This window comes from Actinoplanes palleronii, assembly GCF_016862315.1.
In the GTDB taxonomy this organism is placed as follows: Bacteria; Actinomycetota; Actinomycetes; order Mycobacteriales; family Micromonosporaceae; genus Actinoplanes; species Actinoplanes palleronii.
This window is the reverse complement of sequence record NZ_BOMS01000005.1, coordinates 1-55065: the sequence shown is the minus strand read 5'-3', so window position 1 is coordinate 55065 and position 55065 is coordinate 1. Positions and strand designations below refer to the sequence as shown.

Below are 55065 nucleotides of genomic sequence, written 5' to 3'. Positions count from 1 at the left end.
CCTCGCCCGCGCCGAGGTCGGTGGCCGCCTCGATCAGGTTGGCCCGCACCTCGCGCCGGGTGCTGATCCGCTGGGCCCGCGGCAGGTCGTAGAGCTGCTGGTCGAGCATCCAGACCAGGCCCTCGATGCGCAGCCGGCCGAACCATCCGATAGCCATGTCAACGTCCTCCGTCAGAAGAAGGGATGGGCCCCAGGGGGCGGGACAGCACTGCTTGGACCCCGGCCACGTGCCGGTCCCAGGCGGAGGTGGAGTCGGTGAGCGCCCGCTGCCCGTCGTCGGACAGCCGGTAGTACTTGCGGGCCGGCCCGTTCGGCGACGGCACCAGCCGGGTGGCCACCAGACCCTCCCGGTGCAGGCGGTTCAGCGCCGGATAGACGCTGCCCTCCAGCACGTCCTCGAAGCCGGCCGCCTGCAGCCGCTGGACCACCTCGTACCCATACGACTCCCGCTCGGCGAGCAGGTGCATGAGCAGCAGTGACAGGACCCCTTTGAGTAGCTGTGGGTCGTGGGTCATGCTCCTATACTTAGACCAGTACTGGTGAATGTCAAGTAGTGAAGCAGAGAACCGGCCGCCCCCCTCAGGGGAGCGGCCGGGCCTGTCAAGCAGCGCTCAGCACTTCATCCAGGAGACGTGGTACTGGGTGTCCAGGTTGCCGTCGGACGAGTCCATGGTCAGGAAGCTGGTGGTGGTCCGCTTCGACCAGCCGGCGTTCACCCGCAGCTCGGTGTTGACGTTCAGGTATCGCTGCTCCCCGCACGGCAGGAAGGACATCGAGCTGATCGCGACCTTGTCGGTCTGCTGCCAGTCGCTGTCCATCCAGCCCTTGAAGTCGTGCTTGATCCGGGTGGTGTGCGCCTCGCCCTGGAAGTAGTAGAACGCCGTCTCCGAGCCGGTCGCACCCTCCTCGAGGTGCCCGTACCCGCGGTAGTCCGCGCCGGCCACCGCGTAGGTGTAGCCGTCCGGCACGTGCACGTTCAGCGCGAGCTGGCAGTTCTTGCGGAAGTCGGTGGGCTTGGCGTCCGGGCCGACCTGCGCGATGAAGTCGCTGTAGGTGACCGTGAACGCGGTGTTGTCCGGCGAGACCTGGACATTGGCGGTCTTGTCGGGGCAGCCGGAACCGTTCGCGGCCACCACGTCGATGACCATCCTGTCCGATGGGGGCGGCGCGCCGTGCCACGCCATGGCGGGTGCGCCGGTCAGTGACGAGAGGAGCAGGGCGCCGGTGGCGATCGCGCTCAGCATGGACATCTCCTAGCGAAGGTGAATGGGAAGCGCCCGGAAATGGCCGGACGTCGCCTAGGGAACGTACGTTTCGGCAGGTCAGGATTCCGCGATATCGGGCGCCGACCCGCTGGCGAGTGCACGCCATTTGTCCGATTGGCGCATCACTGGCCCGGCCATCCGGGCAGAATTGTCCGATTTTGACAGCGGGCCGGGTCAAACGGTGCTATAGCGCCGCATGGTTACCGGGCCGGTAATCGACGGCGCCGCCGCCGCGATGTCATGGTGCGGGGATGACCATCAAGGACATTTTCCTGGACGCGTTCGGGCGGTTCGCCGCCGGTGACGTCGAGGTGTTGCGCGAGATCATCCGCGAGGACTTCGTCAACCACGACCCGGAGAGCCCGCGGGACCGGGACGCCTGGATCGAGTTCGTCTCCACCGGCCCGATCGCGACCTCGACCCTGGACCTGAAGCGGGTGATCGCGGACGAGGAGTTCGTGGTCGCCCACTACCAGCTCATCCCGCAGGAGGGCGGCCTCGGCGAGGCGGTCGTCGACATCTGGCGCTTCGAGGGCGACCTGATCGTCGAGCACTGGGACGTCTCCGAGCCGGTGACCGCACCCGATCAGGTGTGAGGAGGTCCGGACGAGCCGGAATTTAAACGATATGCTTCGATTGTTGCGGGGATAGTGCACATTGCCTATCGATCCGATAGGTTCGCTTGCGTTGTGGCTCCGTCCTAAGGAAACCTCATGCGCAGATTCGTGCCTATCGTTCTCACGGCGACCGTGCTGCTCGCCGGCTGCCAGGGCGGCGGTGGTGGCGACACCACCACCTCCGGCGCGGCGTTCGACCCGAAGACCTGCCAGGGTGGCACGCTCACCGTGCTCAACCAGGGCGGGATCACCCACCTCGACCCGGCCCGGCTCTACACCTCCGGCGGCGGCAACATCCCGTCGCTGCTGTTCCGGACGCTGACCACCCGCAACCGGCAGCCCGGCGAGGCCGGTGCCAAGGCCGCGCCGGACCTGGCCACCGACCTCGGCACCCCGTCGGACGGCGCGAAGACCTGGACCTACCACCTGCGCGACGGCATCCAGTTCGAGGACGGCACGCCGATCACCGCGGCCGACGTGAAGTACGGCATCGAGCGCTCGTTCGCCCCCGAACTGCCCGGCGGCGCGCCCTACCTGCGCGACTGGCTGGACGGCGCGGCCTCCTACCAGGGCCCGTACAAGCAGCCCGAGGGCATCAAGGCGATCGAGACGCCGGACGACAAGACGATCATCTTCAAGCTGAGCAAGCCCGAGGGTGACTTCCCGTACCTGGCCACCGCGACCCAGTTCGCGCCGGTGCCGAAGGCCAAGGACTCCGGCACCGAGTACGAGAAGCACCCGATCTCGTCGGGCCCGTACCAGGTCGAGTCGTACGAGCCGAAGAAGTCGCTGGTCCTGGTCCGCAACACGCACTGGTCGCAGAGCGTCGACGAGCTGCGGTACGCCTGCCCGGACCGGATCGAGGTCACCTCCGGCCTGGACTCCGCCGTGATCAACCAGCGGCTGGTCACCGGCGCGGGTGGCGACGCCAACGCGGTCACCACCGACGCGGTCGTCGGCCCGGAGCAGCTCGCCCAGCTGGGCACCGGCTCCGAGCTGGACAAGCGGGTCACCCGGGGCGAGTTCCCGTCGACCACGTACCTGGCGTTCAACACGAAGAAGGCGCCGTTCGACAACCCGAAGGTGCGCGAGGCGCTGTCGTACGCGATCAACCGCACCTCGGTGGTGAACGCGCTCGGCGGCTCCGCGGTGGTCGGCCCGTCGACCACGTTCCTGCCCCCGCAGAAGGCGCTCGGCTACCAGGCGTACGACCACTTCCCGGCCGGCGACACCGGTAACCCGGACAAGGCCAAGCAGGTCCTGGCCGAGGCCGGGCTGAGCAACCTGAGCATCGACCTGGCGTACGAGAACGACGACAGCGAGGGCATCGGCCCGAAGGTGGCCTCGGCCATCCAGGAGGCGTTCAAGCAGGCCGGCGTCACGGTGAAGCTGAACGCGATCGACGCCGCCACCTACCGCGACGTCACCGGCAAGCCGGCCACCCAGCCCGGCCTGGCGCTTGCCACCTGGGGCGCCGACTGGCCGTCCGGCGGGCCGTTCCTGATCCCGATCTTCGACGGTCGCCAGATCATCACGGCCGGCGGCAACTTCAACCTGGCCCAGTACAACGACCCGGCCGTGAACACCGAGATCGACGCGATCAACGCGCTCACCGACCCGGCCGCCGCGGCCGCCCGCTGGGGTGCCCTGGACGCGAAGCTCGGCGCGCTGGCCCTGGTCCTGCCGCTGACCCACGAGAAGGACGTCTATCTGGTCGGCAAGAACGTCAAGAACGCGTACGCCGACGGCTGGCGCGGGCAGCTCGACATCTCCCGGATCTCGGTCAAGTGACGACCGCTCCACCAGCACCGCCGGTCCCGTCCAGGGCGCTCGCCGCCCTGCGGCGGGACCGCGGTTTCGTCACCGGCGCGGTGATCGCCGGCCTCATGGTGCTTGTCGCGCTCACCGCGCCCCTGCTGGCCGCGCTCGCCGGCCAGGACTACACGACCTACCACGACACGCTGCTCGACTCGGCCCGCGGCGGTGTGCCGATCGGCGGTTTCGGCGGGATCAGCGGCGAGCACTGGCTCGGCGTCGAGCCCGGCACCGGCCGTGACCTGTTCGCCCGGCTGGTCTACGGCGCGCAGGTGTCGGTCGGGGTCGCCGTCGCCGCCACGTTCCTGGAGGTGCTGCTCGGCGTGACCGTCGGGGTGGCCGCCGGGCTCGGCGGCCGGTGGCTGGACTCCGGGCTGAGCCGGGTCATCGACCTGGTCCTGTCGGTACCGGTGCTGGTCATGGCGATCTCGCTGCTCGCCATCGTGCCGCAGGACTGGCCCCGCCCGGTGCTGCTGGCCGCCGTGATCGCGGTGCTCGGCTGGGGCGGCACCGCCCGGCTGTCCCGCGGTGAGACGCTCAGCCTGCGCACCCGCGACTACGTGGCGGCCGCCCAGGTGGCCGGCGCGCCCTGGTGGCGGGTCGCCCGGCGGGAGATCCTGCCCGGCCTGACCGCGCCGATCCTGACCTACGCGGCTCTGCTGCTGCCCACCAACATGGTGGTCGAGGCCGGCCTCTCGTTCCTGGGCGTCGGGGTACGCCCGCCGACACCGTCCTGGGGCCAGATGCTCTCCACCGCGACCACCTGGTTCCGCGCCGACCCGTTCTACGTCTTCCTCCCGGCGCTGATGCTGTTCCTCGCCCTGCTCGCGTTCGTCCTAGTCGCCAACGGTCTGCGCCGGGCCCTCGACCCACGCCAGCGGGAGCTGACCCGATGATCGGTTACCTGGCCCGCCGGATCCTCGGCGCCGCGTTCGTCCTGCTCGCGCTGTCCGCGATCGTCTACGCGCTGTTCTACCTGGCACCGTCCGACCCGGCGATCCTGACCTGCGGCAAGGGCTGCACCCCGGAACGGCTCGCCGACGTGCGCGCCGCGATGGGCCTGGACGACCCGGTGCTGACCCAGTACCTGCACTTCCTCCAGGGCCTGTTCACCGGCCGGGACTACCCGGCCGGCCCGGACGTGCGGCACTGCCCGGCGCCGTGCCTGGGCTACTCGTTCGAGACCGACCAGCCGGTCACCGCGCTGCTGCTGGACCGGCTCCCGGTCTCCTTCTCCCTGGCGATCGGCGCCGAGATCCTGTCGCTCGCGGCCGGCATCGGCGCCGGGGTGCTCTCCGGGCTGCGCCGCTTCCGGGTGCTCGACCGGATCGTCAACGGCCTGATCCTGGCCGGGTACGCGGTGCCGGTCTTCCTGGTCGGCCTGCTGCTGCTCCTGCTCTTCTGCGTGCACCTGCAGTGGCTGCCGTTCCCGTCCTACGTCAAGTTCACCGTGGATCCGCTGCTCTGGGCGCAGAACCTGCTGCTGCCGTGGATCTCCCTCGCGGTGATCCAGACCGCGGCGTACGCCCGGCTGACCCGGGCCGGGCTGCAGGACGCCCTCGCCGAGGACCACATCCGGACGGCCCGGGCGTACGGCATCCCGGAACGCCGGATCCTCTGGCGGCGGGCGCTGCGCGGCGCGATGCTGCCGCTGGTCACGCTGACCGCGGTGGACCTCGCCCAGATCATGACCGCCGCGGTGCTGACCGAGACGATGTTCGGCCTGCCCGGTGTCGGCCAGTTGCTGGTCGGCGCGGTCAACCAGATCGACCTGCCGGTGGTCGTCGGGGTCACCCTGCTCACCGGCCTGCTCATCGTGGTGGCCAACGCGGCCGCCGACCTGCTCTACGCCGCCGTCGACCCCCGGGTGCAGCTCAGATGACATTGTTGACAGTGGAGGATCTGCGGATCTCCTTTCGCGACAAGCTGGCGGTCGACGGGCTCTCCTTCGAGCTGCCGGCCGGCGGGACGCTCGGGATCGTCGGCGAGTCCGGCTCCGGCAAGAGCTCGGCGGCGCTGGCCCTGCTCGGGCTGCACGAGGCGGCGACGGTCACCGGCACGATCGACTTCGACGGCGTGGACCTGATCACGGACGTGCCGTGGAAGGACATCCGCGGGGCCCGGATCTCGATGGTGTTCCAGGAGCCGCTCACCGCGCTCAGCCCGTTCCACACCATCGGCGACCAGATCGCCGAGGTGTACCGGCTGCACACCGGCGCGTCCCGCAAGGCCGCCCGGGACCGGGCCGTCGAGGTGCTCGGTCAGGTGCACATCCCGGACCCGGCGCGACGGGCCGGTGCCTACCCTCACCAGTTCTCCGGGGGCATGCGGCAGCGGGCGCTGATCGCGATGGCGATCGCCTGCCGTCCGCAACTGATCGTCGCGGACGAGCCGACCACCGCGCTGGACGTGACCGTGCAGGCGCAGATCCTCGACCTGCTCGACGAGGTGCGCGCCACCACCGGGGCCGCGCTGTTGCTGATCAGCCACGACCTCGGCGTGGTGGCCGGCTCGGCCGACACCGTGGTGGTGATGCGGGACGGGCGGGTGGTCGAACGCGGCGCGACCGAGACGGTGCTGGTGTCGCCGCGGGAGCCGTACACGAAGGCGCTGCTCGACGCGGTGCCCAAGCCCGGCGAGCCACGGGAGATCACCGGGGCGCCGCTGTTGCGAGTACGGGACGTACAACGGCATTTTCCGCAGCCGCGACGCGGATCGTTCCGCAAGCCGCCGCCGATCCGCGCGGTCGACGGCGTCAGCCTCGACGTGCACGCCGGTGAGACGCTCGGCATCGTCGGCGAGTCCGGCACCGGCAAGACCACCCTGGCCCGGATGATGGTCGGCCTGGACCGGCCCACCGCCGGGACGATCACCTTCGACGGCGCGGACATCTCCCGGCGGCGCGGACGCTCGGTGCAGATGGTCTTCCAGGACCCGCTGTCGTCGCTCAACCCGCGGCGCTCGATCGGCGAGAGCATCGCCGACCCGCTGCGCCTGCAGGGCGAGCGCGACCCGCGCGGCCGGGTCTCGGCGCTGCTGGAACGGGTCGGGCTGGCCGCGTCCGAATACGATCGCTACCCGCACCAGCTCTCCGGCGGCATGCGCCAGCGGGTCGGCATCGCCCGGGCCCTGGCGCCGTCCCCGCGCCTGATCGTCTGCGACGAGCCGGTGTCCTCGCTGGACGTCACCACCCAGGCGCAGGTCCTCGCGCTGCTCGAAGATCTGCGTGCGGAGCTCGGCCTGTCGCTGGTCTTCGTCTCGCACGACCTGGCCGTGCTCCGGCAGATCGCCGACCGGGTCGCGGTGCTGCGCGAGGGCCGGGTGGTCGAGATCGGACCGACCGCGCAGGTGTACGAGCAGCCGCAGCACGCCTACACCAAGGAGCTGCTCGCCGCCGTCCCGGTGACCGACCCGGTCGAGGCCCGGCGGCTGCGGGCGTTGCGTACTACCGTGTCGGGATGAGCGATTACTGGTGGGAACCGCCGTTCGCGGGCACCGAGATCGAGCATCTGCTGGGCGCGCTGGACCGTCAGCGTGCCACGTTCCGATGGAAGGCCGACGGCCTCGACACGGCCGGGCTGACCGCGACCGTCGGCGCGTCGTCACTGACCCTGGGCGGGCTGCTCAAACACCTCGCCCTGGTCGAGGACTACCACGCGGCGTGGAAGCTGCACGGCGAGTCGCCGGGGGAGCGCTGGAAACCCGCGCAGGAGACCGAGGACTGGGATCACACCTCGGCCGCCGACGACGCGCCGGAGGAGCTCTACGCCCTCTGGGATTCCGCGGTGTCCCGGGCCCGTGAGCGGTACAACCTGGCACTCGCCGACGGCGGGCTCGACCACCCGGCCCACATCACCGGCCCCGACGACCAGCCGGTCTCGCTGCGCCGGCTGCTCTTCGACCTGCTCGAGGAGTACGCCCGGCACACCGGCCACGCCGACCTGATCCGCGAGTCCGTGGACGGCCGCACCGGCGAGGACCCGCCCGCGGGCTGGCACCCGACCCGATAGTCCGGTCCGCGGACAGCAGTCCGGTCACCGTTGTCCGGCTGGTTCTCAGGGGTGTCTCCACAGGCCCGAGACACCCCTGAGAACCAGCCGACGACCTGGCGGCGCGCTGCGGCCGGGAGCGGCTGCGGTGTCGCGTCCGTGTTGCCGGCCTGGCGGCGCGCTGCGGCCGGGAGGGGCGCGGTGTCGCGTCCGTGTTGCCGGCCTGGCGGCGCGCTGCGGCCGGGAGGGGCGCGGTGTCGCGGTGGCCTCACGGGCGGGACTCGGCTCGTAGCCTGCGGACGAGCGCTCGGTATTCGTACCAGATGGGGCTTAGGTTTTGAGGGCGGCGCGGCGTTCGGCGAGCATGGCGCAGAACAGCGCGCCCTGCTCGATCGCGTCGTCGAGGGCCACGTGGCTGTGCGGGAAGTCGCCGAACCAGCGGCGCGGCATGCTCCGCTTCACCGTGGATCGGAAGTCGGTGCCGAGCACCGCCATGGCATACGACTTGATGTCCAGCGCGGAGTGCGAAAACGGACTGGTCCCGGTGAAGCGGATCAGGTACCAGTACACGAACGTGAAGTCGAAGCCTGCCGGGTATCCCACGAAAACCGGCCTTCCGGGCAGGGTCTCCAGCCATCCGCGATACCGCTCCATCACCACGGACGGGTCTTCCGGGTCTTTTCGGCACGCCTCCCACGCGGCCGGCTGGGTGGCCCACCACTTCATCGTCGCCGGGTGCCCGTCCGCTCCGTCGAGCGTGACCAGATTGGCACTGAACGTGTCGATCAGTGTGCCGTCCTCGGCATATACCGCCGATCCCAGGCTCAACATCGAGTGCGGGCCGGGGATCGGGCCGTCCGTTTCCACATCCGTACTGACATACATCTCTGCGCGTGCCATGCCGGAAGCATAGGAACCGCGCCCACCCGGGGCGACTGGATTGACGAGAAGGACTATGGTGGGCGGCCGATGCCTACGACGGGGAGACAACAAGCGATGAAGATGGGACGTCTGGCCGTCACGGGTGTGGCCCTGGTGACCCTCGCCGGGCTCAGCGCCTGCGGCGAGAAGAAGGAGCCGGCCCTCACCAACGGTGCCGCCGTCAACAGCGCCGCCGCCACCGCCGAGACCACCGCCGCGGCCGCGCCGGGCGACGCGTCGGCCGAGCTGGTCGCGGCCGCGCAGAAGCTCACCAGCTCCAGCGGCAAGATCCACCTGACGTCGGTCGGCGGGATCGTCGCGGACGGCGCGTTCGACGCGTCGAACAAGCTGATGAGCCTGAAGATGGACATGTCCTCGCTCGGCACCGTCGACATGCGTCAGGTCAGCAACGACCTCTACATCAAGTACGGCGGCCCCGCGGCGAAGAACTTCGCCAACGGCAAGTGGATGCACATCGACGCCTCGAAGATGCCGTCCTCCAGCCCGCTGAGCCTGGAGAAGAACGACCCGCGCAACTCGGCGAAGATGATCGAGGCGGCCGCCTCCGACGTCAAGAAGACCGGCGACGGCACGTTCAGTGGCACGATCGACATCACCAAGTCGCCGTCCTCGTCCGAGCAGCTGCTCAAGGCGCTCGAGGGCAAGAGCAAGCAGATCCCGTTCACCGCGGAGGTCAACTCCGACGGTTACCTGACCAAGATGGCGCTGGACATGGACTCGATCCAGGCCGGCGCGGGCGAGACCGTGGCCAACTACTCGGGCATGGGCACCAAGGTCAGCGTGTCGGCCCCGCCGGCGAGCCAGACCGTGGAGATGCCGAAGTCGGCCATCGCCATGATGGGTGGCTGAGCTTTCTCTGAAAGGGCGGCGCTTCGGCGCCGCCTTTTCTTTTGGTCGGCTCAGTTATTGGGTGGTGACGGTGGTCGATCCGGTCTAGGTTTCACCCATGTTCTCGTACGGTCGTCAGCTACCCACCTCGGTGGGCGCTCCCGTGCGGGCTCTCCTGGATACGCGAAGCTGACCCTTCCCCACGCAGCGGCAGAACCCGGGGAAGGGTGGCTGCGTCGTGCGCGGTTCTGGCGCACCCCGGTTGGCGTCGGTGTGCGTACCACCCCACCTGCCTCGCATCCAGTGAGGATCTTCCGATGGCCAAGAGCCAGTTCATCCGTACCAAGCCGCACGTCAACATCGGCACGATGGGTCACGTCGACCACGGCAAGACGACCCTGACCGCCGCGATCACCAAGGTCCTCGCCGACCGCGACCCGGCCTCCAACCGGTATGTCGCGTTCGAGGGGATCGACCGGGCGCCGGAAGAGGCCGCCCGCGGCATCACGATCACCATCGCGCACGTCGAGTACGAGACCCCGAGCCGCCACTACGCCCACGTCGACATGCCCGGCCACGCCGACTACGTGAAGAACATGATCACGGGGGCGGCGCAGGTGGACGGCGCGATCCTGGTCGTCTCGGCGCAGGACGGGTCGATGCCGCAGACCCGGGAGCACGTGCTGCTCGCCCAGCGGGTCGGTGTGCCGTACCTGGTGGTCGCGCTGAACAAGAGCGACATGGTCGACGACCCGGAGCTGCTGGACCTGGTCGAGCTGGAGGTCCGCGAGCTGCTGACCTCCTACGGCTTCCCCGGCGCCGACGTGCCGGTGATCCGGGTCAGCGCGCTCAAGGCGCTGCAGGGCGACCCGCACTGGGTCGGCTCGATCGTCGAGCTGCTCCAGGCGGTCGACGACTACGTGCCGGTCCCGCCGCGTTCGCTGGTGGAGCCGTTCCTGATGCCGATCGAGAACGTGCTGTCGATCAGCGGCCGCGGCACCGTGGTCACCGGCAAGGTGGAGCGCGGCGAGCTGCGCGCCGGTGAGCCGGTCGAGGTGGTCGGCCTCGGCCCGACCGTGGCCAGCGTGGCGACCGGGCTGGAGATGTTCGGCAAGGTCCTGGAGTCGGCGCAGGCCGGCGACAACGCGGCGGTGCTGCTGCGCGGGATCAAGCGCGAGCAGGTGCAGCGCGGGCAGGTGGTCGCGGCGGTCGGTTCGGTGCGGCCGCACCAGGCGTTCAAGGCCCGGATGTACGCGTTGACGAAGGAGGAGGGCGGGCGGCACACGCCGTTCGAGGCGAACTACCGCCCGCAGTTCTACTTCCACACCACCGACGTGTCCGGCGGCCTGGACCTGGGCGGCCGTGACCTGGTGATGCCCGGCGACACGCTAGACGAGGTGACCGTGCACCTGGGCAAGCCGGTCGCGCTGGAGGTCGGGCTGGGCTTCGCGGTCCGCGAGGGCAACCGCACGGTCGCCGCCGGCACCGTCACCGCACTGCTCGACTGAGCACATCACCGCGGGAGTTCCGGCACACCCGGAGCTCCCGCGGTGTATTGCGGCCCGTGGATATGATCGCCCCTCGCGTTCAGGGTCAGGAGTTTGCATGCCAGTGGCTACCGATCGGCCCGATGGCCGGCTACGTTCGGCCGGCACGTCGCCGGCGGTCGGCCGCGACGGTGAGAAGCGCCTCCGGGCGCCGCTCTGGGCCAAGCTGATCACCGTCTTCGGCGCGGTGCTGCTGCTGGCCAGCACGGGCACCGCCGTCGCCGCCACCTACCTGCTCGGCAAGGTGACCGACAATCTGCAGACGACCGACTCGGTGCTCGGCTCCGGAGGCGGCGTGGGTGCGCAGACCGGTGGCAAACTGCCGGACGGTGCGGTCAACCTCCTCATGCTCGGCCTGGACACCCGGGCCGGCTGGGAGAAGTCCGGCCTGGGCTCCCGCTCGGACACGATCATCGTGCTGCACATCCCGGCGTCCCGCGACAAGATGCAGATGCTCTCGATCCCCCGGGACACGTACGCGCAGATCCCGGCGGACGAGGAACTGCACTTCGGCGGCAGCAGCGGGCGGATCAACGGCGCGTTCATGTACGGCTCCCAGGGCACCGGCGGCTGGAAGGGTGGCATGAAGCTCGCCACCAAGGCCGTGCACGACCTGACCGGGATCAGCTTCAACGGCGTCGTCATCATCGACTTCGCCGGGTTCAAGGACATCCTGGAGGCCCTCGGCGGCGTGCGGATGTGCGTGGACCAGCGGATGTGGTCCAGCCACTACGTTGTCGACGGCAAGGGCAAGATCAGCTATGCCAAGGGCGCCGACCCGACGTCGCCGCCCAGCAACGCGCTGTGGTTCGAGAAGGGCTGCCGGGACATGAAGGCGTGGGAGGCCCTGGAGTACTCACGCCTGCGGCACTCGGCCAACGGTGACTACGATCGTCAGCGCCACCAGCAGCAGCTGCTGAAGGCGATGGCGAAGAAGGCCACCAGCAACGGCGTCCTGACCAACATGTCGAAGCTCTCCAAGCTCCTCGAGGCGGCCGGCTCCTCGTTGAAGATCGACCCCAACGGCGTCCCGATCGCCGACTTCTTCTTCGGGCTGAAGGGCCTGGCCAACGCGGAGATGATGCCGATCCGCAGCAACGGCGGCACCTACGTCAAGGCGCCCGGCGGCGCGGAGGGCACCAGCGACGAGACCAAGGCGCTGTTCGCGGCCGCGGCCGCCGACAAGCTCGACGCCTTCCTGCTGGACCACCCGAAGATGACCATCAACAGTACCTCCTGATCGGCCACCGGGCGGGCGGTGCGCCGGCGAGGCGACGTCAGCGGCCTGATGTCGCCGGGCGGAAACCGCGCAGGCGCAGGCTGTTGGCGACGACGAAGACCGAGGAGAAGGCCATCGCGGCGCCGGCGATCATCGGGTTGAGCAGGCCCGCGGCGGCCAGCGGCAGGGCGGCGAGGTTGTAGGCGAACGCCCAGAACAGGTTGCTCTTGATGATCCGCAGGGTGCGGCGGGCCAGCCGGATGGCGTCCACCGCCACGGTCAGGTCGCCGCGCACCAGGGTCAGGTCGGACGCCTCGATCGCCACGTCGGCGCCGGTGCCCATGGCCAGGCCCAGGTCGGCCTGTGCCAGGGCGGCGGCGTCGTTCACCCCGTCGCCGGCCATCGCGACCACCTTGCCGGACTGCTGCAGGCGCTCGATCACGGCCACCTTGCCGGCCGGCAGCACCCCGGCGATCACCTCGTCGATGCCGACCTCGGCGGCCACCGCGCGGGCGACCCGCTCGTTGTCGCCGGTGAGCAGGATCGGGGTGAGGCCGAGGCGGCGCAGGCCGGCGACCGCGTCCCGGCTGGTCGGCTTGACCGTGTCGGCGACCGCCAGCACCCCGCGGGCTTCGCCGTCCCAGCCGGCCACGATCGCGGTGCGACCGGCCGCCTCCTGCTCGTCCACGGCCGCGGTGACCTCGGCGGGGACGGTCCAGCCCTCCCGCTCGAACAGTGCCGGGCGTCCGGCGAGGACGGTGCGGCCGGCGACGTCACCGCGTACCCCAAAACCGGCGAAGCTGGCGAAACCGTCCACCGTGAGGGAATCGCCCGCCGCAAGGGAATCGCCGGCCGCAAGCCCGAGGCTTCCGGGAGCGGAGGCCGCAGACTTGACGGAAGCGGCGACGATCGCCGTGGCGATCGGGTGTTCGGAAGCGGACTCGACGGCCGCCGCGAACCGCAACAGCTCCGCCGGGTCCTGGCCGTCGGCGGTCCGGACCGCGGCCAGCGCCATGTGCCCGGTGGTCACCGTCCCGGTCTTGTCCAGTACGACGGTGTCCACCCGCCGGGTCTGCTCCAGCGCCTCCGGTCCCTTGATCAGGATGCCGAGCTGCGCCCCGCGACCCGTCCCGACCAGCAGCGCCGTCGGCGTGGCCAGCCCGAGCGCGCACGGGCACGCGATGATCAGCACCGCGACCGCGGCCGTGAACGCGGCGGTCCACCCCGCGCCGGTGCCCACCCACCAGCCCAGCGTCGCCACCGCCAGCCCGATCACCACCGGTACGAAGACGCCGGAGATCCGGTCGGCGAGCCGCTGCACGCCTGCCTTGCCGGCCTGGGCCTGCTCGACCAGCCGGGCCATCTGCGCCAGCTGGGTGTCCGCGCCGACCCGGCTGGCCCGGACGACCAGCCGGCCACCGGCGTTGACCGTGCCGCCGACCACGCCGCCGCCCGGACCGACCTCGACCGGCACGCTCTCCCCGGTGAGCATCGACTCGTCCACCGCGGACGCGCCCTCCTCGACCACCCCGTCGGTCGCGACCTTCTCGCCCGGCCGGACCACGAACCGGTCGCCGGGGGAGAGCTGGTCGATCGGGATGCGCACCTCGCCGCCGTCGCGCAGCACCGCGACGTCCTTGGCGCCCATCTCCAGCAGCGCCCGCAGCGCGGAACCGGCGGTGCGCTTGGCGCGCGCCTCGAAATACCGCCCGGCCAGCAGGAACATGGTGACCCCGGCGGCCGCCTCGAGGTAGATGTTGCCGGACCCGTCGGTGCGGCCGATGTCCAGGCGGAACGGGTGGGTCATGCCGGGCTCGCCGGCGGTGCCGAGGAACAGCGCCCACAGCGACCAGCCGAACGCGGCGAGCGTGCCGAGCGAGACCAGGGTGTCCATGGTGGCCGCGCCGTGCCGGAGGTTGGTCCAGGCGGCCCGGTGGAACGGCCAGCCGCCGTAGACGACGACCGGGGCGGCGAGGGTCAGCGACAGCCACTGCCAGTAGTCGAACTGCCAGGCCGGGACCATGGCCAGCAGGATCACCGGGATGCTGAGCAGCGCGGAGATCAGCAGGCGGCTCTTCAGCGGATCCGATTTCTCGGAAATCTCTGGTTTTTCGGGAGCGGGCACCGCGGCCGTGTACCCGGTCTTCTCGACCGTCGCGATCAGATCATTCGCGGTCAGCGGCGCATCAAAGGAGACACTGGCCTTCTCCGTGGCGTAGTTGACCGAAGCGGTCACCCCGTCCATCCGGTTCAGCTTCTTCTCGATCCGCGAGGCACAGGACGCGCAGGTCATCCCGCCGATCTCGAGCTCAATCATCATGGCGGAAACCTTCAATTGTGGGCATGGCCGGCGCCGGTGACGGCGGTGAACTCGGCGAGGTGGACCTTCCCGCCGTGCTGGAACTCCAGGAAGAGCCGGTAGACCCCGCCGGACGGCACGGCGGCGTCGACGGTGATGTCCGGCCCGGCGACCGTGCCGTCCTGCGGGTGCATGTGCAGGTAGGCGAGGTCACCCTGGCGCAGCGCGACCAGGTGGCCGAACGACCCCAGGTACGGCTCGAGCGTCACCGGCTGCCCGCCCTTGCTGACCGAAACGGTCATCCACGACGTGGTGCCGGCCTGCGGCTCGCCGGCCCGGGTCACCGTGTAACCGTCCACCTCGGTCTGCCAGCCGGGCGCGGGCAGCTCGCGGGGCTGGTAGTCGCCGGCGGCGGGCACGTCCACACCGAGCACGAAGCCCTCGGCGCGGGCCAGGGGGGTGAAGTCGGCGAACACCCGGTACTGCCCCGGGTCGCGGACGGTCACCGGCGCCGACCAGGTCCCGTCGGCCGCCCGGGTCGGGTGCAGGTGCTGATAGCCGGTCAGGTCGCGGCGCACCACGATCAGGTGCAGCTCGGTCCCGTGGTCGGCGGAATACTGCGTGACCGCCTTGCCGTCCGGCCCGAGGATCCGGAAGGCGAACGTCTGCGCCGCTCCGGGGGTGAACCGGGTGGTGACCGGGCTCAGCGTGTACCCGTCCTGGGTGATCTGCAGCCCGGCCGGCAGCTGAGCGCTCGACACCTGATGGCTCCCGTGCTCGTCGGTGTGCGCCGGCGCGGCCGCGGGCTTCTCGTCCGGCCCGAGGAACCGGCCCGCGCTCAGCGCCACACCGAAAACCACGATCAACCCCATCGCGTACGCGGTGAGCCGCACCGAAGTCTTCATGCCCCCACCATACACATACCCCTGGGGGGTACCAAGGAGGCGACGTGTCAGGGCCGCAGCGCCGCCGCCGCGGAGTCGAACAGCTCGGGCAGGGTGACCGCTCCGTTGCTGCGTGCCCAGGCCTCTCCGGCCACGTCCAAGCAGGTGATGGCGCAGGCGACCAGGGCTTCCGCGCGTACGTCCAAGGGGTCCGTGGCGTCGGCCCGGAGCCGGCGGCGGACCTCGGGCAGCAGCGACGCCTGCCACTGCAGGTGCTTCTCGATGTGCCGGGCGCGCAGCGACGGCGTCTCGTACATCATCCGGGTGACCTTGAGCATGGTCTCCCCGTCGTACGCCACGTCCTTGATCGCGTGGAACGCCTGGCGCAGCGCGGTCCACGGGTCCTCGCCGTCCGGCCGCGCCTCGAGGGCCACCCGGGCCAGCTCACCCTTGGCGGCGAGGTCGCCGAGCACGATGTCCTCCTTCGTCCCGAAGTAGCGGAAGAAGGAGCGCCGGGAGATGCCGGCCGCCTTGGCGATCTCGTCGATCGTGGTGGCCTCGAAGCCGTGCGCCAGGAACAGGCCCATCGCGGTGCGGGCGATCTCGTCGTAGACCGCCTGGCGGGTCCGGTTCCAGAGGGTCTGTTCGGTCATGCCGTCAGCGTACCGCCAATGCCTGGTTGGCACTCAGTGCCAGGTAGGCATAGTATGCGACTCATGAGCGCTATCGATTACCGAGCACAGACCGTCCTGATCACCGGGGCCAGCGCCGGGCTGGGCGCCGAGTTCGCCCGCCGGCTCGCCGCGCGTGGCGCAGACCTGGTGCTGGTAGCCCGCCGCGCCGACCGGCTGGAGCGGCTCGCCGCGGAGCTGCCGGGCGTCACGGTCACCACGATCGCGATGGACCTCGCGGCGCCGGGCGCCGGCGAGCGGCTCAGCGCGGCCGTCGCCGAGCGCGGGGTGACCGTGACCAGCCTGATCAACAACGCCGGCTTCGGCACCAACGCGCCGTTCCACGAGGAGGACCCGGCCCGGGTCGACGCCGAGATCGCGCTGAACGTGACGAGCCTGGTCGGCATCACCCGGGCCTTCATCGACCGGCTGCGGGCCGGCGACGGCTTCCTGATCAACCTGGCCAGCATCGTGGCGTACCAGTCGAACCCGCGGATGGCGGTCTACGGCGCGACCAAGGCGTTTGTGCTCAGCTTCACCGAGGCGCTCTGGTACGAGTCGCGCGGCACCGGCCTGCGCGTGCTTGCCGTCTCGCCGGGCCCGACCGAGACCGAGTTCTTCGAGGTGGCCGGGCAGGCGGCCGACGGCGGCAACCGGCGGATGCGCGCCGACCAGGTCGTCGACCGGGCGCTGCGGGCCCTCGACCGGCGTAACCCGCCGCCCAGCGTGGTGACCGGCGCGGCGAACCGGACCATGACGTTCGCCAACCGCCTGGTCAGCCGCCGCCTGCAGGCCACCGTGGTGGGCAAGCTGATGGAGCGGTCGGCGGGTGCCCCGGCAACAATCAGCACCCCTAGTGCATGATCTTTGCATGGCGACGTTCCGAGCCGACGACGGTGTGGAGATCTTCTACGAGGTGTGGGAGAGCGAGTCCGCGCTGCCATGTCGGCGCTGCGCGACCCGGGATTCGTCCCGGCGCTGGTGGAGTTCTTGACCGTCTAGCTACAGACCAGCTTGCCGTTCACCACGCGGCAGGTCTTCTGATAGCCGTGGGTGTAGAGGGCCGTGCCGGCCCAGTCGTAGCCGACAGTCGGTGCGCCCCGCTCGGCGAACGGCGCGACCGCCCGGGACGTGGTCGCCGAGGTCGCCACGATCGATCCCGGCCGGGTGCCGGTCTCCACCCAGGCCATCACCGGGGTGAGCACGTCGAACGTGTTCGGCCCGAGCCCGCCGCCGCAGTGCGCCATGCCCGGGAACAGGTACAGCCGGGCGAAGGTGTCCACGGTCCGGCCGCCCATCGTCCGGCGCATCGCGTCGTAGTAGTTGAGCGTCGCCTGCGGGGAGATGTGCTGGTCGGACCAGCCGTGCCAGAGGACCAGCTTGCCACCGCCGCGGCGGAACCGGCTCAGATCCGGGTCGGTGGCCGAGAGGTAGTCCGAGGTGCGTACCGTCTCGCGGAACGACGCCAGGGTGAACTTCAGGTCGGTGAGCCGGTAGTCCGGGTCGGCGACGTTGCGGTAGGCGAGATAGCGCAGGAACGACAGCGCGATGTTCTCGCTGAACGTCACGTCACCCTGCTTCGACGGTACGAACAACGTCCAGTCCAGCTCGGAGCCCCACTCGTGGGAGATCTCCTGTTCGAGGCGCCGCCCGTGCGCGTCGGTCGCCCCGTCGTGCAGCTTGCGCACCACGGCCGCCTGCGCCCGGGTCAGGCAGGTCGCGGTGTCCGGGCAGACCAGCGTGCCCGGGTCGAACCGGCAGTCGCGCGGGTCGTCGAGGATCCCGTCGGCCACCCCGTCGAGGCGGTCACACGCCCGGACCACCGCCGCGTGGATCAGCGGCAGCTTGTCGGCCAGCAGGATGTACTGCCCGTTCGCGTCCTGGTTGGCCAGCACGTTCCATGCGTGGTGGAACGTGTTCTGCACGACGATGTTGCTGGCCGGCGCCCCGGCCGCGATCCCGTCGAAGTCGTCCGGGTAGCGCTGCGCCTCCATCAGCGCCTCCCGCCCGCCGTCCGAGCACCCGTCGAAGTAGCTGTAGGCGGGGGAGCGGCGGTAGAACCGCTGGATCAGCTGCTTGGCGACCTGCGCGGTGACGTGCACCCCGCGGTACGCGAAGTCGATCAGCGCTTGCGGGTTCCCGGCAGCCCAGGAGCCGTCGTTCTTGCCCTGGTGGCCCATGTCGGTGGTGGCGCTGGCGATCGTCCCGTCGGCGACCGGCCGGCAGCCCGCCGCCTGGGTGTAGTTGATCGTCGCGCTGCCGCACAGCCCGCCGCACCCGGTCTGCAGGTACCGCTGGGTCCAGCCCCGGGTCGGCAGCCGCATCACGAACGTGTCCGCCGGTGCGATGGTCCCGGTCACGGCGCAGTAGGGGGCGGGAGCGTTCGCGCCGGTCACCACGGCGGAGGTGACGGTGACGCCGCTGAGCTCGACCGTGGTGAGGTCCGCGCAGGACATCACCGGCAGGACGGCTTCGAGGTTCGCGAGCCCGCCGTGCGTGGCGGTGGCCCGGGCGTCACCGGGCATCAGGAGCGTGGCCGCCACCAGCAGCAGCACCGTGGTGATCGTTTTGACGAAGGACATATCCGATCTCCCGTCATCGACGTGAGTCAAAAGATAAGTCTCGATACATGTTATTAACAAGATGGCTATCAAGATTATTGACAATCGATGACGACGGCCCGGCGCGCGGTGCGCCGGGCCGTCCTTGCGTACGTACGATCAGGCCCACTTCGCCTCGGCCACCGGCGGCGTCCCGTGCGTGTGGAACGTCTGGATGGTCTTGAGGCCCCACGCCTGTCCCTTGGCCCGCTCCGCCTCGGTCCAGGTGACCACCTCGTGGTCCGGGGCGAGCAGCAGCCGCGCGCCGGCGTTGCACAGCTCGATCCGGTTCCCGCCCGGCTCGTAGACGTACAGGAAGAAGGTCTGCTGGATGGCGTGCTTGTGCGGCCCGGTCTCGATGTGGATCCCGGCCTCCAGGAACACGTCCGCGGCCCGCAGGATGTCCTCGCGGGTGTCGGTGGCGAACGCGATGTGGTGCAGCCGCCCCTCGGAGCCGGTCCAGTCCCGGGTGTAGACCACGTCGTAGGACTTGTCGCTGAACGTGTACCAGATCGCGGCCTTGGTGCCGTCGTCCAGCACGATCTGCTCGCTCGGCCGGCCGCTGAGCGCGTCGCTGACGAACGCCTCGGCCTGCGGCACGTCCCGGGCCAGGAAGTTGATGTGGTCGAGGCGGCGCACGTTGGAGCCGCGGCCGGGGAACCTGGCGGCCTGGTTCTTCAGCGACGGCCTGGTCTCGTCCGAGGCGACGTACCGCTGGGTCTCCCAGTAGACGCCGAACTGGTGGCCGTCCGGGTCGGTGAAGTGGTAGACCGGCCCGTACGCCGGCTCGTCCTTGCTCCACCCCTCGCCGAGCCCGGCCCGTTCGATCGCGGCGACCCGCCGCTCCAGCGCCTCCGGGCTGCGCGCCCGCAGCCAGGTCCGCCCGATCCCGGAGGTCGCCGCGCCGGTCACCTTGACCGAGAACCGCTCGTAGTCGTCCCAGGTGTGCAGGTAGACGCTGTCGCCGCGCCGGTCGACCACCTCCATGGCCATCTGATCGGTGAAGAACCGGACGGTCTCCTCCAGCACCGGGGAGAAGAGCTCGACCGCGGAGACGTGCGCGATGTCGCGAAGGCGTTCAGCCATGGTGGATGTCCTCCCGGGGGTAGACCTGTCCGTCGAGGAGCAGGCGCGCGGTGCTCACGATCGCCGAGCGGCCGACCGTGATCTCGTCCTCGGCCGTGTCGACGTCGATGATCACGTCGTAGAAGCCGGTGGGGTGTTCCAGGCGGATGGTCGCCGGTGCGTCCTCGATGTACGCGACGGTGTCCGGGATGGCCGCGGCGGTGCCGACGCTGACCGCCGCGAGCACGCCGATCGAGGCGTGCACCCGGTGCGGGATGAACATCCGGGTGCTCAGCGTGCCGCCGTGGGCCGGGTCGGCGAGCAGGCACATCTTCGGCACCGTGGCGGACGTGACGTCGCCGAGGCCCATCAGCTTCCCGGCGATCAGCCGCAGCTCCTCGACCCGTCGCCGCAGGCGGTTGTCCGCCTCCAGCTGGGCCGGGGTCTCGTAGCCGGAGACGCCCAGGTCACTCGCGTTGATCAGCACCACCGGCATGCCGTTGTCGACGAGCGTGGCCGGTACGCCGTCCAGGTCGTCGCGGACCCGGCCGGTGGGCAGCAGGCCGGGCGCGACCGAGCCGGCGGTGTCCCGGAACTCCACCTCGATCCGGGCGGCCGTGCCGGGCACGCCGCTGAGCGCGGTGTCGCCGGAGTACTCGACCCGGCCGTCCGGGGTGGGCACGGTGACGACGGCGAGGGCGCCGGTGTTGACCATGCGTACTCGTACCCTCGTGGTGTGGTGGTGAGCGGTGACCAGGCCGCGTTCGATCGCGAACGGACCCACCCCGGCCAAGATGTTGCCGCACGGCTGTTCCGCGCTGACGATCGGTGTGTCCACCTGGACCTGCAGGAACAGGTAGTCGACGTCGGCGTCGTCCGTCTCGGAGCGGCTGATCACGGCGACCTTGCTGGTCAGCGGGTGCCCGCCGCCGATCCCGTCGATCTGCCGGGGGTCGGGCGAGCCCATGATCGCCAGCAGCAGCCGGTCCCGCTCGGCCTCGTCGGCGGGCAGGTCCTCCTTACGGAAGTACGCGCCCTTGGACGTCCCGCCGCGCATGATCAGGACCGGAACCGGGGTGGTCATCGGTACTCCACGCCCAGCTGCTCGAGCAGCGGCCGCAACTGGTACATGTCCACGCCCAGCTCGCCGGCGGCCAGCCGCTCGCGCTTCGCCGCCTCGTTCGCGGTCCTGGCCTGTGCTTTCTTCACAACGGCCTCAGCTCTGGAAAACGGGATCACCACGATGCCGTCGTCGTCGGCCACGATCGCGTCGCCCGGCTCGACCACCTGTCCGCAGAGGACCACCGGGACGTTCACCGAGCCGGGGCTGGCCTTGACCGTGCCCTGCGGGCTGATCGCCCGCGCCCACACCGGGAAGCCCATCTCGCGCAGCTCGGCGGCGTCGCGCACCCCGGCGTCCAGGATCACGCCGACCGCGCCGTGCGCCCGCAGCGACGTGGCCAGCAGGTCACCGAGCATGCCGTCGGTGGACGGCGACGTGGTCGTGACGACCACGACGTCACCGGGGCGGACCGTCTCCACCGCCGCGTGGATCATCAGGTTGTCGCCGGGGTGGCAGGAGACGGTCACCGCCGAGCCGGCGATCCGCGCGCCGGACTGGATCGGGCGCAGCTCCGGGGTGAACGCCCCGCGCCGCCCGTCCGCCTCGTGCACCGTGGACGTGCCCTCGTCGGCGAGCCCTTTCAGGACGTCGGCGGCGACCCGGTCGATGTGCTGGACCACGACGTGGCGGCTCACGACAGCTCCCGGGTGACCTGCGGGTAGATCCGCATGTACGCCTCGGCCCGGGTCTCGTTCGGCAGCCCCAGGTTCGGTCCGGAGTTGCGGGCCGCCTGCAGGCCGCGGCGGGCGCCGAGCTCGGTGTAGTACGCGTGCAGGTGCTTCTGCGCGGCCAGGATCTCCATGGCCTCGCGCTTGCGCTCCCACACCTCGCTGACGTCCAGCAGCACGTCCGGCACGAAACCGCACTGCTCCGGCTGGTGCGGCTCGAAACAGAACACCGGCGGCGCGCCGATCACCTCGCCGGGCCCCTCGACGCCCGGCGCCTGGGCCAGCACCCGGGCCTTGAGCGCGATCTGGTGCGCGAACGCGTGGTCACCGTTGTACGGGTCGGCCGGCGCGTGGGTCAGCACCACCGACGGCTGCACCTCGCGGTACAGGTCGATCAGGCCCTGCAGCAGCGCCGGCGTCTCGACCAGCGGGTAGTCGTTCGCGTCGAAGAACCGGATCTCGGCGCCGAGCACCTTGGCGGCCTGCTCGGCCTCCTCGCGCCGGTGCGCCTTGACCTGGTCGAGGGTGTACCCCTTGCGCCACAGCGAGGCCGACTCGCCGCGCTCGCCGAAGCTCATGCAGCCGATCACCACGCGCTGGCCCCGGGAGTTGGCCAGGGCGATCGCGCCCGCGGCGCGCCAGACGAAGTCACCGACGTGTGCGGTGAGTACCAGGGTGGAATCGGTCATTACGCTCCCCAACGTCCGCCAATATGATTGTTAACAATCGACGCGATCCACCTTAGAGTCGGTCTAGGCCTGAAGCAACGGAGCGCTTTCATGATCATTGCTGTCCTGGGGCTGGGTGAGGCCGGTGGCCTGATCGCGGCCGACCTGGTCGCCGCGGGTGCCACCGTGCGCGGGTACGACCCCCGGCAGGCGCCGCCGGCGGGTGTCGTGGTGACCGGCAGCGACGCCGAGGCGTGCACCGGCGCGGACGTCGTGCTCAGCGTGAACAGCGCGGCCGACGCGCTCGACGCGTTGCGCGCCTCGCTGCCGGCGTGTGCCCCCGGCACCGTCTGGGCCGATCTCAACACCGCCACACCGGGGCTCAAGGAGCTGCTGCGGACCGAGGCGGCCGGCGCCGTCGAGGTGGTCGACGTGGCGCTGATGTCCCCCGTACCGGGAAAGGGTCTTCGCACTCCGATGACCATGGCGGGACCCGCCGCCGGACAGCTCGCCGCGACCCTCGGCGGTCTCGGCGCCGACGTGGTGGTGCTGGACGGGCCGGTCGGCACCGCCGCCACCCGCAAGCTGCTGCGCAGCGTGTTCTACAAGGGCATGGCCGCGGCCGTGGTCGAGGCCCTGGAAGCGGCGAAGGCGGCCGGGCTCGAGGAGTGGCTGCGCGGCAACATCGCCGCCGAGCTGGTCAAGGCGGACGCGGCCACGCTGGACCGGCTGGTGGACGGCTCGAAGAAGCACGCGGTGCGCCGCCGCGAGGAGATGGCCGCGGCCGCCGAGCTGCTGACCGAGCTCGGGGTGCCGCCGCGGGTGGCGACCGCGAGCCGGGACTGGCTCACCGACCTGATCTGACCTGATCTGATCTTTCCCACTCGGCGGGCAACCTTTCCCGCGCGCCGGGACACCTTCCGATTACATCCCCATCCTCGGAAGGTTCATCCCCCTATGACTTCCCGGTTCCGTAAGTGGCTGCTCGCCGGTGTCACCGGCGTGGTGGCCGTGTCCGCCAGTGTCTACGGCCTGACCACCGCGAACGCCGCGACCTACCCGAACCCCGGCGCGGTCACCGGCTCCACCGGCGCGCACGACCCGACGATCGTGAAGACGCCGGCCGGCGGGTACCTGCTGGCCGCCACCGGTGACGGCATCACGCTGAAGACGTCGAGCGACCGCACGAAGTTCACCGACGCGGGCAAGGCGTTCCCGAACGGCACGGCGTGGGCCGACGCGTACACCGGTGGCAGCGCGACCCTGTGGGCGCCGGACATCTCGTACCACAACGGCAAGTACCTGATGTACTACGCCGCCTCCACGTTCGGCTCCAGCAAGTCGGCGATCTTCCTGGCCGGGTCCACCACCGGCGCGGCCGGCACCTGGACGAACTACGGCAAGATCCTCGAGTCGACCGCGACCAGCGGCTGGAACGCGATCGACCCGAACCTGACGGTCACCCCGGCCGGGGAGTGGTACCTGAGCTTCGGCTCGTTCTGGACCGGCCTCAAGATGGTCAAGCTGAACCCGTCGACCGGCAAACGGGCCGACACCACGCTGGTGAACCTCGCCGAGCGCTTCGTGAACAGCAAGTCGGTCGAGGCGCCGTACGTCTACCACCGCGGCGGGTACTACTACCTGTTCATGGCGTTCGACCTGTGCTGCAAGGGCGCGTCGAGCACGTACCGCACCACGGTGGCCCGGTCGGCGTCGGTGACCGGGCCCTACAAGGACCGGGCCGGCACGCTGACCACGGCGGGCGGCGGCACCGAGATCCTGGCCTCGCACGACACGATCTACGGCCCCGGCCACCCGTCGGTCTTCGCCGACGGTGACGGCGACGTGCTGGTGTACCACTACTACACCGCGGCGGGTGACGCCAAGCTCGGCATCAACCGGCTGACCTGGAGCGCGACCGGCTGGCCGACGGTCTCCTGAGGTCAGGTCCGGCGGCGCCACCAGGGCCACTCGGGTGGCGTCGCCGGGTCGTGATGGGTCCGGCTCAGAAAGATCTCGTCCAGCGGATCGACCACGGCCGCCAGCTCCCGCCGGGCCCGGCCGGTGAGCCTGAGGAGCGCCTGGTCCAGCACGTCCCGGTCGTCCAGGTCGTCGCAGCAGGGGCAGTCGGCGGCGGCGCTCGTCAGGAGCCGGGCCCGCGGTTGGTGCACCGCCCGGCGCCATCCGGCCACGGCACGCCCGACGGCGCCCGCGCCCACGTGGGAACGCTCGATGGCGCGGATCTCGCGGATGGTGGCCGCGCTCAACCCGTCGATCGCCACGGTCTCACCCCGGTGCGCCCGGGGAGCGGGCGGCTTACGCCCCATCGTCCTTCACGGTCGTCGTCATGGCCCCGATGCTGGCACGCCGGCCACCCGGGCCGCCACCGGATAACTCTCAGTTCTCGATGAACTGGTAGTCGTGGCTGATCCGGCCGTCCGGCGCGAGCAACAGCACCTCCAGGCCGGTGGCCACCGGCTCGCCGCCGCCGTCGCGGTGCACCATCTGCCAGCGGAACTTGACCACGTCCCGGATCCGGTCGGCGTCGCCCACCGCCCGGAACACGAACGTCCCCGGCGCCACGAACTCCTGGTAGGCGCGGGCCACCCGGACCTCCAGAGCGTCGTGCCCGGTCGCGTCCAGGACCAGCCGGTCGAAGCCGAGCGCGGCGGCGGCCGCCCGCATCTCCTGCGGCGCGTTGAGCACGTGGGTCGCGCCGGAGGACCAGAGCTCACGGACGGCGGTGCGCCGGCGCTCCGGGTCGGGCTCGTTCCATACCGACACGTACCGGTCGGTCAAGGTCTTCAGGTCGGTGTCAGCCATGGCGGCAACTCTTCTGACGCGGGTGCGGCCCGGCAATTCCCCGCCGGGAATCGCGCGGCCGCGCCGCAGCCGGTACACAGGAGCGGTGCAGACGGTGAACGACGCGATGCGGACCTGGCGCACCCGGCGGCGGGTCAGCCAACTCGAGCTGGCCACCCGGGCCGGCACCACCCAGCGACACGTCAGCTTCATCGAGAGCGGGCGCTCGGCACCGGGCCGCGAGATGATCATCAGGCTGGCCGAGTCCCTCGACGTGCCGATCCGGGACCGTAACGACCTGCTGCTGGCGGCCGGGTTCGCGCCGGCGTACCCGGAGAGCGGCCTGGACGACCAACGGCTCGCACCGGTCCGCATCGCCCTCGATCGGATCCTGCAGGGTCACCTGCCGTATCCGGCGGTGGTCGTCGACCGGCACGGCGACCTGGTCTCCGCGAACGCCGGTTTCGCCATGCTCACCCGCGGTGTCGATCCGGTATTGCTCGCCCCGCCGGTCAGCGTGCCCCGGGTCCTGCTGCACCCGCGCGGTCTCGCGCCGCGCATCGTCAACCTGGGGGAGTGGTCCCGGCACGTGATCGACCGGGTGCGGGCGGAGAGCCTGCGCAACCCGGACGACCGGCTCCGGAGCCTGGCCGCGGAACTCGACGGTTATGCGCCCCCGCGCCCGCGACAGCTCCCGCCGGGACATCTCGGCTTCGCGGTGCCGCTGCGCCTGAGGGCCGGCGACCGCGAGTTGCGGTTGATCACCACATTGACCCATTTCGGTACGGCCACCGACGTCACCGTCGCCGAACTGCGCCTGGAAGCGTTCCTGCCCGAGGACGAGCCGACCGCGACCGCCCTCGCCGAGCTGGTCCGCTAGGTCAGTCCCGGCCGGCCAGGGCCTCGGCGGCCAGCTCCAGCAGCGTCTCCACGTCGTCGCCGTCCGGGATCGGCTCCGGGTACGTGCACCGGTCCAGCAGCAGCTCGACGAGCGCGGCCTGGTCGATGATCGGCCCCGCCTCGATCGCACCGGGCAGGATCCGGATCTCCACGGTGTCCCGGATCGGGGTGTCGGTGAGCAGCTGGGTCAGGTTCACGTCGAAGTACTTGGTCAGCTCGCCCTCGGCCGCGGCGGTGCGCAGCTCGGCGTAGGTCGGGGTGCCCTTGACCGCGGTGACCAGCGGTTCCGGCAGCGGGGCGAGCCGACGGCAGGCCGGGTTGGTGCGCAGCACCGCCCGCAACGACTCGCGCTGGTAGGAGAACAGCCGCACCAGGTTGGCCAGCGCGTGGGGTGCCCGGAACGGCCCGCCGTCCACGTGCAGGTGCACGGCCGCCTCGTACGGGACGGTGAACCCCAGCTCGCGCGCCGGCCCGAGCAGCTCTTCCAGCCGTTCGGCGTGGCCGGTGGTCAGCGGCGGGGTGATGATCTCGCACGGTCGTTCGCGTTCCCCGCCCATCGGCGCGGCCAGGGCGATCGTCACGTCACCGGCGTCGTTCAGCCGGTACACGTCGCCGTGCTGCTGAACCCGGCTGCCCCACAGCTGGGCCGGCTCGGTCAGCACGGTGCCGATGGTGCTGGCCGGGTCACTGTGCCGGGCCAGCAGCCGCAGCAGCCGGCCGTCGTCGGTCAGCACCCGGAACCAGCCCGGCTGCGGCGGCGCCTTCGGGTCGAGCCCGGCCATCAGCGTGATGTCGTCGACGAGGGTGCAGAGCAGCGAGCCGTCCGGGCGGCGCACCTCGAAACCCTGGGTGAGGTGCAGGAACCGGCCCAGTCCGGGGACCAGCGACGGTTCGCTGTCGGAGTGCCACACCGGCCGGACGCTGCCCCCGCAGCGTCCGGCCAGGTCCGTGGCGAGGGTGCGCCGGCTGACCCTGGCGGGGGCCATCAGCTCGATTTCGAAGCCGGTGCGCCGGCGCAACCTCGAGGTCACGGCTTGATCGGCAGCGTCTGACCGGCCAGGAGCCGCTTGCCACCCGCGATCTTGGCGTCGTACGGGGTCTTCAGCTTCCACAGCTTCGCCAGCTTGACGGCGTCTTCGTAGTCGTACCCGGCGTTGAGGAACGCGTCCACCCGGGCGCCCTCCTGTGACTGCTCGGCGGCCTTCGGGTCCGGCTTGATCGGCAGGGTCTGACCGGCCAGCAGCCGCTTGCCACCCGCGACCTTGGCGTCGTACGGGGTCTTGAGCTTCCACAGCTTGGCGAGCTTGACCGCGTCGTTGTAGTTATACCCGGCCTCGAAGAACTTGATCACCGAGGGCGGGGTGGTCACATCGGGAGCGGGGACGTGCTGGAACGGCAGGGTCTCGCCGGCCAGCAGCCGTCGCCCGGCCTCGCCCTTGATCGCGGCGATGTCGCTGGTCGGCATGTTCCACAGCTTCGCGAGCTTGAACGCGTCGTCGTAGTCGTAGCCGGCCTTGAAGTACGCGGCGTACGCGGCCTCCGGGTCCACGCTCGGCGTCACACTCGGCGACGCCTGTGCGGCCGCCACGAACGGCGAGCCGGCCGAGCCGGTGCCCGCGTCGGGGCTGCCCGGAAGGATCGCGGGCAGGTTCACCACCGCGGCGATCAGGCCGGCGCCCAGTGCGGCGCCACCGGCCACGGAGGCGCCCCGGCGACGCCACTTGTGCCTGGTGGAGAGCTCGACGACCTTGGCGTACACCGCGGCCGGGTCGGGGGTCTGGTTCTCGTGGGACTCGAATGCTTCGCGCAGCCGGTCACCGTGGTTGGTCACGACTTCTCCTCGGCAGAAACCATCATCATTTCCCGCTCCGACGAGAGACGGAGCGTTCGTAGTGCCTTCGAGGCCTGACTGCGCACCGTCGCCGGGGAGCAGTTGAGCAGATCGCCGATGGACTCGTCGTCGAGCTGCTCGTAGTAGCGCAGCACGAGCACGGCCCGCTGTTTGCGGCCGAGCTTGGCCAGGCGGTTCCAGATGGCGTCGGACTCGACGACCCGGTCGGCGTGGTCGTGCACCCCGCCACGGGCGTCGTCGATCTCGGCCAGACGTTCTCCGGCCAGATGCAGGTTGCGCACCGCCCAGGAGCGCCGCCAGCTGAGGTACTCGTTGAGCACCATCCGCCGGACGTACGCCTCGGGTGAATCCGCATCCCTGATCCGCTTCCACCGGACGTGCGCACGGGCCAGCACCTCCTGCACGACATCCTGTGCGAGATGACGGTCGCCGGTAAGTACGACCGCGTACCGCAGCAGGCTGGGCAGGCGGGCCATCGCGAACTGCTCGAAGGTCACACCTGAATCGACGCGCCCCGAGTCGCTCCTGTGCACCGGCGTTCCCGACTTTCTTCGAAAAGTTCTACTAGGTAGCCAGACTGCTAACCAGTTAGTCTGACTACATGATGTCCAAGCCGTGGCTGCACGGCTTCCTCGACCTGTGCCTGCTGGCCATGCTCGCCGAGCGCGCCGATTACGGATACGGCCTGGCCCAGCGCCTGGCTGCGGCCGGCGTCGCCGACGTCCCCGGCGGCACCCTCTATCCTGCGCTGCTCCGCCTCGAAGAGCAGGGACTCGCCGTACCGAGCTGGGCGCCGTCCGAGTCCGGCCCGCGCCGGAAGTACTACGAGATCACCCCGGCCGGGCGGACCGTCCTCGCCGAGCAGGCCGCCCAGTGGTCCCGGTTCCGCACCGGGGTCGACACCCTGCTGACCGCGGTGGCGCCGCGGTGAGCGACTGGCCGGACCGTTTCCACGCCGAGCTCGTCCGGCTCGGCGTGCCCGGGCCGCGTGCCCGCCGCCTCACCGAGGACACCGCCGCGCAGGCCGCCGAGACCACCACCGACCCGGCCGGCCTGTTCGGCCCGGCCCACCTCTACGCCCGGCACCTGGTCACCGAGCTGGCCGCACCGGTCGGCGCGACCCCGCCCCGGTACGCGTCCGGCCCGGTCCTGCTCACCCTGGCCGGCGTCGGCAAGCGGTACCGGCGGCGCACCGTGCTCAGCGGCGTCGACCTGACCGTGCGCGGCGGCGAGGTGGCCGCGATCGTCGGCGCGAACGGCTGCGGCAAGTCCACCCTGCTGCGGATCTGCGCCGGGCTGACCCGCCCGGACGCCGGCACCGTGCACCGCACCCGCCGGGTCGGCTACGTCCCGCAGGACGGTGGCACGGCCGGCTGGCTGACCGCCGACGAGCACTTCGCGCTGTTCGGCGCGGCGGCCGGCGTCGTACCGGGCCGGGCCCGCTCCACCGGCGCCCACCTCGCCGCCAAGCTGGCCTGGCGCCCGGAGCCCGGCCAACGCGCCCAGCAGCTCTCCGGCGGCACCCGGCAGAAGCTCAACCTGGTGCTCGGCGAGCTGCACAGCCCCGACCTGCTGCTGCTCGACGAGCCATATCAGGGCTTCGACCAGGGCACCTACCTCGACTTCTGGCACCAGGTGCACGCCTGGCGCGACGCCGGCCGCGCCGTCGTGGTGGTCACCCACCTGCTGCACGACCTCGGCAACGTCGACCACGTCCTGGATCTGGGGGAGCGATGACCGCACTGGTGGTGGCCGGGCTCTCGGCCCGCGAGGTGAGCCGGCGCCGGACGGCGGTGCTCCTGGTGATCGCGTTACCGCTCTGGTTCTACCTGGTCCGCCGCGACCAGACCGGCCAGTCGATCCGGATGCTGGCGCTCGGCATCGGCTGGGCGATCTCCACGCTCACCCTGTTCGTGGTGAACGCGTCCCGCGGCGTCGACCCCCGGCTGCGTCTCTCCGGCGCCTCGGTGACCGGCCTGGTCGGCGGCCGCCTGCTGGCGATGAGCGGCACCGGCGCCCTGCTCGCCCTCGGCTATGCGCTGCTGGCCGGCCTGGACCAGGACGTGCCGCACCCGGTACTGGCCGGCCTGATCATGCTGATCTCCGCGCTGATCGCGGCGCCGTTCGGCAGCCTGGTCGGCTCCCTGCTGCCCCGCGAACTGGAGGGTGCGCTCGCCCTGCTCAGCGTCTGCGCGGTCCAGATGCTCGCCGACCCGGCCGGCCTGACCGCGAAGCTGATGCCGTTCTGGTCGGTCCGCGAGATCGGCACCTACGCGGTCGACGGCGGCGACATCAGCATGCTCTGGCACGGCCTCGCCCACGCCGCGCTGGTCTGGCTCCTCTGCGCCGCCGGCACCCTGGCCGTCTTCAGCCACCGTCTCCGTCTGGCCCACTACCCCGAACCATAAACCCCATATGGTACGAATTCGGAGCACCAGTCCGTAGGCTACGAGCCGCGGCCTCGCCCGTGAGGCCGCCGCGAGACCGCAGCTGCTCCGTGCCGCAGCGCGGCGCGAGGCCCCGGCTGGTCCTCAGGGGTGTCTCGACCGCGCGGAAGGACCCCTGAGCACCAGCCGGGAACGGCTCAGCGGCGCCGCCGCCGGTGCCCGCGCAGGACCGAGCGGGCCACCAGCAGCGCCACGATCGCGACCACCTGCCCGCCCAGCACGATCTTGTTGACGTCCACCGCCGGCTTCCAGTGGACGTCACCCTCCTTCAGGATGAAGACGCCGGCCGGCTTGGCGGACAACCCGTAGCCACCGCCGGAACCCTCGCCCTCACCCTCGGCGGCGGCCTTCTCGCCGGCCGGGGCCTTGCCGGAGCCGGAGCCACTCCCGGCCCCCGCGCTCACCTTGGCCACCGGCAGCAGGATGATCCCGTCCCGCTCCACCGGCTCACCGAACACCCGGCCCACCACGGCGTTGTCGGTCGCGGCCCGGGCCTTGTCGAGCAGAGCACCGCTGTCCAGTTTGCTGGTCATCGTTCCCCCTCTTCTCTTTCAGGCCACCCTGACGCATCCCCGTCCCGGATACCGTCGGGTAGCGGACACCGCAACCGCAACTTCACACGCTGCCCGTGTTCGCGGTGTGCGTGGGGTTTTTGGGTGTGGAGCGGACCGTAACTTCACACGCTGTCCGTGCTCGCGGTGTGCGTGGGGTTTTTGGGTGTGGAGCGGACCGTAACTTCACACGCTGCCCGTGTTCGCGGTGTGGGTGTGAAGTGTGGGTGTGGAGCGCGCCGCAACGTCACACGCTGTGGTGGGGGGCGGTGCTGTTGCGGATGACCAGGTGGGTGCGGACCAGGTCGGTGCCGGGGGCGGCCGGGCCCGAGGCGATCTGGTCCAGCAGCGCCTGCACGCAGCGCCGTCCCACCTCGGCGAAGTCCTGGTGCACGGTGGTCAGCGGCGGCAAATAGGACGACGCGTCGGCGATGTCGTCGAAACCGACCACGCTGACGTCCTCCGGCACCCGCCGTCCGCGCTCGTGCAGCGCCCGCAGCACCCCCAGCGCCATCTGGTCGTTGGCCGCGAAGACCGCGGTGCAGTCGGCCGGCAGGGTGAGCCCGGCGCGATAGCCGCTCTCCGCCGACCAGTCACCGCGCGTGATCGCCGGGACCGGCCGGCCGGCCTCCTCCAGCACGGTCCGCCAGGCCAGCGCGCGGCGTTCGGACGCGTAGGACTCGGCGGGACCGGCCAGGTGCCACACCGTCGGGTGGCCGAGCTCGAGCAGGTGCCGGACGGCCTGCCGGGCGCCGTCGGCCTGGTCGGTGTCGACCACCGGGTACCGCTCGCCGGCGTCCGAGTCGACCACCACCGCGTGCACGCCGGGCGGCAGCGCGACCGAGGTCGCGTCCAGCAGGTGGATCTCGATGATCACGATGACGCCGTCGACGGCGAGTTCGCCCATCCTGGTGAACGCGCCGAGGACGTTGTCCTGGGTGGGCGCGCCGACCGGGATCAGGGTGGTCGCGTACCCCGCGGTGGCGGCCTGTGTCGCGATCGCCTCGACGGTGCGGCTGTTTCCGGTCGAGCTGAGCCCGAAGAGGATCACGCCTAGGGTGTTGAAGCGGCCGTAGCGCAGCGAGCGGGCCGCGCTGTTCGGCCGATAGCCCAGCTCACGCATGGCGGCCAGGACCTGCTCACGGGTGGACTCGACGACGCCGGCCTGCCCGTTGGCGACCCGGGACACGGTCTGTGAGGAGACCCCGGCCAGCTTGGCGACGTCGGCCATCGAGACCCGTTGTTTCCGGCGACCGCCGGGCACGTCCGATCCCCCGCGGAGGCGCTGCGTTTCGATGGTGAACTCCTTGACCGGCCTGGTGACCCGTGTCACGATACCGCACACATGTTTGCGTAAACATTTCCGATCGTTGCCAAACATGTTTACGTAAACATCCCCCAACGACTTCGAACGTAAAGGAGGCACAGTGACACGTCGTACCTGGATCGGCTGGCAGTTCGTAGCCCCGTTCCTGGCGGTGTTCGCGCTGGTCTTCCTCGCACCGATCGTCTACTCGGTCTACCTCAGCCTGTACCGCACCCGGCTGATCGGCGGCACCAGCTTCGTCGGCGCGGAGAACTACACCAAGGCGCTGCACGACCCGCAGTTCTGGTCGGCGGTCGGCCGGGTCTCGCTCTTCATGGTCGTCCAGGTGCCGATCATGTTGCTGCTGGCCCTGCTGATCGCGCTGGCCATCGACAGCGGGCGGCTCTACGGTGCGGCGTTCTTCCGCATCTCGATCTTCCTGCCCTACGCGGTGCCCGCCGTCGTGGCCACCCTGATGTGGGGCTTCATCTACGGCGACCGGTTCGGCCTGGTCGGCAACATCAACGACTACTTCGGCGTGCACCTGCCCGACCCGCTCGCCCCGGACCTGGTGCTCGCCTCCATCGGCAACATCGTGACCTGGGAGTTCGTCGGCTACAACATGCTGATCCTGTACTCGGCGCTGCGCGTCGTGGACACCTCGCTCTACGAGGCGGCGGCCATCGACGGCGCCGGGCAGTGGCGGATCATCCGGGCGATCAAGCTGCCCGCCCTGCGCGGGCCGCTCCTGATCACCACGATGTTCTCCATCATCGGCAGCTTCCAGATGTTCACCGAGCCGGTGGTGCTCAAGACCATCGCGCCGAACGCGATCCTCACCTACTTCGCCCCGAACTACTACGCCTGGCAGCTGTCCTTCGGTGGCCAGCAGTACAACTACTCGGCCACGGTCGCTGTGGTGATGGGGCTGATCACGATGCTCGTCGCCTACCTCGTGCAGGCCCGTGCCGTACGAAAGGCCGGTTGATGGTCGCCGCACCCACGATCCGCCCGGCGGCGCGCCGCCAACCTCTGCCGAAGAAGCGCCGTCAGGCGCAGCCGAGGAACAAGACGCTCACCGTGGTGACCGCGCTGATGGTCGCCTACACCCTGTTGCCGCTGGCCTGGCTGCTGATCAGCGCGACCAAGACCCAGGAGGGGCTGCTCGACTCGTTCGGGCTGTGGTTCGCCGACGACTTCGCGCTCTTCGACAACATCGGCCGGGTCTTCACCTACCAGGACGGCATCTACCCGCGCTGGCTGCTCAACACGGTCTTCTACGTGGTGGCCGGCGCCGGCGGAGCGACGCTGCTGTCCACGCTCGCCGGGTACGGCCTGTCGAAGTTCGCCTTCCGTGGCCGCCGGGCGGTCTTCGCGGTGATCCTCGGCGCGGTGGCGGTGCCGCCGACCGCGCTGGCCGTGCCGACCTTCCTGCTGTTCGCGAAGATGGGCATCACCGACAGCCCGTGGGCCGTGATCATCCCGACGCTGATGGCCCCGTTCAGCCTCTACCTGATGTGGACGTTCTCCAACGAGGCGGTGCCGAACGAGATCCTCGAGTCGGCCCGGGTCGACGGGGCCGGCGAGTTCCGCATCTTCTTCAAACTGGCCCTGCCGCTGCTGGCACCCGGCACCGTCACGGCTCTGCTCTTCAACGTGGTCATGACCTGGAACAACCTGTTCCTGCCGCTGATCATGCTGAAGGACCGCCACCTGTACCCGATCACGCTGGGCATCTACACCTGGAACCAGCAGTCCCAGACGGTCGGCGGCGACGTCGTCTTCAACCTGGTGATCACCGGATCCCTGCTCGCCGTCATCCCGCTCATCGCGGCCTTCCTGCTGCTCCAGCGTTACTGGCAGTCGGGTCTGGCCGCGGGCAGCGTCAAGCAGTAACCCCCCACCGAGCAAGAAAGAGATGCGCATGAGAATGACCCGCCGGCGCGCGCTCCTCGGCGCCGCCATGTCGATAACCCTCCTCGCCGCTGGTTGCGGATCCTCCGACGACAGCACCGACGAGGCACCCGCGGCGACCACGGTCTCCGACGCCGATGTCGAGGCGGCGCTGCAGGCCGGTGGCAACCTGACGGTGTGGGCCTGGGAGCCCACCCTCACCAAGGTCGTCGCCCAGTTCCAGACCAAGTACCCCAAGGTCAAGGTGAACCTGGTCAACGCCGGTTCCGGCAACGACCAGTACACCGCGCTGCAGAACGCGGTCAAGGCGGGCACCGGGGTGCCGGACCTGGCGCAGATCGAGTACTTCGCGCTGCCGCAGTTCTCGCTCTCCAAGGCGGTCACCGACCTGAGCGCGTACGGCGCCAAGGCGCTGGACGGCACGTTCTCCCCGGGCCCGTGGACCTCGGTGCACTCCGGCGAGAAGATCTACGGCCTGCCGATGGACTCCGGCCCGATGGCGCTCTTCTACAACAAGGAGGTCTTCGACAAGTACAAGATCGCCGTCCCGACCACCTGGGAGGAGTACGCCACCGCGGCCGAGAAGCTGCACACGGCGAACCCGAAGTCGTACATCACCAGCGACAGCGGTGACGCGGGCTTCACCACCAGCATGATCTGGCAGGCCGGCGGCCGGCCGTACAAGGTCGAGGGCACCGATGTCACGGTCAACTTCGACGACGAGGGCACCAAGAAGTGGACCGGCCTGTGGCAGGGGCTGGTCGACAAGAAGCTGCTCGCGCCGACCCCGGGCTGGAGCGACGCCTGGTACAAGGGTCTCGGTGACGGCACCATCGCCAGCCTGGTGATCGGCGCCTGGATGCCGCCGAACCTGGAGTCCGGTGTGAAGGCCGCGTCCGGCAAGTGGCGCGTCGCGCCGATGCCGCAGTGGGCGGCCGGCGAGAAGGTGACCGCGGAGAACGGCGGCAGTTCGCTGGCGGTCACCGAGGCGAGCCAGGCGAAGACCCTCGCCTACGGCTTCCTGAAGTACGCCACGGTCGGCGACGGCGCGCAGATCCGCACCGACGAGGGCGCGTTCCCGGCCACCACCGCGCAGCTCACCGCGGACGCCTTCAAGAACAAGGAGTTCCCGTACCTGGGCGGCCAGAAGGCCAACGAGGTGCTGTCCGAGGCGGCCACCCAGGTCGCGACCGGCTGGAGCTACCTGCCGTTCCAGGTCTACGCGAACAGCGTCTTCAACGACTCCGTCGGCAAGGCCTACACCGGCGGCAGCACCCTGCAGGACGGCCTGAAGGCCTGGCAGGAAGCGTCCACCAAGTACGGCCAGGAACAGGGCTTCACGATTAAATGACCATCGACGACACGACGCCCCGGCGCTGGCTCCGCCGCGCCGGGGCACCCCGGATCGAGTACGGCGCCGATTACAACCCCGAGCAGTGGCCCCGCGAGGTGTGGGCCGAGGACGTCCGGGCGATGCAGGCCGCCGGAGTCACCATCGTCTCGCTGGCGATCTTCTCCTGGGCCCGGATCCAGCCACGGCCCGAGGTGTACGACTTCGGCTGGCTGGACGAGGTGATCGAGCTGCTGCACGCCGGTGGCATCGCGGTCGACCTGGCCACCGCCACCGCCTCCCCGCCGCCGTGGCTGACCGCCCGGCACCCGGAGATCCTGCCGGTCGACAAGCACGGCAACACGATCTGGTCGGGCGGCCGCCAGCACTGGCGGCCCACCTCGCCGGTGTTCCGGGCGCACGCGCTGCGCCTGGTCCGCGCCCTGGCCACCCGGTACGGCAAGCACCCGGCCGTGGTCGCCTGGCACGTCAACAACGAGCTGGGCTGCCACAACGTCTACGACTTCTCGGACGACGCGGCGACCGCGTTCCGCACCTGGCTGCGGGACCGGTACGTCACGCTGGACGGGCTGAACGAGGCGTGGGGCACCGACTTCTGGTCACAGCGCTACTCCGACTGGGACCAGATCATCCCGCCCCGGCAGGCGGCGACCCACCCCAACCCGACCCAGCAGCTCGACTTCAAGCGGTTCTCCTCGGACGCGCTCAAGGATCACCTGATCGCCGAGCGCGACCTGCTGCGCGAGCTCAGCCCGGACGTCCCGGTCACCACGAACTTCATGGTGATGGGCGAGATGAAGACGATGAACTACGCGGACTGGGCATCCGAGGTGGACTTCGTCTCCAACGACCACTACGTGCTGCCCGGCCCGCAGGCCCGCGACGAGCTGTCGTTCTCGGCCAACCTGACCGGCAACATCGCCGGCGGTCAGCCGTGGTTCCTGATGGAGCACTCCACCAGCGCGGTCAACTGGCAGCCGATCAACGTGGCGAAGAAGCCCGGTGAGCTGCACCGGGACGCGCTCACCCACGTGGCGCACGGCGCCGACGCGGTCTGCTTCTTCCAGTGGCGGCAGTCGAAGGCCGGCGCGGAGAAGTACCACTCGGCGATGCTGCCGCACGCCGGTGAGGACAGCGACCTGTTCCGGGACGTGGCCGCGCTCGGGGGCCGGCTCGGTGATCTCGGGGCACTCGCGGGGAGCGCCCGGGTGCCGGCCGACGTGGCGATCCTCTTCGACTGGGAGTCGTGGTGGGTCGCCGAGCACGACTCGCACCCGACCGACCGGCTGCGCTACCGCCAGGAGGCGCTGGACTGGTACACCGCGCTGCTCAACCTGGGCATCCGGGCCGACGTGGTGCCGGTCGGTGGAGCCTGGGACACCTACCGGATGGTGATCGCGCCGGTCCTGCACGTGGTGCCCGGCGCGCTCGCCGAGCGGCTCACCGCCTATGCCGAGCACGGGCATCTGGTCACCACGTACTTCTCCGGGATCGTGGACGAGAACGATCAGATCTGGCTCGGCGGGCATCCGGGTGCGCTGCGTGACCTGCTCGGCATCCGGATCGAGGAGTTCGGCCCGCTGCTCGACGGCGAGGTCGCCGAGCTGGACGACGGCACGGCCGGCACGCTCTGGACCGACCGGATCGACGTGACCGATCCGGCGGTGCGGGTGCTGGCTCGGTACAAGACCGGTGAGCAGGCCGAACGTGCGGCGATCACCCGGCGCGCGGTGGGCGCCGGATCCGCGGCGTACGTCTCGACCCGGCTCGGCCGGGACGGGCTGACCGTGGCGCTGCCCGCGCTGCTGGACGGCGCCGGCGTGACCAGTGAGCTGGCGCCGGAGCTGCGCGGACGGGTCGAGCTGGCCCGCCGTGGCGAGCACCGGTTCCTGATCAACCGGACTGCCGAGCCGATCGACCTCGGTGCGGACGGCACGCTGGAACCGCGTGGTGTGGTGATCCTGCACCCCTGAGGTCCGGTGAAGGGCAAGACCCGTGACGTCCGGTGAACGACGAAACCCGTGACGTCCGGTGAACGACGAAGGAGCGCCGGCCGCGAGGCCGGCGCTCCTTCGCGCTGGGCGCTGCCCCGGGGGGCCGAAGGGCAGCGCCGGTCAGCTCACGGCAACCGGCACGAGGGCCAGAGCGCCGTCCGCGGACGTCTCCCGCAGGGCGAGCCGGGAGTCGGATTCGACCACGAACCGTTTCGGATAATTGATGGACTGCAACGCGAGTGCGTCGCCCGAACGAATCGTGACCGCACAGAAAGTGGCGTCCCGGCGGTACAGATCCGAGCCGTCATTCCGCTGCAGCTTGATTTGATAGTTCTGGTGCCGCAGGAAATAGCCAGGGTAGTTTACAGATTCGAGTGAGGAGCATCCGGAATTTCCCAGTCCGACACGGACGGTGAAGCTGGAGTCGGCCCTATCCAGAGCCTTCGAGGATGCCCCGATCGTATCGACCCGGCCGATGAAGCTGCGGTGCCGGACGCGCTGTCCGGGGTTGTCGGCAAGGGTCAGGGCGACCGTGGAGCCGGCACTCAGCGTGACGGCCGGCGCCTTGCTGGGGGAGGGCCACCTCGTCGCCGGCTTGGTGGACTGCCGGTGACTCGACGGCTTGGCGACGGGATTGGAACTGGGAGCGCTCCCGGTGGTAATGGGGCTTGAACTGGACCTGATGGCCACGGCCGACGCGATGATCACCGGCTCGGCCGGCGGTGGCACCGGTGGCACCGCCGGCAGCGTCCCGGCCACGAAGGCCGGTGCGGTCCGGGCCGCGTCGTCGCCGAGGATCACCGTGGTGGCCGCGGCCACCCCGAGGGTGGCGAGCGCGACGGCGGCCACGGCGGCTCGTCGCCGCAGCGGTTTGCCCCGCTGGGCCCAACCGGGGAAACCCGGTATCGGAGCCGGCGGGAATGCGGCGGGTGTGATGGGCCGGATCGGCGGTTTGGGGGACAGTGCATCGGGGGAATACGGCGGCACCCAACCGCCGACCCGTGGTCCCCGGTGGGAGTCGTCTTCCGGCATGTAATTCGCTTCCTGCAGGACCTGACGCAAACAAAACTTAATGAAGCGATAAGGATCTTTGTCGGCTACGTGACGAATTTCAAGGGGTTCGGGCCGCAATTTCCCTGAACCGCGTACAAATCTTTGTCCGGACGGCCGAACCGAACCCGGAGCCGGTGCGTATACCTCGGCGGACCATCCGGCGTGGACATGGGGTGCCGGTTGGCCGCATCGAGGAGACCTGCGTGGATAGTCCAGCTTTGCCCGATACGGAAAGCCCGTCCGACGAGCCGTCCAGAACGCCCCCGATCCTGCCCCGGATCTCCGACTACTGGCCCGACGCCCCGCAGCGGCTCGGGCCTCCCGCCGACCACTACGAGCTGCCCGGTGTGGACGCCACCCGGACCGGCCCGGCCCTGCACACCGGGCCGCCGCCGCGCGAGGGGACGGCCGAGGACGTCGACGACCGGACGAAAAGGGACCTGAAACCGGTCCTCTTCCTGGCGGCCGTGCTGTTGCTGACCGGCGGCGGCGTCTTCGCCGCGGTCTCCTACGTGCGGACCAGCGGTGACGCGGCGTCCACCAGCCTGCCCGCGCCGGCCGAGCCCGCGCCGGTGGTCGTGGCACCCTCCGCGCAGGCGCCCAACCCGCCGGTGTCGATCGGCACCTCACCGCCCGCGTCGACCGCCCCGGTCACCGTGCCGCCGTCCGCCGCGGCGCCGGGCGCGCCCACCGGCGGCGCGACGGAGAAGCCGATGATCCCGGACGCCGCGACCTTCGAGCTCGCCAGCGGGGTCACGCAGCTGCGGGTCGCGGTCGGTGACGTGACGAACGGCTTCTTCCGGGTCGGGGTCGGTGAGGACAGCACGATCACCGCGCGGGCCGTGGTGGACGACGGCACGGTCCGGGTCACCGTCGCCCCGAACGGCCGCAAGAACGGCTCGGCCCGCCTGAACGTGCTGCTCAGCGACGAGGTGACCTGGTCGTTCCGGATGCGCGGCGGCGTCAAGGAGGCCGGCGTCGACCTGTCCGGGGCCAAGGTCGGCGGGGTCGCGCTGATCGCCGGCGCGTCGACGGTCGACCTGGTGCTGCCCACCCAGCGTGACGCGATCGGCATCGTGGAGAAGGGCGGGATCGGCACCTGGCGGATCGTCACCGACGGCGAGGTGCCGGTGCGGGCGACGTTCGAGGAGGGCGCCGGCTCGGTCACGCTCTACGACGACACCGACACGGGACTGGCCAAGGGCGAGACGGCGAAGTCCGGCAAGGGTGACGACGGGATCCGGCTCACCTCGTCCGGCGGGGTGGGTGCCCTGACCGTCCAGGCCCGGTGACACCTTGGGAGAATCGGCGGGTGACACGTACCCAGGGTGACGCCGTACCGCCGGAGACGTCCTTCTCCCTCGACCACTTCATCGGGCTCTACGAGGCCAAGGACGACCCGTGGGACAACGTCACCAAGTGGAGTGACCAGCGTAAGTACGCGGTCGCGATGGCCAGCCTGCCGCGGGAGCGCTACCGCCGCTGCTACGAGCCGGGTTGCGCGGTGGGCGTGCTCAGCGTGATGCTCGCGGCCCGGTGCGACGAGGTGCTGGCCGTCGACTGCGTCGACGAGGCGGTGGTCCAGGCCCGTGCCGCGACTGCGGGTCTTCCGCACGTACGGGTGGAGCGCGCCCTGCTGCCCGCCGACCTCCCGGACGGCACGTTCGACCTGGTCGTGGTCGGTGACCTGCTCTACTACCTCTCCGCCGGGGATCTGGCGCTGATGCTGGACGGCACGATCGCGCGCCTGGAGACCGGTGGCGACCTGGTCTCCGCGCACTTCCGCGACCGGGAGAACCCGGGTGGTTACGACGGCTTCAACGTGCACGCCGCGATGGCCGCCCGCCCCGACCTGGAGCGGGTCATCCACCACGAGGACGAGTGGTTCGTCCTCGACGTGTTCCGCAAGACCGCCTGATCAGGCCGCCAGGACCAGGCTGAGCGCGCCGACCGACTTCGACTTCTTGGCCTGGTACATGGCCAGGTCGGCGCGGCGGATCAGCTCGTCGGTGGTGTCGCCGGGGCGGGCCTCGGCGGCGCCGACACTGACCCCGATCCGGACCTCGGCACCGCCGGCGCGGAACGGCCCGGCGGTCATCTCGGCGATCCGCGCGGACACCGCCCGGACGGCCTGCGGACCGTGGCAGACCAGCACGAACTCGTCGCCGCCGAACCGGCTGACCAGGTCACCCTCCCGGACGCAGCCGCGCAGCCGGTCGGCGACCGCGATCAGCAGCTCGTCGCCGGCCGCGTGCCCGAGCCGGTCGTTGACCGGTTTGAAGCCGTCCAGGTCACAGAAGAGCACGGTCAGCTCATCGGATGCGGTGCCCGGGGCCAGGGCGGTGGTCAGCGCGTCCAGGCACGCACCCCGGTTCGGCAGGCCGGTCAGGCCGTCCCGGGTGGCCAGGTGGTGCAGCGCCTGCTCGGCGGCCCGCCGCTGGGCGGCCAGCCGGGCGACCCGGACCATCACCAGCGGTACCAGGACCGCCGACGAGAACGCGATCAGCACCCCGTCGGTGCTCAGGCCGAACATCGCCCGGCCGCCGCCGACCATCGGGGTGAGCGCCAGCATCACGCCCAGGAACGTGAGCCGCCCACGGGTCAGATCGTCCTCCGGCGCCTGCCCGGCGGCGATCACCCGGCCCACCGACGGGTGCACGGCCGCGCAGCCGAGCGCCGCGTACGCGGCCAGGTAGACCATGTTGGTCCAGTCCGCGCGCACGCCGGCCGGGTCCACGGCCAGCACCGAGGCCACGTCGCCGGCCAGTGTCAGCGCGACACCGCCGGTGAACAGCCAGACCGACGCCGAGCGGTCACTGCCGAGCGAGACCCGCAGCATCGCGCCGAACGTGCCGCTGATCATCATGATCGCGAAGAACAGTGACAGCTGCCGGCCGACCGGCTGGTGCTGGGTGCTCAGCGCGGGCAGCAGCACGGCGTCCCAGAGCACCCCGCCGAGCGCGACCGCGGTGATCACCGAGTCGATGATGCCGCCGACGTCGCCACGCCCCCGCAGGCGGACCAGCGCGATCGCCGCGACCAGCAGGAACAACCCGCCACCGCTGTAGAGGACCTCGGCGACGCTGCCGTCGCCGCTGGCCCGGTGACCGGCCGTGGCCAGCCAGATCCAGATCAGGTTGCCGACGTTGAAGAACGTCATCGCGGCCAGCATCAGCCACCACGGCGAGCGGGCCCCACGCGGCGCCCGGCGCAGCGCCACCACCACGGCCGGTAGCACCGCGCCCAGCGTGACCAGCAGGAACGGCCACTGCCGGAGCTCGAACGGCCACGCCAGATACGTCACCACCAGCAGGGTGGTGACCACGGCGTAGCAGCGGAGCAGCATGTGCGGCCCATCGGCCACACCCGCGCAGACCTGAGAAGCCGCGCCTACGCAGACCTGAGAAGCCGCGCCCCGCGCAGACCTGAGAAGCCGCGCCTGCGGACAGCGGAGAAGTCAGGCCACGTGGCGCAGCGCGGTCAGCCCGGCCACCTCGACGCGGCCGGTCGCCTCGCCGGTCGCCGCGTCGAGCCAGGTCACCGCGCCGGGCGTGCCGGCGTACACCCGGGCGCCGTCGCCGCTGAGGCCCAGGCCGGACAGCGGCGCCGGGACCGGCCAGCTCCCGCGGACCGCGCCGCTGTCCCGATCCAGCACGCTGACCTGGTCGTTCGCCCCGGCCAGGGTGCGCCGGTCGCCGGTCAGCAGCAGGGCCGCGGTCGCACCGGACGGGAGCCGGGCCGGCGCGGTCCGGTCGATCTGCAGCGTCTCCAGGTTCGCGTAGGCCAACTGCCCGCTCGTCGCGTCGACCACGGCCAGCCCGGTGGCGTCCGCGGCCAGGGCGTGCCCGGCCGGCGGCCCCTCGCCGAACGGGTGCGGCAGGTCCAGGCAGTAGGCCCAGTGCTCGGACAGGTGCAGCACGTGCACGAACGCGTGCGCGTTGCCGGGCCGCCCGGAGAGCAGGTCGCGGGTGTGCTGATGGCCGGGCTGGTGGGTGTAGAGGGTGAGCAGCAGCTGACCGTTCTCGGACAACACGGCCTGGCGGCCCTCGCCGCGCATCTGCTCCTCGGCCCCGCCCGGCACCGGCACCTTGGCTCGGGTCTGCAGCGGCTGCACCCGGCCGGAGTTGAGGTCGAGCAGCCGTACCCGGTAGTGGTCGGGGGCGGTGGCGGGCAGCCAGTCCAGCACGAACAGGCCGGTCCGGTCGGCGGTGAAGGCGTCCGGCTCGACCACGCCGGGCAGGTCGTACTCGCGGGTGCGCCCGTCGATCACGGTCAGCAGCGCGGTGCGGCTGCGGCGCCGCGGGATCACCAGCGCCCCGGTGTGTGCCAGCGCGTGCGCCCGGCCGTCCGGCGACACCACCCGGGGGAGCCAGCCGGCGGCGAGGGCGGTGGTCCGGGTCACCTCGCCGCTTCCGATCACGATCTCCGACAGGACATTTTCCCGTACGACGGACAGGCGGGTCCCGTCGCTGCTGAGCACCGCGGCGGGGCCGTACTTTTGCGCACCGCCCGGCGACAGGCGGACCAGGCCCCGGCCGGTCTCGGCGATCAGGACGTCCGGAACGGCGGAGGCCTTGGCGGCGGGCTCCCGGCACCCGGACAGGGCGAGCCCGGCGCCGGCCAGGACGAGGAACGTGCGGCGAGTCGTCATGTACCGGTGACACCGGCCGCCGGGAACCGGTTCCCGATCGGTGGTGTCCTATGTACGTGGTGGCAGACGAGGCGTCCGTGGTGGCGCGGGCGCGCGCGGGGGATCTGGACGCGTACGAGACGCTGGTCGGCGCCTGCACCGCACGCGCGCACCGGGCGGCCCTGCTGCTCGGGGCCGGCGCGGACGCGGACGACGTGGTGCAGGAGGCGTTCGTGAAGGCGTACCGGCAGCTCGGGCGGTACCGGGGCGAGGCCGGGTTCACGGCGTGGCTGCTGGCGATCGTGGCGAACGAGACGCGCAACCTGGTGCGGTCCCGGCGGCGGCGCGACGGGCTGCTGCAGCGGGTCGGCGCGCGGGCCGGGCCGGAGCCGACCGGACCCGACCCGGCCGAGTCGGCGGTGGCCGGTGAACGGCGGCAGCTGCTGTTCGCGCAGCTGCGCGCGCTCGACGCCCGGGACCGGGACGTGCTGGTCTGCCGGTACCTGCTGGAAATGTCCGAGGCGGAGACCGCGGTGACCCTCGGGTTGCCGCGCGGGACGGTGAAGTCACGGACCGCGCGGGCGCTCGGGCGGCTGCGGGACCGGTTGCCGGTGAAGGAGGTGCCGGGTGCCTGAACCGGAGTTCGACGAGCTGATCACGGAGTTGCGCGAGTTGGGGCGCTCGTACGCCGTACCGGAAGCCCTTGATCAACGGACCGCGGTCCGGAAGCGCCTCGCCCGCACCGCACCGCGCCGTCATCGCGGCCGTTTTTATCTCTCCGCGGTGATCGCGGCCCTGGTGCTCGCGGTGGCGGCCCTGTCGCCGGCCCGCGCCGCGGTGATCGACGCGGTCGGCGGCCTGCTCCGCGCGGCCGGTGTCGAGCTGCGCCGGGACGGGCCGCCCGGCGCGCTGCCGGTCACGCCGAGCCCGCTGCCCTCCGAGGCGAGCGTGGATCTGGCCGAGGCGAAGCGGCGGGCGAAGTTCCCGATCGTGGCGCCGGACGTGCTGGGGTCGCCCGATCGTGTGCTTCTCGCCGATCCCGGCCCCGATGGTGCGCCGCGTGTGGTCTCCCTCGTCTATCGGAGCGGTACGGTGCGTTTCGACCAGTTCGACGGGACGCTGGAGCCGGTGTTCATGAAGACCGCTCCGGACGCGCAGTGGGTGGAGATCGGCGACAGTGCGGTCTGGCTGCCCGCGGCGCACCCGGTGACCTACATCGGCCGGGACGGCGTGTCCCGGACCGAGACCGCCCGGCTCGCCGGGCCGACGCTGATCTGGGCGACCGGGTCGGTCACCTACCGGCTGGAAGGGCTGGCCACGCTCGAGGAAGCGAGCGAGGTGGCCCGGTCGGTGCGCTGACTGTTTCTGGATAGAGGATATGAGAGTTCGTTCCGCGGTCCTGGCCGTTGTCATCTGCGTGAGCCTCGCGGCGTGTTCCGATTCCAGCGGTGGTGATGATCCACCGTCGGCCCCCAGCCCGTCACCGGTGGAGCAGTTCTATGTGGAGCCGGCCGGGCCGGCCGTCGGTCAGGTGCAGGTCTGGGACGCGGAGGGCCGGTCGGCGGACGCCGCGGCGGTGCGCCGGATCGCCGACGCGCCGACCGCGGTGTGGTTCGCCGACGCCGCGCCCGGGTTCGCCGAGCGGGCCCGGGCCCTGGTCGCCTCGGCCGCGGCAGCCGGGCGGACCCCGGTGCTGGTGCCGTACTACGTGCCGCAGCGCGACTGCGGCGGGCACTCCGGGGGAGGCGCGCCGGACGCCGGGGCCTACCGGGACTGGATCGGGCAGCTCGCGGGTGCGGTGCACGGCTCGTCCGCGCTGGTCGTGCTGGAGCCGGACGCGGTCACCCACGTGCTGCAGGGCTGCATCTCCGCGTCGGCGGCCGACGAGCGCTACACGCTGCTCGGCGAGGCGATCCGGGCGTTCAAGGCCGACCCCGGCGTACGGGTGTACCTGGACGGCGGGAACCCGGGCTGGGTCAAGGACGTGGACCGGGTGGTGGAGGCGCTGCGCCGGGCCGGTGTCGCCGAGGCCGACGGCTTCAGCCTGAACGTGGCGAACTTCGAGACCACCGACGCGAACATCGGGTACGGCACGGCCATCTCGGACCGGCTCGGCGGCGCGCACTTCGTGATCGACACCAGCCGGAACGGCAACGGGCCGGCCACCACGGCGGACTCCGGGGACGGGCACTGGTGCAACCCGCCGGGGCGGGCGCTGGGGCCGGCGCCGACCCGGGAGACCGGCCACGACCGGGTCGACGCGTACCTCTGGGTGAAACGGCCCGGCGAGTCCGACGGGGCGTGCGGCGAGGGCGCCCCGGAAGCCGGCCAGTGGTGGCCCGACTACGCCCTGGCCCTGGCCACCAACTGACCGCGACCCCGCTCCCGGCCCCGGCTGGTCCTCAGGGGTGTGTCCGAGGGCCCGAGACACCCCCGGGAGCCAGCCGGGTTGCGGGACCCGGCTGGCTCTCCGGGGTGTGTTGCCGGGGTGGAGGCACCCCTCACGACCAGCCGGGAAGCGGGAGGCGCGGGGCGGTCCGGAGTGGTGGCGGTGTCGCGTCGGCCTCACGGGCGGGACGTGGCTTGTAGCCTACGGACGGGGCTCGGTATACGTACCATATGGGGTTTATCGGTCAGACGACATGGACCCAGCTCGCTGTCGAGGGGATGTTCTTGTCGTCGGCGACGAAGAGCATGTACCAGCCCGGGGGGACCAGGCCGCGGGACCTCGGGATCTGGACCATGAGGCCGCCGGGGGCGAGGCGGAACGGGAGGGCGACCGAGCGCTGGTCGACGTCGGTGCCGTGGGTGACCGCGCTGGGGCGGAGCAGGCGGACGGTCCGGATCCGGGCGGCGTCGGCGGTGCCGTACGAGACCACCGCGCCCCGGGTCAGCTCCACCGGCCCGCCGTGGATCGCCGGGCGGCCGCCGCGGAACAGGTACGGCGGGCTGTAGATCTCGATCCGTTGCTCGAACGTGCCCGGGTTGCGCCCGGTGCGGTCGTAGATCGGGTCGCTGCCCATGGTGACCACCCGCCCGTCCGGCAGCAGCAGCGCCTCGGAGTGGTAGTCGCGGCCCACCGACGGCGCCGCGGCGGTGCGGAACTCGTTGCGGTTCGGGTCGTAGATCTGGGCGGTGAGCAGGTCGCTGCGCTTCTTCCCGCGGTAGGTCCCGCCGCGGTACCCGGCCGAGCCGCCGCTGGTCAGCACGGTGTCGTCGGGCAGGACCACGGTGCTCAGGTACCGGGTCGGGTGCGGGAGGTCCGGCCCGGCGCGGTAGACCGGGTTGCGGGCGCTCAGGTCGGCGATCGCGGTCCGCGCGGTGGAGTCGGGCGAGTCGCCGACCGCGCCACCACCCATGATCATCACGCGCTGGCGCTGTGCCGGTGGCAGCAGCACCGACGCGCTGGTCTCGGTCATCGTGGCGTCGCGCAGCCCGGGCACCGGCCGGAAGTCGTTGGTGCGCAGGTCCCACAGGCCGGGGGTGCGGCCCACGGTGGCCGAGCCGTACCCGGCGTTCGAGCCGGAGAAGAAGAGCCGCTCGTCGCGGGTCAGGAACAGGGCCGGATAGGTGGGGAAGACCCGGGTCAGCTTGGGCGCGGCGGACCAGCGGTGCTGACGCGCGTAGTAGACCTCGTTGCGGCCGGGAAGCATCCGGCCGAACCGGTCCAGGCCGGAGACGGCGAGGACGTTGCCGCCGGGCAGCGGGGCCAGGGTCGGGTACCAGCGGTGGTCGGTGAGGTCGCCGGTGCGGACGTATTGCTCGGTGCGGGGGTCGAACTCGTAGGAGGTGTTGTCGCCGCCGTACTCCTGTTTCTCCCGGGTGATCGCGTCGGCTACGCCGTAGAGGTTCTTCTGATCCGTTCCGGTCAGGCCGACGATCTTGTACTGGGTGGGCTCGGTGACCACTCCCGCGTCGCCGGGTGCGAGCGCGTCGGCCCACATCTCGGCCTCGCCGGCGTGCACCATGGTCTGCCCGTGGTGCTGCATCTTCATCGCGGGCGGGACCGTGACGTCGGCGCGCAGCGCGTACTGCCGGCCGTCCGGGCCCACCAGCCGGGTGCCCTGCTTGAAGATCCGCGCGCCGTGGTCCGGCGACTCGTTCTTGAGCTTCATGACACCGGCGGCGTGCTTGATGTCGGCCGGGAGCACCTCGTAGGACTTGGTGCCGCCGGCCACCAGCAGTTTGCCGTCGGGCAGGAACGTGTGCCCGGAGCAGAACATGTCGGTCGGCGTCGGGATCAGCGAGAACGTGTCGGCGGCCGGGTCCCAGAGGACGGTCGTGAACGAGCCCGCCTCGAAGTTCTTCCGGTTGTTCCCGGAGCCCGCGATGATCAGGACCTTGCCGGTGCTGAGCAGCGCGGCGTGGATCGCGTTGATCGCGAAACCGTCCGGGACCGGCAGCACCGACCAGTGGCCGAAGGCCCGTTTGTAGGCCGGCCGGTCGATGCTGAACTGGTGGTACCGGTCCGCCGCGAAGACCACGATCGGCCGGTTCGCGGCGAGGACCGCCGCGACGGCCGGGACGATCGCCAGACCGCGGAGCAGGCGGCGGATGAGCGATGGCTGAGGTCGGGTGCTCATGCGTACGTCCTCACAGGTTCGCCGGCACGTTGCGCGGGGATCGTGGCGGCCTTCCGGGCGGGTCTGGCGGCCGTCGCCCACAACACCGGGGGCGCCAGGCAGAGCAGCAGGTTCAGGGCCGGCCACATCCACATCAATCCATGGGTACGACCGGTCAGCACGGCGAACACGAGCAGCCCCGCGAAGAAGGCCGCCCAGCTCAGGTGGGTACGAAAGGTGCCGAGCCGGTCCGGACTCGTCGAGTCGCCCTTCGGGGTGACCACGAACCCGGCCGTGCGGCGCAGCAGCGTCTGCCGGAGCGAGGCCACGTAGATCGGCGCGCACAGCGTGGAGAGCAGCATCCCGGTCAGCCCGGACGAGCCGGCCTCCTCGTGCGGGCTGACGTTGTGCCGCCGGTTCCACAGGTACAGCCCGACCTGGAAGAGCGCCGCGTCCACGTAGAGCATGAACCAGACCTGCTGCGGCACCTGCACGCCGCGGACACCCAGCACGATGTGCGCGACCGCGGTCGCGGTGCCGAGCAGCCAGGACACCGCGGTCATCGGGTAGTACGCCATCAGCAGCGCGTAGTGCAGGGTCCGGCGTACCCCGAGCTTGGGGATCCGCCGGCGGAACCCGGCGACGCAGACCTCGTCGGTGCCGCGGGACCAGCGGTGCTGCTGGCTGAAGTAGTCGGTCCACGAGGACGGGCCCTCGCCGACGGCCAGGACGTCCGGGGTGTAGACCGAGCGCCAGCGCTGCCCGGTCACCGGGTTGCGGGTGGCGTGCAGGGCCAGGCTGGTCGCCATGTCCTCGGTGATCGAGTCCTGCAGCCCGCCGATGCTGCGCAGGGCCGCGATCCGTACCGCGTTGTTCGTGCCGACCAGCATCGGCGCGCCCATCGTGTTGCCGGCCCGCTGCAGCAGCGAGTGGAACAGGTACTGCTGCGACTCGGCCCAGCGGGTGACCAGGTTGTCGTAGTTGCCGTAGATCTGCGGGCCGACCACGAACGCCACGTCCGGGTCGCGGAAGTAGCCGAGCAGCCGCTCGCCGAACGACGGCAACGGCACGTGGTCCGGGTCGACCGAGACGAACACGTCGTAGTCGTCGCCGTGCGCGTCCACCCAGGCGTTGTAGTTGCCGTGCTTGGTCCGCGCCTTGAACGCGCCCTTCTCCTGGTTCCACCGGGCCACGCCCTTGCGGCTGAAGTGCCGGGCGCCGGCCGCCGCGCACATCGTCCGGACCTGGGCGTCGTCGCCCTCGTCGAGCAGCCAGACGTCCAGCCCGCCGTCGATGCGGCCGGCCGCTCGCAGGGTGCGCTCGACCATGTCGATCGGCTCCTTGCCGGGGACGATCGTGGTGAGGAAGGCGACCCGCAGCCCGGTGTCCGGCGGGACCGGGACCGGGTCCCGGGCGCGCATCGTCGCCAGGCACAGCGTGATCACGTTGATCAGGCGGATCAACTCGACGAGGGCGATCGCGGCGACCATCAGCGCGGTGGCCGGGCCGATCCCGCCGGAGAAGTCGGTCGCGGTGATCAGCCAGCCGAAGAACGTGGCCTCCAGGGTGAACGCGACGATCGTGATGAGGAGGCTGCGCACCGGTCGATGGCGGGTCAGTGGTTGCAGCCGGACCCGGTAGTCGCCGTGCGGCACCGGGTCCAGGGGACCGGCGAGGCGGCTGAAGCTGTCGTAGTCGTAGGGCATCGTGCTCCCTGCACTGTCACTCTGGGCATTGTGGACAGACGGGACGTTTTTGCCATGTAGTTGTTGGCTATTTGTCGATATGTGTCCGTATTTTTCGGGCACAGGAAGGACACTATCCAGAAGGCGAAACCCGGGGATATCCCCCGTACTCGAACGTGGGGCGGCGGTCCGCGGCGACACGCCGGTGATCAGTGCGGCCGGCGCGCTCAACATCACTCTGGGTGGATTGTTGATCAACTCTTCGTGCTTCACCTCGACGAGGGAGCGAGTTGGTCGGGAAACCTTCGAACCAATACGCCCTGTGATCCGTTTGCTTTGTCGAGACGGGCGGACGTGACCCGCTCGTGATCCGATTAGGCGGTGGCGATGCTGATCCTGTTCCTGCTCATCCTGGTCCTGGCCGCCGCCTGCGTGCTCGCGGTGCGCGGCGTCCGTGCGGAGGCCCGCACGGCCACAGATCCCCTGCTCCTGCCGGATTCCTTCTTCGCGCCGCAGAGCCTGGAAGGCGTTCTCTGCGGTCAGCTGATGGAGGGTGAGATCACCCGCCGCCAGTACCTGCGGTCCATGGAGGGCATCGCCGTCCGGGACGAGGAGCGGCACCCGCTGGTCGTCCCGTGGCACCTCGGGGCCGGCGAGGAGTAACCCAGCGCTACGAAAGAGCCCGGTGTCCGCTGCTGCAGCGGGCACCGGATTTTTTTCGGTACGAGGTGAAAGCCCCAGCGCCCGGCCGGACATGACGCAGGGTGGAGTTCGTGAACGTGGACGTCCGGCGCGCGCGGTTCGAGGCGATCGCCCCCGTGGTGATCGACGCCGTGCGCCGGTACCTGGCCCGGCGTACCGACGCGGCGACCGCCGACGACGTGCTCTCCGAGACGCTGATGGTGTGCTGGCGGCGCCTCGACGAGATGCCCGCCGAGCACCTGCCGTGGGCGTACGGTGTCGCCCGGTACTGCCTGGCCAACGCGGAGCGTGGGCGGCGCCGCCAAGCCCGGCTGACCGCCCGCATCGCCCGGCTGGATCCGCCGCCGGAGGCGGTGGCCGGCCCCGCGCCGGCCGGACCGGACCTGACCGCGGTGCTGGCCGAGATGCGCCCGGAGGACGCCGAGCTGCTGCGTCTGTGGGCGTGGGAGGACCTCACGCCCGAGCAGATCGGCGTGGTCCTCGGCGTCTCCGGCAACGCCGCCGCGATCCGTCTGCATCGTGCGAAACAGAAACTGCGAAAGCTGATCGAGCGTGCCGGACATGAGGAGTCGACCGAAGGGAGCCGGCCGTGACCGACGACGACCTGCGCGCACACCTGCGCCGCGCCGATCCGGGGGCATCGTTGCCGCAGCTGCCTCCCGACCGCATCGCACCTCTCCTGGAGCACACCATGGCAGTCCCGTTCGCCGAGGCCACCGTCACCCCGATCACGACATCCGCCCGCCGGCGACGCGTAGCGCTGCTCGCCGCCGCGGTCGTCGTGCTGTTCGGCGTGACCGCGGGCTGGGCGCTGCTGCGCCCGTCATCCGGCCCGGAGTCCACGGCCGGTGTCCCGGACGTCCAGCTGCCGGCCATCTCCTCGGCGTCGGTCACCCGGCTGACCGCCACCGGCATGGTGGCCAAGTGCATGGAGCCGACCGCCGAGCTGCTCCGCTCGCGCACCGACTTCGCGTTCGCGGGCACCGTCCAGGAGATCGACGGCGGGGTGGTGACGCTCGCCGTCACGCACGTCTACCTGGGCACGCCGGTCGACCTGGTCCAGGTCGCCCAGGAGGGCGGGGCGTCGGAGACGATGCTGGGCAGCGGGAAGTTCGAGCAGGGCGGGAAGTACCTGGTCGCTGCGTCCGAGGGAGCCATCCGGATCTGCGGGTACAGCGGCGAGGCCGACGCCCCGGGTCTGCAGGCCCTGTACGACGCCGCGTTCTGACGGTCCTCCCGTCAGGCGAGAGTGATCGCGAGGAGCGCCTGGTCCGGCCCGAGCAGGGCGAACTCCAGGCGCTCCACCCGTTCGTCGTGCACCGCGGCGCCGACCAGCAGCGCGCCCTCCGGCAACGGCCCAGGGTCGATCTCGGGTGGTTCCTCGCCGAACCCGCCGAGCCCGGCCCACCGCTCCGGCGGCACCTCGGGGCGCACCGGCCGCGCGTCCGGGCCGGCTGCGCACCACGCCGCGATCAGCACCAGATCGGTCAGGTCGGCGTTGACCACCGGCGGATCCAGCGGCCAGCAGTCCGGATCGACCCGGGCGGCGACCTCGACCGGGTCCGGGATCCAGTCCGCCGGGTCGATGTCGTGCCCCAGGGCCGGCAGCCGCTCGCGGACGAAGTCCGCCAGCACCTGGACCGGCAGCCGGGCCGGCTCGTCGGGATCCGCCACGACCAGCACGTGCCCGCTGGTGGCGGCCCGGACCGCGGCGTCCAGCGCGAGCACCTCGGCCGCGGAGGCCGGTAGCAGGACCCCGCCGGGCGGGATCCGCCAGCGGATCACCCCGTAACCGTCGACGGTGAGCACGGTCAGCTCACCCCCGACACGGATATTCGTACCCTCACGGTGTCGCCGACCTCCAAGCCCTCAGCCTCGCGTACCTTCGCCTTGACCGGCACGACGTAGCTCCCGTCCTTGGGCCACAGCGAGGTGGCCCAGCCGGTCGTCCCGATCAGCGCGGTCACCGGAATCATCCCCCAGCCGTAGCTGACCAGCGACGACGCCGCTTCCAACTCGGCGCACTGATCCTCCGGGACGGTCACGAAGTGCCAGGGCGCGGGTCCTCGCCAGAACCACATCTCGCCGGTGAACTCGAGATCCATGCCGCCGAGGATAGGCCGTGATGGATCGCGACGCCGCGCGGAAACTCCGCGGCCCGTGCCCTCCGCGGGGCGGGGGAGTGACCGGATCCTCACGATCGGACCACCGAGGCGTGCGGCAGGGCAGCTGAACGCGTGATTAGCTTTCTTCCATGATCGGCGACTCCCTCGACCCGGCCCGCCTGCAGGACGTCCTCGACGGGCGGTGGGCGCACATCCGGCAAGCGGTGCGCGACGAGCTCGGCAAGGCCGGGTTCGCCGCGGTCCACGGTGAGACCGGCCCCGAGGCTCGGGCCCGGATCAGCCGTCTGATCCGGCAGATCCCCACCGACATCGGGGTGGCCTCGGCGTTCCCCAGCGCCTACGGCGGCAAGGACGACCCGGGTGGCTCCGTGGTGGCGGCCGAGATGCTGGCCTACGCGGACCTGTCGCTGATGGTGAAGGCCGGCGTGCAGTGGGGGCTCTTCGGCGGCGCCGTGGTGGCCCTCGGCACCCGGCGGCACCACGACGCCTACCTGCCCGGCATCATCTCGGCCGAGGTGATGGGCTGTTTCGCGATGACCGAGACCGGTCACGGCTCGGACGTGCAGAAACTGCGCACCACCTGCACCTACGACCCCGGGACGCAGACCTTCGACCTGCACACCCCGCACCAGTCGGCGCGCAAGGACTACATCGGCAACGCGGCGCAGGACGGCCGGATGGCGGTGGTCTTCGCCCAGCTGATCACCGATGGCCGCAGCCGCGGCGTGCACGCCTGGCTGGTGCCGATCCGGGACGCCGACGGTCACCCGATGCCCGGTGTCACCCTGGGCGACGCCGGGCCCAAGGCCGGCCTGCTCGGCGTCGACAACGGGCGGATCAGCTTCGAGCACGTGAGCGTTCCCCGGGACATGCTGCTCGACCGGTACGGCCAGGTCGCCGAGGACGGCACCTACACCAGCCCGATCGAGAACGACACCCGCCGGTTCTTCACCATGCTCGGCACCCTGGTCCGCGGCCGGGTCACCGTCGGTGGCGCGGCGTCGGCGGCCACCCGGGCGGCGCTGACCATCGCGGTCCGCTACGGCGACAGCCGCCGCCAGTTCGGTGTGCCCGGCGACGACCGCGAGGTGGTCCTCAACGACTACCTCGCCCACCAGCGCAAACTGCTGCCGGCGCTGGCCACCACGTACGCCTACGCGTTCGCCCAGGAGGAGCTGGTCGGCACGCTCGCCGACGTGCAGGCCGGCCCGAGCCCGGTCGACGAGCACCGGCAGCGTGAGCTGGAGTCCCGCGCCGCCGGGCTGAAGGCCGCGCAGACCTGGCACGCCACCAGCACCATCCAGATGTGCCGGGAGGCCTGCGGCGGCGCCGGATACCTCGCGGAGAACCGGCTGCCCGCGCTGAAGGCCGACACCGACGTCTTCACCACCTTCGAGGGTGACAACACGGTCCTGCTCCAGCTGGTGGCGAAGGGTCTGCTGACCGGCTATCGGGACGCTTTCGGCTCGCTGGACGGCTGGGGGCGGGCCACCTTCGTCGCCGAGCAGGTCCGCGAGATGGTGCTGGAGCGCACCGCGGCCCGCGGCCTGATCCAGCGCCTGGTCAGCGCGGTGCCCGGCCGGCACGACGAGGTCGCGGTCACCGACCGCGGCTGGCACCTGACGATGTTCGAGGACCGCGAGAAACACGTGCTGGAGGGCGCGATCCGGCGGCTCCGCAACGGCGCCGCGACCAAGAAGGATCACCCCTTCGACATCTTCAACGACGTCCAGGACCACGTGCTGAAGACCGCCACCGCGCACATCGACCGGATCACCCTCGAGGCGTTCGTGGCCGGCGTCGACCGGGCCGCCGACCCGGCGGCGAAGGCGCTGCTCAACCGGCTCTGCGACCTCTACGCGCTGATCACCATCGAGGCGGACAAGGGCTGGTTCCTGGAGCACGGCCGGTTGACGCCGGCCCGGTCGAAGGCCGTCACCGGGGTGATCAACGACCTGCTGAAGGAGCTGCGCCCGCACCTGGCGACGCTCGTCGCCGCGTTCGCGATCCCGGACGAGTGGCTGAACGCCGCGATCCTCCGCGAGGAGCCGGGCCGCCAGGAGGCGATGGCCGAGGAGGACGCGCGGGTCGCCGCCGGCTGAGCTCGGCTCCGGTGTCGGAGGGGTGGCCTACCATCGCCGGCATGCGGGAGCTGAGCTTCGTCGAGGGGGACGCCACCGACCCGGTCGGTGCCGGGCCGCGGATCCTCGCGCACATCTGCAACGACATCGGCGCCTGGGGCCGGGGCATCGTCCAGAGCATCTCGCGCCGCTGGCCGGAGCCGGAGCGGGAGTTCCGGCGCTGGTCCGCCGAGCCGACGTTCCGGCTCGGCGCGGTGCAGCTGGTGCCGGTCGCGCCGGAGCTCTGGGTGGCCAACATGGTCGGTCAGCACGGGATCATGAGCCGGAGGGGCCTGCGCACCCGCACCGGCTATGAGCCCGGCGCCGGGCCGCCGGTTCGGTACGAGGCGATCCGCGAGTGCCTGGGCGCGCTGGTCACGCACGCCGAGGCGCACAGCGCGTCGGTGCACATGCCGCGGATCGGCTGCGGGCTGGCCGGCGGCAGCTGGGACCTCGTCGAGCCGTTGATCCTGGAGACACTGGGCGCGCACGACGTCCCCACGACCGTCTATGACCTGCCGCTCGCGTCGGGGGACTGATGGCGGTGGTTCTGATCCGCGGTCCTGTCCGGACCGTCGGCGCACGCGGAGTCCGGGGCGCGGGTGCGGCCGCTGCCGGCGGGCCGGGCGGTGGCCGGCTGCGCGGCGGCCTGAAACGCGCGGAGCCCGCTGCCGCATGGGGTGCGGCAACGAGCTCCAGGGGATGAAACGCCGGGTCAGGTGCGATCCGGGGCCTGCAGGCACAGCGCGGGGATGAACTTGCAGGTCAGAGGGCTGTCCTTGCCGCGGTCGCGGTCGCGGTCGTTGTCCCGGTCCCGGTCCCGGTCCCGGTCCCGGTCCCGGTCCCGGTCGCGGTCGCGGTCGCGGTCGT

General features: G+C 71.1%; 57 protein-coding genes (1 of these 57 only partly in view). 31 read left to right on the top strand and 26 right to left on the bottom strand.

Features of this window, described 5'->3' with window-relative positions; all coding sequences use genetic code 11:
- From Apa02nite_RS01285 to Apa02nite_RS01275, 3 genes are all read right to left on the bottom strand, one after another.
- On the bottom strand, positions 1-157 hold the beginning of the coding sequence (locus Apa02nite_RS01285; protein WP_203823436.1) for a hypothetical protein. The gene continues 392 nt to the left of window position 1, outside the view; only the first 157 of its 549 coding nucleotides appear in the window; the start codon lies at positions 155-157; the stop codon falls past the left edge of the window.
- Position 158: 1 nt separating this feature from the next.
- Complete coding sequence (locus tag Apa02nite_RS01280) at positions 159-515, bottom strand: PadR family transcriptional regulator (RefSeq protein ID WP_203823435.1); 357 nt, start codon at positions 513-515, stop codon at positions 159-161.
- A 96-nt stretch (positions 516-611) separates the two neighbouring features.
- Positions 612-1244, bottom strand: a complete 633-nt coding sequence (locus Apa02nite_RS01275; RefSeq protein ID WP_203823434.1) for a DUF4360 domain-containing protein — start codon at positions 1242-1244, stop codon at positions 612-614.
- Between the two features lie 272 nt (positions 1245-1516).
- Between Apa02nite_RS01275 and Apa02nite_RS01270 the strand changes: the two genes are divergently transcribed.
- The 6 genes from Apa02nite_RS01270 to Apa02nite_RS01245 all read left to right on the top strand — a co-directional run bounded on the left by Apa02nite_RS01270 (position 1517) and on the right by Apa02nite_RS01245 (position 7707).
- The gene (locus Apa02nite_RS01270; RefSeq protein ID WP_203823433.1) at positions 1517-1861 is read left to right on the top strand and encodes a nuclear transport factor 2 family protein; all 345 of its coding nucleotides are present in this window, start codon (positions 1517-1519) and stop codon (positions 1859-1861) included.
- 117 nt (positions 1862-1978) lie between these two features.
- The gene (locus tag Apa02nite_RS01265) at positions 1979-3673 is read left to right on the top strand and encodes an ABC transporter substrate-binding protein (protein ID WP_203823432.1); all 1695 of its coding nucleotides are present in this window, start codon (positions 1979-1981) and stop codon (positions 3671-3673) included.
- Positions 3670-4593 carry an ABC transporter permease gene (locus Apa02nite_RS01260; RefSeq protein ID WP_239164040.1) on the top strand — a complete coding sequence of 308 codons (924 nt, stop codon included), beginning with the start codon at positions 3670-3672 and terminating at the stop codon, positions 4591-4593. Before Apa02nite_RS01265 ends, Apa02nite_RS01260 begins: the two co-directional genes overlap by 4 nt.
- Positions 4590-5579 carry an ABC transporter permease gene (locus Apa02nite_RS01255; protein WP_203823431.1) on the top strand — a complete coding sequence of 330 codons (990 nt, stop codon included), beginning with the start codon at positions 4590-4592 and terminating at the stop codon, positions 5577-5579. Before Apa02nite_RS01260 ends, Apa02nite_RS01255 begins: the two co-directional genes overlap by 4 nt.
- On the top strand, positions 5576-7159 hold the full coding sequence (locus Apa02nite_RS01250; protein ID WP_203823430.1) for an ABC transporter ATP-binding protein: 1584 nt from the start codon (positions 5576-5578) through the stop codon (positions 7157-7159). Before Apa02nite_RS01255 ends, Apa02nite_RS01250 begins: the two co-directional genes overlap by 4 nt.
- Positions 7156-7707 carry a mycothiol transferase gene (locus Apa02nite_RS01245; protein WP_203823429.1) on the top strand — a complete coding sequence of 184 codons (552 nt, stop codon included), beginning with the start codon at positions 7156-7158 and terminating at the stop codon, positions 7705-7707. Before Apa02nite_RS01250 ends, Apa02nite_RS01245 begins: the two co-directional genes overlap by 4 nt.
- Before the next feature lie 309 nt (positions 7708-8016).
- Here the strand turns inward: Apa02nite_RS01245 and Apa02nite_RS01240 are convergent, their stop codons facing one another.
- Positions 8017-8586: a 3'-5' exonuclease family protein gene (locus Apa02nite_RS01240; protein ID WP_203823428.1), complete on the bottom strand. Its 570-nt coding sequence runs from the start codon at positions 8584-8586 to the stop codon at positions 8017-8019.
- Positions 8587-8682: 96 nt separating this feature from the next.
- Between Apa02nite_RS01240 and Apa02nite_RS01235 the strand changes: the two genes are divergently transcribed.
- The 3 genes from Apa02nite_RS01235 to Apa02nite_RS01225 all read left to right on the top strand — a co-directional run bounded on the left by Apa02nite_RS01235 (position 8683) and on the right by Apa02nite_RS01225 (position 12243).
- Positions 8683-9477 (top strand): SCO4651 family lipoprotein, encoded by a 795-nt coding sequence (locus Apa02nite_RS01235; RefSeq protein ID WP_203823427.1) that lies wholly within the window; start codon positions 8683-8685, stop codon positions 9475-9477.
- 296 nt (positions 9478-9773) lie between these two features.
- The gene (gene tuf, locus Apa02nite_RS01230; protein WP_067690027.1) at positions 9774-10964 is read left to right on the top strand and encodes an elongation factor Tu; all 1191 of its coding nucleotides are present in this window, start codon (positions 9774-9776) and stop codon (positions 10962-10964) included.
- Positions 10965-11061: 97 nt separating this feature from the next.
- Complete coding sequence (locus Apa02nite_RS01225; RefSeq protein WP_203823426.1) at positions 11062-12243, top strand: LCP family protein; 1182 nt, start codon at positions 11062-11064, stop codon at positions 12241-12243.
- A 37-nt stretch (positions 12244-12280) separates the two neighbouring features.
- On the opposite strand, the gene Apa02nite_RS01220 is transcribed toward Apa02nite_RS01225, so the two are convergent.
- Genes Apa02nite_RS01220 through Apa02nite_RS01210 form a run of 3 tightly spaced genes read right to left on the bottom strand, consistent with a single transcriptional unit; the run spans position 12281 to position 16058 of the window.
- Positions 12281-14542, bottom strand: coding sequence for a heavy metal translocating P-type ATPase (locus Apa02nite_RS01220; protein WP_203823425.1), 2262 nt, complete (start codon positions 14540-14542; stop codon positions 12281-12283).
- Positions 14543-14553: 11 nt separating this feature from the next.
- Complete coding sequence (locus Apa02nite_RS01215; protein WP_203823424.1) at positions 14554-15426, bottom strand: DUF8832 domain-containing protein; 873 nt, start codon at positions 15424-15426, stop codon at positions 14554-14556.
- A gap of 47 nt (positions 15427-15473) precedes the next feature.
- Positions 15474-16058, bottom strand: coding sequence for a TetR/AcrR family transcriptional regulator (locus Apa02nite_RS01210; protein WP_203823423.1), 585 nt, complete (start codon positions 16056-16058; stop codon positions 15474-15476).
- 63 nt (positions 16059-16121) lie between these two features.
- On the opposite strand from Apa02nite_RS01210, the gene Apa02nite_RS01205 reads away from it, so the two are divergent.
- Positions 16122-16940 carry an SDR family NAD(P)-dependent oxidoreductase gene (locus tag Apa02nite_RS01205; protein ID WP_239164039.1) on the top strand — a complete coding sequence of 273 codons (819 nt, stop codon included), beginning with the start codon at positions 16122-16124 and terminating at the stop codon, positions 16938-16940.
- 7 nt (positions 16941-16947) lie between these two features.
- Positions 16948-17070 (top strand): hypothetical protein, encoded by a 123-nt coding sequence (locus Apa02nite_RS51830; protein ID WP_275412414.1) that lies wholly within the window; start codon positions 16948-16950, stop codon positions 17068-17070.
- 4 nt (positions 17071-17074) lie between these two features.
- Here the strand turns inward: Apa02nite_RS51830 and Apa02nite_RS01200 are convergent, their stop codons facing one another.
- The 5 genes from Apa02nite_RS01200 to Apa02nite_RS01180 form a co-directional block, all read right to left on the bottom strand.
- Positions 17075-18658 carry a tannase/feruloyl esterase family alpha/beta hydrolase gene (locus Apa02nite_RS01200; RefSeq protein ID WP_239164038.1) on the bottom strand — a complete coding sequence of 528 codons (1584 nt, stop codon included), beginning with the start codon at positions 18656-18658 and terminating at the stop codon, positions 17075-17077.
- Between the two features lie 138 nt (positions 18659-18796).
- Positions 18797-19762 carry a VOC family protein gene (locus Apa02nite_RS01195; RefSeq protein ID WP_203823421.1) on the bottom strand — a complete coding sequence of 322 codons (966 nt, stop codon included), beginning with the start codon at positions 19760-19762 and terminating at the stop codon, positions 18797-18799.
- A complete protein-coding gene (locus Apa02nite_RS01190) occupies positions 19755-20825 on the bottom strand; it encodes a 4-oxalomesaconate tautomerase (RefSeq protein ID WP_203823420.1) in 1071 nt (356 codons plus the stop codon). The genes Apa02nite_RS01195 and Apa02nite_RS01190 overlap by 8 nt, the downstream gene beginning before the upstream one ends.
- Positions 20822-21499: a 4-carboxy-4-hydroxy-2-oxoadipate aldolase/oxaloacetate decarboxylase gene (locus Apa02nite_RS01185; RefSeq protein ID WP_203823419.1), complete on the bottom strand. Its 678-nt coding sequence runs from the start codon at positions 21497-21499 to the stop codon at positions 20822-20824. Before Apa02nite_RS01185 ends, Apa02nite_RS01190 begins: the two co-directional genes overlap by 4 nt.
- Positions 21496-22221: a PIG-L deacetylase family protein gene (locus Apa02nite_RS01180; RefSeq protein ID WP_203823418.1), complete on the bottom strand. Its 726-nt coding sequence runs from the start codon at positions 22219-22221 to the stop codon at positions 21496-21498. The genes Apa02nite_RS01185 and Apa02nite_RS01180 overlap by 4 nt, the downstream gene beginning before the upstream one ends.
- Positions 22222-22311: 90 nt before the next feature.
- Between Apa02nite_RS01180 and Apa02nite_RS01175 the strand changes: the two genes are divergently transcribed.
- Both Apa02nite_RS01175 and Apa02nite_RS01170 read left to right on the top strand, forming a co-directional pair.
- A complete protein-coding gene (locus tag Apa02nite_RS01175) occupies positions 22312-23064 on the top strand; it encodes an NAD(P)-dependent oxidoreductase (RefSeq protein ID WP_203823417.1) in 753 nt (250 codons plus the stop codon).
- A gap of 93 nt (positions 23065-23157) precedes the next feature.
- On the top strand, positions 23158-24141 hold the full coding sequence (locus tag Apa02nite_RS01170) for an arabinan endo-1,5-alpha-L-arabinosidase (RefSeq protein WP_203823416.1): 984 nt from the start codon (positions 23158-23160) through the stop codon (positions 24139-24141).
- 2 nt (positions 24142-24143) lie between these two features.
- Here the strand turns inward: Apa02nite_RS01170 and Apa02nite_RS01165 are convergent, their stop codons facing one another.
- The gene (locus tag Apa02nite_RS01165; protein WP_203823415.1) at positions 24144-24527 is read right to left on the bottom strand and encodes a hypothetical protein; all 384 of its coding nucleotides are present in this window, start codon (positions 24525-24527) and stop codon (positions 24144-24146) included.
- A gap of 70 nt (positions 24528-24597) precedes the next feature.
- Positions 24598-25023: a hypothetical protein gene (locus tag Apa02nite_RS01160; protein WP_203823414.1), complete on the bottom strand. Its 426-nt coding sequence runs from the start codon at positions 25021-25023 to the stop codon at positions 24598-24600.
- An 85-nt stretch (positions 25024-25108) separates the two neighbouring features.
- On the opposite strand from Apa02nite_RS01160, the gene Apa02nite_RS01155 reads away from it, so the two are divergent.
- Positions 25109-25882 (top strand): helix-turn-helix domain-containing protein, encoded by a 774-nt coding sequence (locus tag Apa02nite_RS01155; protein ID WP_307871912.1) that lies wholly within the window; start codon positions 25109-25111, stop codon positions 25880-25882.
- Between the two features lies 1 nt (position 25883).
- On the opposite strand, the gene Apa02nite_RS01150 is transcribed toward Apa02nite_RS01155, so the two are convergent.
- Genes Apa02nite_RS01150 through Apa02nite_RS01140 form a run of 3 tightly spaced genes read right to left on the bottom strand, consistent with a single transcriptional unit; the run spans position 25884 to position 28251 of the window.
- Positions 25884-26933: an amidoligase family protein gene (locus tag Apa02nite_RS01150; RefSeq protein ID WP_203823413.1), complete on the bottom strand. Its 1050-nt coding sequence runs from the start codon at positions 26931-26933 to the stop codon at positions 25884-25886.
- Positions 26930-27733 carry a hypothetical protein gene (locus Apa02nite_RS01145; protein WP_203823412.1) on the bottom strand — a complete coding sequence of 268 codons (804 nt, stop codon included), beginning with the start codon at positions 27731-27733 and terminating at the stop codon, positions 26930-26932. Before Apa02nite_RS01145 ends, Apa02nite_RS01150 begins: the two co-directional genes overlap by 4 nt.
- Positions 27730-28251, bottom strand: coding sequence for a SigE family RNA polymerase sigma factor (locus tag Apa02nite_RS01140; protein WP_067689968.1), 522 nt, complete (start codon positions 28249-28251; stop codon positions 27730-27732). The genes Apa02nite_RS01145 and Apa02nite_RS01140 overlap by 4 nt, the downstream gene beginning before the upstream one ends.
- Positions 28252-28355: 104 nt before the next feature.
- Between Apa02nite_RS01140 and Apa02nite_RS01135 the strand changes: the two genes are divergently transcribed.
- The 3 genes from Apa02nite_RS01135 to Apa02nite_RS01125 are packed head-to-tail and all read left to right on the top strand — an operon-like array spanning position 28356 to position 30162.
- On the top strand, positions 28356-28685 hold the full coding sequence (locus tag Apa02nite_RS01135) for a PadR family transcriptional regulator (protein WP_203823411.1): 330 nt from the start codon (positions 28356-28358) through the stop codon (positions 28683-28685).
- The gene (locus Apa02nite_RS01130; RefSeq protein WP_239164037.1) at positions 28682-29491 is read left to right on the top strand and encodes an ATP-binding cassette domain-containing protein; all 810 of its coding nucleotides are present in this window, start codon (positions 28682-28684) and stop codon (positions 29489-29491) included. The genes Apa02nite_RS01135 and Apa02nite_RS01130 overlap by 4 nt, the downstream gene beginning before the upstream one ends.
- Positions 29488-30162 (top strand): hypothetical protein, encoded by a 675-nt coding sequence (locus Apa02nite_RS01125; protein ID WP_203823410.1) that lies wholly within the window; start codon positions 29488-29490, stop codon positions 30160-30162. The genes Apa02nite_RS01130 and Apa02nite_RS01125 overlap by 4 nt, the downstream gene beginning before the upstream one ends.
- Before the next feature lie 176 nt (positions 30163-30338).
- Here the strand turns inward: Apa02nite_RS01125 and Apa02nite_RS01120 are convergent, their stop codons facing one another.
- Both Apa02nite_RS01120 and Apa02nite_RS01115 read right to left on the bottom strand, forming a co-directional pair.
- Entirely contained in the window at positions 30339-30734 is a 396-nt protein-coding gene (locus Apa02nite_RS01120; RefSeq protein ID WP_203823409.1) for a spore germination protein GerW family protein, read from the bottom strand.
- Between the two features lie 265 nt (positions 30735-30999).
- Positions 31000-32085 carry a LacI family DNA-binding transcriptional regulator gene (locus tag Apa02nite_RS01115; protein WP_239164036.1) on the bottom strand — a complete coding sequence of 362 codons (1086 nt, stop codon included), beginning with the start codon at positions 32083-32085 and terminating at the stop codon, positions 31000-31002.
- 94 nt (positions 32086-32179) lie between these two features.
- On the opposite strand from Apa02nite_RS01115, the gene Apa02nite_RS01110 reads away from it, so the two are divergent.
- The 4 genes from Apa02nite_RS01110 to Apa02nite_RS01095 are packed head-to-tail and all read left to right on the top strand — an operon-like array spanning position 32180 to position 37296.
- Positions 32180-33046: a carbohydrate ABC transporter permease gene (locus Apa02nite_RS01110; RefSeq protein WP_067689964.1), complete on the top strand. Its 867-nt coding sequence runs from the start codon at positions 32180-32182 to the stop codon at positions 33044-33046.
- Positions 33046-33954, top strand: coding sequence for a carbohydrate ABC transporter permease (locus Apa02nite_RS01105; protein ID WP_067689961.1), 909 nt, complete (start codon positions 33046-33048; stop codon positions 33952-33954). Before Apa02nite_RS01110 ends, Apa02nite_RS01105 begins: the two co-directional genes overlap by 1 nt.
- 28 nt (positions 33955-33982) lie before the next feature.
- Positions 33983-35323 (top strand): ABC transporter substrate-binding protein, encoded by a 1341-nt coding sequence (locus tag Apa02nite_RS01100; RefSeq protein ID WP_203823408.1) that lies wholly within the window; start codon positions 33983-33985, stop codon positions 35321-35323.
- Positions 35320-37296, top strand: coding sequence for a beta-galactosidase (locus tag Apa02nite_RS01095; RefSeq protein ID WP_203823407.1), 1977 nt, complete (start codon positions 35320-35322; stop codon positions 37294-37296). The genes Apa02nite_RS01100 and Apa02nite_RS01095 overlap by 4 nt, the downstream gene beginning before the upstream one ends.
- A gap of 141 nt (positions 37297-37437) precedes the next feature.
- Here Apa02nite_RS01095 and Apa02nite_RS01090 read toward each other — a convergent pair whose 3' ends face one another.
- Positions 37438-38166 carry an AbfB domain-containing protein gene (locus Apa02nite_RS01090; RefSeq protein WP_203823406.1) on the bottom strand — a complete coding sequence of 243 codons (729 nt, stop codon included), beginning with the start codon at positions 38164-38166 and terminating at the stop codon, positions 37438-37440.
- Positions 38167-38588: 422 nt separating this feature from the next.
- Between Apa02nite_RS01090 and Apa02nite_RS01085 the strand changes: the two genes are divergently transcribed.
- Positions 38589-39662: a hypothetical protein gene (locus tag Apa02nite_RS01085; protein ID WP_203823405.1), complete on the top strand. Its 1074-nt coding sequence runs from the start codon at positions 38589-38591 to the stop codon at positions 39660-39662.
- 20 nt (positions 39663-39682) lie between these two features.
- Complete coding sequence (locus Apa02nite_RS01080; protein WP_067689934.1) at positions 39683-40288, top strand: class I SAM-dependent methyltransferase; 606 nt, start codon at positions 39683-39685, stop codon at positions 40286-40288.
- Here the strand turns inward: Apa02nite_RS01080 and Apa02nite_RS01075 are convergent, their stop codons facing one another.
- Positions 40289-41716 carry a GGDEF domain-containing protein gene (locus Apa02nite_RS01075; RefSeq protein WP_203823404.1) on the bottom strand — a complete coding sequence of 476 codons (1428 nt, stop codon included), beginning with the start codon at positions 41714-41716 and terminating at the stop codon, positions 40289-40291.
- A gap of 111 nt (positions 41717-41827) precedes the next feature.
- A complete protein-coding gene (locus Apa02nite_RS01070; protein ID WP_203823403.1) occupies positions 41828-43021 on the bottom strand; it encodes a YncE family protein in 1194 nt (397 codons plus the stop codon).
- Positions 43022-43071: 50 nt separating this feature from the next.
- Here Apa02nite_RS01070 and Apa02nite_RS01065 point away from each other — a divergent pair, with 50 nt between their 5' ends.
- From Apa02nite_RS01065 to Apa02nite_RS01055, 3 genes are all read left to right on the top strand, one after another.
- Positions 43072-43635, top strand: a complete 564-nt coding sequence (locus Apa02nite_RS01065; RefSeq protein WP_203823402.1) for an RNA polymerase sigma factor — start codon at positions 43072-43074, stop codon at positions 43633-43635.
- Positions 43628-44359, top strand: coding sequence for a hypothetical protein (locus Apa02nite_RS01060; RefSeq protein WP_239164035.1), 732 nt, complete (start codon positions 43628-43630; stop codon positions 44357-44359). Before Apa02nite_RS01065 ends, Apa02nite_RS01060 begins: the two co-directional genes overlap by 8 nt.
- Before the next feature lie 127 nt (positions 44360-44486).
- The gene (locus tag Apa02nite_RS01055) at positions 44487-45371 is read left to right on the top strand and encodes a glycoside hydrolase family 6 protein (protein WP_239164034.1); all 885 of its coding nucleotides are present in this window, start codon (positions 44487-44489) and stop codon (positions 45369-45371) included.
- 262 nt (positions 45372-45633) lie between these two features.
- Here the strand turns inward: Apa02nite_RS01055 and glxA are convergent, their stop codons facing one another.
- Both glxA and Apa02nite_RS01045 read right to left on the bottom strand, forming a co-directional pair.
- Complete coding sequence (gene glxA, locus Apa02nite_RS01050; RefSeq protein WP_203823400.1) at positions 45634-47583, bottom strand: radical copper oxidase GlxA; 1950 nt, start codon at positions 47581-47583, stop codon at positions 45634-45636.
- On the bottom strand, positions 47580-49268 hold the full coding sequence (locus Apa02nite_RS01045; RefSeq protein WP_203823399.1) for a glycosyltransferase family 2 protein: 1689 nt from the start codon (positions 49266-49268) through the stop codon (positions 47580-47582). Before Apa02nite_RS01045 ends, glxA begins: the two co-directional genes overlap by 4 nt.
- A gap of 366 nt (positions 49269-49634) precedes the next feature.
- On the opposite strand from Apa02nite_RS01045, the gene Apa02nite_RS01040 reads away from it, so the two are divergent.
- The 3 genes from Apa02nite_RS01040 (at position 49635) to Apa02nite_RS01030 (ending at position 51177) form a co-directional block, all read left to right on the top strand.
- On the top strand, positions 49635-49910 hold the full coding sequence (locus Apa02nite_RS01040) for a hypothetical protein (protein WP_067690220.1): 276 nt from the start codon (positions 49635-49637) through the stop codon (positions 49908-49910).
- 110 nt (positions 49911-50020) lie between these two features.
- Positions 50021-50542 carry an RNA polymerase sigma factor gene (locus Apa02nite_RS01035; protein ID WP_067690216.1) on the top strand — a complete coding sequence of 174 codons (522 nt, stop codon included), beginning with the start codon at positions 50021-50023 and terminating at the stop codon, positions 50540-50542.
- Positions 50539-51177, top strand: coding sequence for a hypothetical protein (locus Apa02nite_RS01030; protein ID WP_203823398.1), 639 nt, complete (start codon positions 50539-50541; stop codon positions 51175-51177). Before Apa02nite_RS01035 ends, Apa02nite_RS01030 begins: the two co-directional genes overlap by 4 nt.
- A gap of 11 nt (positions 51178-51188) precedes the next feature.
- On the opposite strand, the gene Apa02nite_RS01025 is transcribed toward Apa02nite_RS01030, so the two are convergent.
- Positions 51189-51758 carry a hypothetical protein gene (locus Apa02nite_RS01025; protein WP_203823397.1) on the bottom strand — a complete coding sequence of 190 codons (570 nt, stop codon included), beginning with the start codon at positions 51756-51758 and terminating at the stop codon, positions 51189-51191.
- A gap of 2 nt (positions 51759-51760) precedes the next feature.
- The gene (locus Apa02nite_RS01020) at positions 51761-52054 is read right to left on the bottom strand and encodes a DUF1905 domain-containing protein (RefSeq protein WP_067689905.1); all 294 of its coding nucleotides are present in this window, start codon (positions 52052-52054) and stop codon (positions 51761-51763) included.
- A 149-nt stretch (positions 52055-52203) separates the two neighbouring features.
- Between Apa02nite_RS01020 and Apa02nite_RS01015 the strand changes: the two genes are divergently transcribed.
- Both Apa02nite_RS01015 and Apa02nite_RS01010 read left to right on the top strand, forming a co-directional pair.
- Positions 52204-54177, top strand: a complete 1974-nt coding sequence (locus tag Apa02nite_RS01015; protein WP_203823396.1) for an acyl-CoA dehydrogenase family protein — start codon at positions 52204-52206, stop codon at positions 54175-54177.
- 41 nt (positions 54178-54218) lie between these two features.
- The gene (locus Apa02nite_RS01010; RefSeq protein WP_203823395.1) at positions 54219-54734 is read left to right on the top strand and encodes a macro domain-containing protein; all 516 of its coding nucleotides are present in this window, start codon (positions 54219-54221) and stop codon (positions 54732-54734) included.
- Positions 54735-55065 lie beyond the last annotated feature (331 nt).

Coding starts and splice junctions, on each gene's coding strand:
- Apa02nite_RS01125 (WP_203823410.1), top strand. CDS start 29,488: ATGACCGCACTGGTGGTGGCCGGGCTCTCGGCCCGCGAGGTGAGCCGG.
- Apa02nite_RS01105 (WP_067689961.1), top strand. CDS start 33,046: ATGGTCGCCGCACCCACGATCCGCCCGGCGGCGCGCCGCCAACCTCTG.
- Apa02nite_RS01270 (WP_203823433.1), top strand. CDS start 1,517: ATGACCATCAAGGACATTTTCCTGGACGCGTTCGGGCGGTTCGCCGCC.
- Apa02nite_RS01065 (WP_203823402.1), top strand. CDS start 43,072: ATGTACGTGGTGGCAGACGAGGCGTCCGTGGTGGCGCGGGCGCGCGCG.
- Apa02nite_RS01235 (WP_203823427.1), top strand. CDS start 8,683: ATGAAGATGGGACGTCTGGCCGTCACGGGTGTGGCCCTGGTGACCCTC.
- Apa02nite_RS01225 (WP_203823426.1), top strand. CDS start 11,062: ATGCCAGTGGCTACCGATCGGCCCGATGGCCGGCTACGTTCGGCCGGC.
- Apa02nite_RS01010 (WP_203823395.1), top strand. CDS start 54,219: ATGCGGGAGCTGAGCTTCGTCGAGGGGGACGCCACCGACCCGGTCGGT.
- Apa02nite_RS01220 (WP_203823425.1), bottom strand. CDS start 14,542: ATGATGATTGAGCTCGAGATCGGCGGGATGACCTGCGCGTCCTGTGCC.
- tuf (WP_067690027.1), top strand. CDS start 9,774: ATGGCCAAGAGCCAGTTCATCCGTACCAAGCCGCACGTCAACATCGGC.
- Apa02nite_RS01245 (WP_203823429.1), top strand. CDS start 7,156: ATGAGCGATTACTGGTGGGAACCGCCGTTCGCGGGCACCGAGATCGAG.
- Apa02nite_RS01190 (WP_203823420.1), bottom strand. CDS start 20,825: ATGACCACCCCGGTTCCGGTCCTGATCATGCGCGGCGGGACGTCCAAG.
- Apa02nite_RS01040 (WP_067690220.1), top strand. CDS start 49,635: ATGCTGATCCTGTTCCTGCTCATCCTGGTCCTGGCCGCCGCCTGCGTG.
- Apa02nite_RS01165 (WP_203823415.1), bottom strand. CDS start 24,527: ATGGGGCGTAAGCCGCCCGCTCCCCGGGCGCACCGGGGTGAGACCGTG.
- Apa02nite_RS01170 (WP_203823416.1), top strand. CDS start 23,158: ATGACTTCCCGGTTCCGTAAGTGGCTGCTCGCCGGTGTCACCGGCGTG.
- Apa02nite_RS01180 (WP_203823418.1), bottom strand. CDS start 22,221: ATGACCGATTCCACCCTGGTACTCACCGCACACGTCGGTGACTTCGTC.
- Apa02nite_RS01135 (WP_203823411.1), top strand. CDS start 28,356: ATGATGTCCAAGCCGTGGCTGCACGGCTTCCTCGACCTGTGCCTGCTG.
- Apa02nite_RS01280 (WP_203823435.1), bottom strand. CDS start 515: ATGACCCACGACCCACAGCTACTCAAAGGGGTCCTGTCACTGCTGCTC.
- Apa02nite_RS01070 (WP_203823403.1), bottom strand. CDS start 43,021: ATGACGACTCGCCGCACGTTCCTCGTCCTGGCCGGCGCCGGGCTCGCC.
- Apa02nite_RS01255 (WP_203823431.1), top strand. CDS start 4,590: ATGATCGGTTACCTGGCCCGCCGGATCCTCGGCGCCGCGTTCGTCCTG.
- Apa02nite_RS01175 (WP_203823417.1), top strand. CDS start 22,312: ATGATCATTGCTGTCCTGGGGCTGGGTGAGGCCGGTGGCCTGATCGCG.
- Apa02nite_RS01045 (WP_203823399.1), bottom strand. CDS start 49,268: ATGCCCTACGACTACGACAGCTTCAGCCGCCTCGCCGGTCCCCTGGAC.
- Apa02nite_RS01020 (WP_067689905.1), bottom strand. CDS start 52,054: ATGGATCTCGAGTTCACCGGCGAGATGTGGTTCTGGCGAGGACCCGCG.
- Apa02nite_RS01210 (WP_203823423.1), bottom strand. CDS start 16,058: ATGACCGAACAGACCCTCTGGAACCGGACCCGCCAGGCGGTCTACGAC.
- Apa02nite_RS01275 (WP_203823434.1), bottom strand. CDS start 1,244: ATGCTGAGCGCGATCGCCACCGGCGCCCTGCTCCTCTCGTCACTGACC.
- Apa02nite_RS01200 (WP_239164038.1), bottom strand. CDS start 18,658: ATGTCCTTCGTCAAAACGATCACCACGGTGCTGCTGCTGGTGGCGGCC.
- Apa02nite_RS01195 (WP_203823421.1), bottom strand. CDS start 19,762: ATGGCTGAACGCCTTCGCGACATCGCGCACGTCTCCGCGGTCGAGCTC.
- glxA (WP_203823400.1), bottom strand. CDS start 47,583: ATGAGCACCCGACCTCAGCCATCGCTCATCCGCCGCCTGCTCCGCGGT.
- Apa02nite_RS01120 (WP_203823409.1), bottom strand. CDS start 30,734: ATGACCAGCAAACTGGACAGCGGTGCTCTGCTCGACAAGGCCCGGGCC.
- Apa02nite_RS01160 (WP_203823414.1), bottom strand. CDS start 25,023: ATGGCTGACACCGACCTGAAGACCTTGACCGACCGGTACGTGTCGGTA.
- Apa02nite_RS01015 (WP_203823396.1), top strand. CDS start 52,204: ATGATCGGCGACTCCCTCGACCCGGCCCGCCTGCAGGACGTCCTCGAC.
- Apa02nite_RS01250 (WP_203823430.1), top strand. CDS start 5,576: ATGACATTGTTGACAGTGGAGGATCTGCGGATCTCCTTTCGCGACAAG.
- Apa02nite_RS51830 (WP_275412414.1), top strand. CDS start 16,948: ATGGCGACGTTCCGAGCCGACGACGGTGTGGAGATCTTCTACGAGGTG.
- Apa02nite_RS01100 (WP_203823408.1), top strand. CDS start 33,983: ATGAGAATGACCCGCCGGCGCGCGCTCCTCGGCGCCGCCATGTCGATA.
- Apa02nite_RS01240 (WP_203823428.1), bottom strand. CDS start 8,586: ATGGCACGCGCAGAGATGTATGTCAGTACGGATGTGGAAACGGACGGC.
- Apa02nite_RS01265 (WP_203823432.1), top strand. CDS start 1,979: ATGCGCAGATTCGTGCCTATCGTTCTCACGGCGACCGTGCTGCTCGCC.
- Apa02nite_RS01205 (WP_239164039.1), top strand. CDS start 16,122: ATGAGCGCTATCGATTACCGAGCACAGACCGTCCTGATCACCGGGGCC.
- Apa02nite_RS01075 (WP_203823404.1), bottom strand. CDS start 41,716: ATGCTGCTCCGCTGCTACGCCGTGGTCACCACCCTGCTGGTGGTGACG.
- Apa02nite_RS01215 (WP_203823424.1), bottom strand. CDS start 15,426: ATGAAGACTTCGGTGCGGCTCACCGCGTACGCGATGGGGTTGATCGTG.
- Apa02nite_RS01095 (WP_203823407.1), top strand. CDS start 35,320: ATGACCATCGACGACACGACGCCCCGGCGCTGGCTCCGCCGCGCCGGG.